General features: G+C 72.3%; 56 protein-coding genes (1 of these 56 running past the window's edge). 24 read left to right on the forward strand and 32 right to left on the reverse strand.

All coding sequences use genetic code 11. The features are described from left to right. Positions 1 to 127: 127 nt before the first annotated feature. The 4 genes from ACF1BN_RS26265 to ACF1BN_RS26280 are packed head-to-tail and all read right to left on the reverse strand — an operon-like array spanning position 128 to position 3774. Positions 128 to 802 (reverse strand): response regulator, encoded by a 675-nt coding sequence (locus ACF1BN_RS26265; RefSeq protein ID WP_392334062.1) that lies wholly within the window; start codon positions 800 to 802, stop codon positions 128 to 130. Further along, entirely contained in the window at positions 799 to 2064 is a 1266-nt protein-coding gene (locus ACF1BN_RS26270) for a sensor histidine kinase (RefSeq protein WP_392334063.1), read from the reverse strand. The genes ACF1BN_RS26265 and ACF1BN_RS26270 overlap by 4 nt, the downstream gene beginning before the upstream one ends. A gap of 7 nt (positions 2065 to 2071) precedes the next feature. Then, positions 2072 to 2872 carry an ABC transporter permease gene (locus tag ACF1BN_RS26275; RefSeq protein WP_392334064.1) on the reverse strand — a complete coding sequence of 267 codons (801 nt, stop codon included), beginning with the start codon at positions 2870 to 2872 and terminating at the stop codon, positions 2072 to 2074. Next, positions 2869 to 3774 carry an ABC transporter ATP-binding protein gene (locus ACF1BN_RS26280; protein ID WP_392334065.1) on the reverse strand — a complete coding sequence of 302 codons (906 nt, stop codon included), beginning with the start codon at positions 3772 to 3774 and terminating at the stop codon, positions 2869 to 2871. Before ACF1BN_RS26280 ends, ACF1BN_RS26275 begins: the two co-directional genes overlap by 4 nt. 147 nt (positions 3775 to 3921) lie before the next feature. Between ACF1BN_RS26280 and ACF1BN_RS26285 the strand changes: the two genes are divergently transcribed. Then, positions 3922 to 4476 (forward strand): GNAT family N-acetyltransferase, encoded by a 555-nt coding sequence (locus tag ACF1BN_RS26285; protein ID WP_392334066.1) that lies wholly within the window; start codon positions 3922 to 3924, stop codon positions 4474 to 4476. A gap of 10 nt (positions 4477 to 4486) precedes the next feature. Here ACF1BN_RS26285 and ACF1BN_RS26290 read toward each other — a convergent pair whose 3' ends face one another. The 6 genes from ACF1BN_RS26290 to ACF1BN_RS26315 form a co-directional block, all read right to left on the reverse strand. Next, the gene (locus tag ACF1BN_RS26290) at positions 4487 to 6091 is read right to left on the reverse strand and encodes a type VI secretion protein (protein WP_392334067.1); all 1605 of its coding nucleotides are present in this window, start codon (positions 6089 to 6091) and stop codon (positions 4487 to 4489) included. Between the two features lies 1 nt (position 6092). Beyond that, positions 6093 to 7490 (reverse strand): ATP-binding protein, encoded by a 1398-nt coding sequence (locus ACF1BN_RS26295; protein WP_376598888.1) that lies wholly within the window; start codon positions 7488 to 7490, stop codon positions 6093 to 6095. Between the two features lie 20 nt (positions 7491 to 7510). Further along, positions 7511 to 9064 carry an SCO6880 family protein gene (locus tag ACF1BN_RS26300; protein ID WP_392334068.1) on the reverse strand — a complete coding sequence of 518 codons (1554 nt, stop codon included), beginning with the start codon at positions 9062 to 9064 and terminating at the stop codon, positions 7511 to 7513. Further along, entirely contained in the window at positions 9061 to 10398 is a 1338-nt protein-coding gene (locus ACF1BN_RS26305; protein ID WP_392334069.1) for a hypothetical protein, read from the reverse strand. Before ACF1BN_RS26305 ends, ACF1BN_RS26300 begins: the two co-directional genes overlap by 4 nt. Then, positions 10388 to 11212, reverse strand: coding sequence for a hypothetical protein (locus ACF1BN_RS26310; RefSeq protein ID WP_392334070.1), 825 nt, complete (start codon positions 11210 to 11212; stop codon positions 10388 to 10390). Before ACF1BN_RS26310 ends, ACF1BN_RS26305 begins: the two co-directional genes overlap by 11 nt. Before the next feature lie 73 nt (positions 11213 to 11285). Beyond that, positions 11286 to 11594, reverse strand: a complete 309-nt coding sequence (locus ACF1BN_RS26315) for a hypothetical protein (RefSeq protein WP_189951126.1) — start codon at positions 11592 to 11594, stop codon at positions 11286 to 11288. 338 nt (positions 11595 to 11932) lie between these two features. On the opposite strand from ACF1BN_RS26315, the gene ACF1BN_RS26320 reads away from it, so the two are divergent. Both ACF1BN_RS26320 and ACF1BN_RS26325 read left to right on the forward strand, forming a co-directional pair. Then, positions 11933 to 12973, forward strand: a complete 1041-nt coding sequence (locus ACF1BN_RS26320; RefSeq protein ID WP_392334071.1) for an NlpC/P60 family protein — start codon at positions 11933 to 11935, stop codon at positions 12971 to 12973. A 203-nt stretch (positions 12974 to 13176) separates the two neighbouring features. After that, positions 13177 to 13908, forward strand: a complete 732-nt coding sequence (locus ACF1BN_RS26325; protein WP_392334072.1) for a phosphatase PAP2 family protein — start codon at positions 13177 to 13179, stop codon at positions 13906 to 13908. A gap of 48 nt (positions 13909 to 13956) precedes the next feature. Here ACF1BN_RS26325 and ACF1BN_RS26330 read toward each other — a convergent pair whose 3' ends face one another. Continuing rightward, entirely contained in the window at positions 13957 to 14133 is a 177-nt protein-coding gene (locus tag ACF1BN_RS26330; protein ID WP_392334073.1) for a hypothetical protein, read from the reverse strand. A gap of 83 nt (positions 14134 to 14216) precedes the next feature. On the opposite strand from ACF1BN_RS26330, the gene ACF1BN_RS26335 reads away from it, so the two are divergent. Further along, positions 14217 to 15044 (forward strand): hypothetical protein, encoded by an 828-nt coding sequence (locus ACF1BN_RS26335; protein ID WP_392334074.1) that lies wholly within the window; start codon positions 14217 to 14219, stop codon positions 15042 to 15044. A gap of 147 nt (positions 15045 to 15191) precedes the next feature. After that, a complete protein-coding gene (locus tag ACF1BN_RS26340) occupies positions 15192 to 15359 on the forward strand; it encodes a hypothetical protein (protein ID WP_376598902.1) in 168 nt (55 codons plus the stop codon). Between the two features lie 18 nt (positions 15360 to 15377). On the opposite strand, the gene ACF1BN_RS26345 is transcribed toward ACF1BN_RS26340, so the two are convergent. Next, positions 15378 to 15731 (reverse strand): metal-sensitive transcriptional regulator, encoded by a 354-nt coding sequence (locus ACF1BN_RS26345; RefSeq protein ID WP_229883913.1) that lies wholly within the window; start codon positions 15729 to 15731, stop codon positions 15378 to 15380. A 195-nt stretch (positions 15732 to 15926) separates the two neighbouring features. Here ACF1BN_RS26345 and ACF1BN_RS26350 point away from each other — a divergent pair, with 195 nt between their 5' ends. Together ACF1BN_RS26350 and ACF1BN_RS26355 are read left to right on the forward strand one after the other, a co-directional pair. Next, entirely contained in the window at positions 15927 to 16547 is a 621-nt protein-coding gene (locus tag ACF1BN_RS26350) for a DUF47 domain-containing protein (RefSeq protein WP_053643397.1), read from the forward strand. A gap of 6 nt (positions 16548 to 16553) precedes the next feature. Further along, on the forward strand, positions 16554 to 17552 hold the full coding sequence (locus ACF1BN_RS26355; protein WP_360308143.1) for an inorganic phosphate transporter: 999 nt from the start codon (positions 16554 to 16556) through the stop codon (positions 17550 to 17552). 124 nt (positions 17553 to 17676) lie between these two features. On the opposite strand, the gene pstB is transcribed toward ACF1BN_RS26355, so the two are convergent. The 12 genes from pstB to ACF1BN_RS26415 form a co-directional block, all read right to left on the reverse strand. After that, the gene (pstB, locus tag ACF1BN_RS26360; protein ID WP_392334075.1) at positions 17677 to 18453 is read right to left on the reverse strand and encodes a phosphate ABC transporter ATP-binding protein PstB; all 777 of its coding nucleotides are present in this window, start codon (positions 18451 to 18453) and stop codon (positions 17677 to 17679) included. Positions 18454 to 18478: 25 nt separating this feature from the next. Further along, on the reverse strand, positions 18479 to 19552 hold the full coding sequence (gene pstA, locus ACF1BN_RS26365; RefSeq protein ID WP_392334076.1) for a phosphate ABC transporter permease PstA: 1074 nt from the start codon (positions 19550 to 19552) through the stop codon (positions 18479 to 18481). Further along, positions 19549 to 20529 carry a phosphate ABC transporter permease subunit PstC gene (gene pstC / locus ACF1BN_RS26370; RefSeq protein WP_392334077.1) on the reverse strand — a complete coding sequence of 327 codons (981 nt, stop codon included), beginning with the start codon at positions 20527 to 20529 and terminating at the stop codon, positions 19549 to 19551. Before pstC ends, pstA begins: the two co-directional genes overlap by 4 nt. Before the next feature lie 109 nt (positions 20530 to 20638). Further along, positions 20639 to 21778, reverse strand: a complete 1140-nt coding sequence (gene pstS, locus ACF1BN_RS26375) for a phosphate ABC transporter substrate-binding protein PstS (RefSeq protein ID WP_392334078.1) — start codon at positions 21776 to 21778, stop codon at positions 20639 to 20641. A 397-nt stretch (positions 21779 to 22175) separates the two neighbouring features. Beyond that, entirely contained in the window at positions 22176 to 22619 is a 444-nt protein-coding gene (locus tag ACF1BN_RS26380; protein WP_392334079.1) for an NUDIX hydrolase, read from the reverse strand. Beyond that, on the reverse strand, positions 22616 to 23614 hold the full coding sequence (locus ACF1BN_RS26385) for a CHAD domain-containing protein (protein ID WP_392334080.1): 999 nt from the start codon (positions 23612 to 23614) through the stop codon (positions 22616 to 22618). Before ACF1BN_RS26385 ends, ACF1BN_RS26380 begins: the two co-directional genes overlap by 4 nt. After that, complete coding sequence (locus ACF1BN_RS26390) at positions 23601 to 25859, reverse strand: RNA degradosome polyphosphate kinase (protein ID WP_392334081.1); 2259 nt, start codon at positions 25857 to 25859, stop codon at positions 23601 to 23603. Before ACF1BN_RS26390 ends, ACF1BN_RS26385 begins: the two co-directional genes overlap by 14 nt. Before the next feature lie 297 nt (positions 25860 to 26156). Next, the gene (locus ACF1BN_RS26395) at positions 26157 to 27098 is read right to left on the reverse strand and encodes an ABC transporter permease (protein ID WP_392334082.1); all 942 of its coding nucleotides are present in this window, start codon (positions 27096 to 27098) and stop codon (positions 26157 to 26159) included. Beyond that, positions 27095 to 27937: an ATP-binding cassette domain-containing protein gene (locus ACF1BN_RS26400; RefSeq protein ID WP_392334083.1), complete on the reverse strand. Its 843-nt coding sequence runs from the start codon at positions 27935 to 27937 to the stop codon at positions 27095 to 27097. The genes ACF1BN_RS26395 and ACF1BN_RS26400 overlap by 4 nt, the downstream gene beginning before the upstream one ends. Beyond that, complete coding sequence (locus ACF1BN_RS26405; protein ID WP_388867496.1) at positions 27934 to 28326, reverse strand: GntR family transcriptional regulator; 393 nt, start codon at positions 28324 to 28326, stop codon at positions 27934 to 27936. The genes ACF1BN_RS26400 and ACF1BN_RS26405 overlap by 4 nt, the downstream gene beginning before the upstream one ends. Positions 28327 to 28422: 96 nt before the next feature. After that, a complete protein-coding gene (gene mshD, locus ACF1BN_RS26410; RefSeq protein ID WP_392334084.1) occupies positions 28423 to 29352 on the reverse strand; it encodes a mycothiol synthase in 930 nt (309 codons plus the stop codon). Between the two features lie 9 nt (positions 29353 to 29361). Beyond that, the gene (locus ACF1BN_RS26415) at positions 29362 to 31107 is read right to left on the reverse strand and encodes a hypothetical protein (protein WP_392334085.1); all 1746 of its coding nucleotides are present in this window, start codon (positions 31105 to 31107) and stop codon (positions 29362 to 29364) included. A gap of 280 nt (positions 31108 to 31387) precedes the next feature. Between ACF1BN_RS26415 and ACF1BN_RS26420 the strand changes: the two genes are divergently transcribed. Together ACF1BN_RS26420 and ACF1BN_RS26425 are read left to right on the forward strand one after the other, a co-directional pair. Beyond that, positions 31388 to 33196, forward strand: coding sequence for a bifunctional metallophosphatase/5'-nucleotidase (locus tag ACF1BN_RS26420; protein WP_392334086.1), 1809 nt, complete (start codon positions 31388 to 31390; stop codon positions 33194 to 33196). A 433-nt stretch (positions 33197 to 33629) separates the two neighbouring features. Beyond that, entirely contained in the window at positions 33630 to 34436 is an 807-nt protein-coding gene (locus tag ACF1BN_RS26425; RefSeq protein WP_392334087.1) for a BTAD domain-containing putative transcriptional regulator, read from the forward strand. Between the two features lie 41 nt (positions 34437 to 34477). On the opposite strand, the gene ACF1BN_RS26430 is transcribed toward ACF1BN_RS26425, so the two are convergent. Together ACF1BN_RS26430 and ACF1BN_RS26435 are read right to left on the reverse strand one after the other, a co-directional pair. After that, on the reverse strand, positions 34478 to 35986 hold the full coding sequence (locus tag ACF1BN_RS26430) for an MFS transporter (RefSeq protein WP_392334088.1): 1509 nt from the start codon (positions 35984 to 35986) through the stop codon (positions 34478 to 34480). Positions 35987 to 36198: 212 nt separating this feature from the next. After that, complete coding sequence (locus ACF1BN_RS26435) at positions 36199 to 36855, reverse strand: ScbR family autoregulator-binding transcription factor (protein ID WP_392334089.1); 657 nt, start codon at positions 36853 to 36855, stop codon at positions 36199 to 36201. Between the two features lie 425 nt (positions 36856 to 37280). Between ACF1BN_RS26435 and ACF1BN_RS26440 the strand changes: the two genes are divergently transcribed. The 4 genes from ACF1BN_RS26440 to ACF1BN_RS26455 all read left to right on the forward strand — a co-directional run bounded on the left by ACF1BN_RS26440 (position 37281) and on the right by ACF1BN_RS26455 (position 41337). Continuing rightward, positions 37281 to 37478 carry a hypothetical protein gene (locus ACF1BN_RS26440; protein ID WP_392334090.1) on the forward strand — a complete coding sequence of 66 codons (198 nt, stop codon included), beginning with the start codon at positions 37281 to 37283 and terminating at the stop codon, positions 37476 to 37478. Positions 37479 to 37490: 12 nt separating this feature from the next. Then, entirely contained in the window at positions 37491 to 37973 is a 483-nt protein-coding gene (locus ACF1BN_RS26445) for a hypothetical protein (protein ID WP_392334091.1), read from the forward strand. An 88-nt stretch (positions 37974 to 38061) separates the two neighbouring features. Beyond that, entirely contained in the window at positions 38062 to 40560 is a 2499-nt protein-coding gene (locus ACF1BN_RS26450; RefSeq protein ID WP_392334092.1) for an FG-GAP-like repeat-containing protein, read from the forward strand. 201 nt (positions 40561 to 40761) lie between these two features. Beyond that, positions 40762 to 41337, forward strand: a complete 576-nt coding sequence (locus ACF1BN_RS26455) for a DUF664 domain-containing protein (RefSeq protein ID WP_392334093.1) — start codon at positions 40762 to 40764, stop codon at positions 41335 to 41337. A gap of 16 nt (positions 41338 to 41353) precedes the next feature. Here the strand turns inward: ACF1BN_RS26455 and ACF1BN_RS26460 are convergent, their stop codons facing one another. The 5 genes from ACF1BN_RS26460 to ACF1BN_RS26480 form a co-directional block, all read right to left on the reverse strand. Further along, positions 41354 to 42757, reverse strand: coding sequence for a sensor histidine kinase (locus tag ACF1BN_RS26460; RefSeq protein ID WP_392334094.1), 1404 nt, complete (start codon positions 42755 to 42757; stop codon positions 41354 to 41356). After that, positions 42754 to 43488 carry a response regulator transcription factor gene (locus ACF1BN_RS26465; RefSeq protein ID WP_392334095.1) on the reverse strand — a complete coding sequence of 245 codons (735 nt, stop codon included), beginning with the start codon at positions 43486 to 43488 and terminating at the stop codon, positions 42754 to 42756. Before ACF1BN_RS26465 ends, ACF1BN_RS26460 begins: the two co-directional genes overlap by 4 nt. 20 nt (positions 43489 to 43508) lie before the next feature. Then, the gene (locus ACF1BN_RS26470; RefSeq protein ID WP_392334096.1) at positions 43509 to 44603 is read right to left on the reverse strand and encodes a S1C family serine protease; all 1095 of its coding nucleotides are present in this window, start codon (positions 44601 to 44603) and stop codon (positions 43509 to 43511) included. A 216-nt stretch (positions 44604 to 44819) separates the two neighbouring features. Next, the gene (locus ACF1BN_RS26475; protein ID WP_392334097.1) at positions 44820 to 45842 is read right to left on the reverse strand and encodes a LacI family DNA-binding transcriptional regulator; all 1023 of its coding nucleotides are present in this window, start codon (positions 45840 to 45842) and stop codon (positions 44820 to 44822) included. Between the two features lie 72 nt (positions 45843 to 45914). After that, a complete protein-coding gene (locus ACF1BN_RS26480) occupies positions 45915 to 46748 on the reverse strand; it encodes a response regulator transcription factor (RefSeq protein WP_392334098.1) in 834 nt (277 codons plus the stop codon). 246 nt (positions 46749 to 46994) lie between these two features. Between ACF1BN_RS26480 and ACF1BN_RS26485 the strand changes: the two genes are divergently transcribed. The 8 genes from ACF1BN_RS26485 (at position 46995) to ACF1BN_RS26520 (ending at position 52446) form a co-directional block, all read left to right on the forward strand. Further along, a complete protein-coding gene (locus ACF1BN_RS26485) occupies positions 46995 to 47912 on the forward strand; it encodes an alpha/beta hydrolase (protein WP_392334099.1) in 918 nt (305 codons plus the stop codon). Between the two features lie 45 nt (positions 47913 to 47957). After that, entirely contained in the window at positions 47958 to 48212 is a 255-nt protein-coding gene (locus ACF1BN_RS26490; protein ID WP_360308204.1) for a MoaD/ThiS family protein, read from the forward strand. Positions 48213 to 48222: 10 nt separating this feature from the next. Beyond that, complete coding sequence (locus ACF1BN_RS26495) at positions 48223 to 49587, forward strand: hypothetical protein (protein WP_392334100.1); 1365 nt, start codon at positions 48223 to 48225, stop codon at positions 49585 to 49587. Positions 49588 to 49746: 159 nt separating this feature from the next. Beyond that, complete coding sequence (locus tag ACF1BN_RS26500) at positions 49747 to 50433, forward strand: DUF2993 domain-containing protein (RefSeq protein WP_392334101.1); 687 nt, start codon at positions 49747 to 49749, stop codon at positions 50431 to 50433. Between the two features lie 216 nt (positions 50434 to 50649). Continuing rightward, on the forward strand, positions 50650 to 50730 hold the full coding sequence (locus ACF1BN_RS26505) for an Ms5788A family Cys-rich leader peptide (RefSeq protein ID WP_351102991.1): 81 nt from the start codon (positions 50650 to 50652) through the stop codon (positions 50728 to 50730). A 164-nt stretch (positions 50731 to 50894) separates the two neighbouring features. Beyond that, entirely contained in the window at positions 50895 to 51740 is an 846-nt protein-coding gene (locus tag ACF1BN_RS26510; protein WP_376598062.1) for a sulfurtransferase, read from the forward strand. Positions 51741 to 51773: 33 nt separating this feature from the next. Further along, the gene (locus ACF1BN_RS26515) at positions 51774 to 52064 is read left to right on the forward strand and encodes a DUF1416 domain-containing protein (protein ID WP_030750551.1); all 291 of its coding nucleotides are present in this window, start codon (positions 51774 to 51776) and stop codon (positions 52062 to 52064) included. Positions 52065 to 52182: 118 nt separating this feature from the next. Further along, the gene (locus tag ACF1BN_RS26520; protein ID WP_392334102.1) at positions 52183 to 52446 is read left to right on the forward strand and encodes a DUF3099 domain-containing protein; all 264 of its coding nucleotides are present in this window, start codon (positions 52183 to 52185) and stop codon (positions 52444 to 52446) included. Between the two features lie 7 nt (positions 52447 to 52453). On the opposite strand, the gene ACF1BN_RS26525 is transcribed toward ACF1BN_RS26520, so the two are convergent. Further along, positions 52454 to 52816, reverse strand: a complete 363-nt coding sequence (locus tag ACF1BN_RS26525) for a DsrE family protein (RefSeq protein WP_392334103.1) — start codon at positions 52814 to 52816, stop codon at positions 52454 to 52456. Between the two features lie 318 nt (positions 52817 to 53134). Here ACF1BN_RS26525 and ACF1BN_RS26530 point away from each other — a divergent pair, with 318 nt between their 5' ends. The 3 genes in view from ACF1BN_RS26530 to ACF1BN_RS26540 are tightly spaced (at most 40 nt apart) and all read left to right on the forward strand, a layout consistent with a single transcriptional unit that may run on beyond the window. Next, positions 53135 to 53707 carry an FABP family protein gene (locus ACF1BN_RS26530; RefSeq protein WP_376598072.1) on the forward strand — a complete coding sequence of 191 codons (573 nt, stop codon included), beginning with the start codon at positions 53135 to 53137 and terminating at the stop codon, positions 53705 to 53707. A gap of 40 nt (positions 53708 to 53747) precedes the next feature. After that, entirely contained in the window at positions 53748 to 54185 is a 438-nt protein-coding gene (locus ACF1BN_RS26535) for a Fur family transcriptional regulator (protein WP_392334104.1), read from the forward strand. A 9-nt stretch (positions 54186 to 54194) separates the two neighbouring features. Next, positions 54195 to 54920 carry the 5' portion of a YgfZ/GcvT domain-containing protein gene (locus ACF1BN_RS26540; RefSeq protein ID WP_392334105.1) on the forward strand. It continues 240 nt past the right edge of the window, so only the first 726 of its 966 coding nucleotides appear in the window; its start codon is at positions 54195 to 54197; the stop codon falls past the right edge of the window.

Here is a 54920-nt window from a genome sequence, read left to right on the forward strand (position 1 = left end):
GGGGGGACCCTGTGGGAGAGTAGGACACCGCCGAACAATCATTGTGGGAAAGCCCCGCACCTTATGGTGCGGGGCTTTTCTGCGTTCAGGGGTTCGAGGGGTTCGCCGGGAACGGCCGGCTCCCGGGCTAGGTCGGCTTCACCAGGCCGGTGTCGTAGGCCAGGATCACCGCCTGGACGCGGTCCCTCGCTCCCGTCTTCGCCAGGATGCGGCCCACATGGGTCTTCACCGTGGACTCCGCGAGGTGGAGACGGTCCGCGATCTCCAGGTTGGTCCACCCCTGGCCGATGACGGTGAGGATCTCGTGCTCCCGGTCCGTGAGGGAGGCCAGACGGGGGTCCTGCCGCGCGGGCGCGGGGGTCGACGCGGGCGTGGACGGCAGGTGGTGGATGTACGTGTCCAGAAGACGACGCGTGAGGCTGGGGGCGACGACCGCGTCGCCCGCCGCCACCGCGCGGACACCGGCGAGGAGCTCCTCCGGCTGGGCGTCCTTCACCAGGAAGCCGCTCGCGCCGGCGCGGAGACCGTCGTACGCGTACTCGTCCAGGTCGAAGGTGGTGATGATGAGGACGCGGGTGCGGGCGCCCGCGGCGATGATGCGCCGGGTCGCCTCGATGCCGTCCAGGCCGGGCATGCGGATGTCCATCAGGACGACGTCCGGGTGGTGTTCGGCGACCTGGCGGACGGCCTCGGCGCCGTTCGCGGCCTCCCCGACGACCGTCATGTCGTCCTGGCTCTCCAGGAGCATGCGGAATCCGAAGCGCTGCATCGGCTGGTCGTCGGCGATCAGGACCGTCGTCACGGGTGGGACTCCTCCGGAGCGGAAGCGGAAGCGGGTGAGGCAGCGGGCGAGGGTGCGGTGGGGATGCGGAGTCGTACCTGCCAGCCGGTACCGGACGGCAGGGGACCGCAGTCGAGTGTGCCGTCGTAGAGCGCCGCGCGCTCGCGCATTCCGGTGAGACCCTGGCCCTGGCCGGGGGTGGCGGACGGGACGCCCGTGTCCGTGACGGTGACGAGGACGGCGTCCGGGCCGGACGCGAGGCGGACGTCGGCCCTGGCCTTCGGGCCCGCGTGCTTGAGGGTGTTGGTCAGGGACTCCTGGACCACGCGGTAGACGGTCAGTTGGGCTCCCGGCGGCAGGGACGGGAGCGGCGACGGCAGCTCGGCCGCGACCGGCAGCCCCGCCCTGCGTACACCCTCCAGGAGGGAGTCCAGGTCCTCCAGCGTCGGCTGGGGGGTACGGGCGGCGGCCGGGGTGCCGTCGTCGGGGGCCGACAACACGCCGAGCAGGCGGCGGAGTTCGTCGAGGGCCTGACGGCTCGTGGTGCCGATCGCGTCCAGGGCCTGGGCGGCCCGCTCGGGGCTCTTCGCCGCCGCGTAACGGCCGCCGTCCGCGAGGCCGGTGATGACCGACAGGTTGTGCCCGATGATGTCGTGCATCTCCCGGGCGATACGGGCCCGTTCGGCGGCTGCCGCCAGCCGCACCTCCTGGTCCCGCTCGATCTCCAGCCGGCGGGCCCGGTCCACGAGGCTCGCGGTGTGGTCGCGGCGGGACCGGACCGTGATGCCGACCAGGGCGACGAGGACGTACGCCCACAGGGTGGGGACGACATGCAGGTCCCAGTCCTTGCCGTCGAAGCGGAGCGCGCCCGTCAGGATCGGTGCCAGGAGCAGGGCGAAGGACCAGAGGAGGCGGCGCGGCGGACGGGTCAGGGCGAGGTGGTACAGCGGCAGGAACTGGAGGAAGGCGGCCTGGAGGAAGGCCCCGGAGACCTCGCTGACGAAGGCCGCGGCCGTCATCACGGCGAGCACCGTGGTGGGGTGGCGGCGGCGCGCGTAGAGGGGGATCGAGAGGGCGAGGCTGAGCGCGACGATCAGGCCGGCGGGGAGGGACGGGTCCCGGGCCACGTTCCGCCAGCCGCCCGCCGCGTCCACCAGGGCCGCCGCCGTCCAGCCGAGCGTGACCGCGCCGTCCCAGAGCCAGGGGCGGGCCGCGTCGGCCGCCCGGACCCGGGTGATCAGCTGGTGCGCGTACCGGCTGGGCGCCGTCGTCTCGGTCGTCACCTCGTCATCATCCCCGTACGTCCTGGCGGCGGAGGAGGAACGCGGGGACGGCCAGGGCCGCCGCCGTCCACAGGGCGAGGGCGAGCAGGGCCGCGCCGGCCGAGGGGGCGCCGGGCAGCGGGGTCGCGGAGCCGAGGACGCCGGCGGCCTGGGTGGGGAAGTACCGCAGCGCGGTGTCCACGGCGTCGTACGGGAGCATCCCGATGACCTCGGGGAGGACCAGGACGCCGCCGATGAACGCGCCCAGCGCGCCGGGCACCGACCGGAGGGCGGCGCCCAGGCCCAGGGCGAGGAGGGCGAGCAGGGCGAGGGAGGCGGCGTTGCCCGCGAGGGCCGCGAGGACGCCGTCGTCGGTGAGGGAGGCGTCCTGGTCGGTGTCGTGGAGGAAGGCCTGGGCGGTGAGGAAGGTCGTCAGGTTGGTGAGGAGGCTCAGCCCGAGGACGGCGGTGCCGAGGACCGCGGCCTTCGCCCACAGCACCGGCAGGCGGCTGGGGACGGCGGTGAAGGTGGCGCGGGCGAGGCCGGAGGAGTACTCGCCGGCGGTGACGAGGATGCCGAGGACGGCGAGGGCGATGCCGCCCAGCTGTGAGCCGTAGAGGGTCAGGACGACGGTGTCGACGTCGGAGTCGCCGCCGTCGGAGGTGTACGTGGTGCCCATGAGGACGCCGACGCCGAGGACCAGGACGACCGCGGACAGGGCGCTGATCCAGGTGGAGCGGAGCGTCCACAGCTTGTGCCATTCGGAGCGCAGCACGCGGGGCAGGGTCACCCCGTAGGGGGCGGGGGCGGGGGCGGTGGTGGTCGTCATGCTGCTGCTCCCTGGTACTCGACGGAGTCGTGGGTGAGGTCCATGAACGCCTGCTCCAGGGAGGCCGTTTCGGGGGTGAGGGCGTGGAGTTCGACGGCGTGGGCGGCGGCGAGACGGCCGATCGCGGGGGCGTCGAGGCCGGTGACGCGGAGGGTGCCGGGGGCCTCGGCGGTGGTGCGGGCCGGTGCCGGGAGGAGGGCGCGGAGTCGGTCGGCGTCGGGGGTGACGACGAGGACGGAGGCCGCGCCCGCGTCGCGGACCAGGTCGGCGACGGTGGTGTCGGCGAGGAGCCGGCCCCTGCCGATGACGACGAGCCGGTCGGCGGTCAGGGCCATCTCGCTCATCAGGTGGGAGGAGACCAGGACCGTGCGGCCTTCGGCGGCGAGGGAGGTGAGGAGGGTGCGGACCCAGCGGACGCCCTCGGGGTCGAGGCCGTTGACGGGTTCGTCGAGGACGACGGTGGCCGGGTCGCCGAGGAGGGCGGCGGCGATGCCGAGACGCTGGCCCATGCCGAGCGAGAAGCCCTTCACGCGGCGGCCGGCGGCGTCCGCGAGCCCGGTGAGGCCGAGGACGTGCTCGACGCGGGCCCGCGGGATGCCGTGCGTGTGGGCAAGGGCCATGAGGTGGTGGAAGGCGGTGCGGCCGGGGTGGAAGGAGCGGGCGTCGAGGAGGGCGCCGACCTGGGTGAGGGGCGCGGGGTGGGCGGCGTACGAGCGGCCGTCGACGGTCGCGGTGCCGCGGGTCGGGGTGTCCAGGCCGAGGATCATGCGCAAAGTGGTGGACTTCCCGGCGCCGTTGGGGCCGAGGAAGCCGGTGACGGTGCCGGGGCGGACGGTGAACGAGAGGTCCCGGACGACGGTGCGGTCGCCGTACCGCTTGGTGAGTCGCTCTGCTCGGATCATGCGGTCGACGCTACGGAGGCGGCGGGGCGGGGGCGTCCGACCGTGGTCGGCAGCCGGCGGGACGGCGTCGTACCGTGGTACGACACACGGCGCTGAGCTGCGAATTCCCCTTGTGGGCGGGGGCCGGGGGCGGCGAGGATGCCGGGCATGAACTACGAGATCCGTTCCGTCCTGGCCGATGAGTGGGAGAAGGCGCGCGAGCTGCGGCTCGCCGCGCTGCGGGACCCCGTCGCGCACCTCGCCTTCCTGGAGACCCACGCGGACGCGGAGGCGCGTCCGGACGACTTCTGGCAGGAGCGGACGGCGGCCGCGGCGGCGACGGGCGAGGGCCGGGTGCGGCAGTTCGTCGCGGAGGCTTCGGACGGGCGCTGGCTGGGCACGGTGACGGTCCTCGTCGAACGGCCCACGGACGAGGTGCGGTTCGGTGACGCGGCGAAGGTCGACCAGACGCACCTGGTGGGCGTCTTCGTCCGGCCCGAGGCGCGCGGCGGCGGCGTGGTCGACGCGCTGTTCCGGGCGGCCGTGGAGTGGTCGTGGACGGTGGACGGGGTCCGGCGGGTCCGGCTGTACGTCCACGAGGAGAACGCGCGGGCCGCCGCCTTCTACCGCCGCTTCGGCTTCGTGCCCTCGGGCGAGCGGGTGCCGATGCCGGGTGACACGGGCGCGTACGAGAACGAGTACGAGCTGCTGCGGACGGTCTGAGGGCGGTGGCCTAGGGGTACCGCCCGGTGGGCTCGGGCCAGCGCGTGCGGGACTGTTCGGGGGAGCGCATCAGGGCCAGGCCGGGGAGTCCCCGGGCGGCGCCGTCCGCGAGGAGGGCCGGGAGGTCCGGGAGCGGGGCCACGGCGGCGACGTCGTCGAGGACCAGGGTGAGTGGTGGGTCGAGCCGACCGTCGGATGACCGTGCGGCCATGCGGCGGCCGTGCTCGACCACGTGCGACGTGAGCGCGGTGAGGAGGGGCATCGCGCCCGGGTGGGTGCGCGGATCCTCGATCGGCTCGCCCACCACGTAGAGGGTGCCCCCTTCCGCGACGAAAGATGCCAGGGCCAGCGAATCCGTTCGATTCGGGGTGCAGGCCTCGCGGATGTGGACCGAGGAGAACGCGGAGAAGGCGCGGGCGGTCAGTTCCTGGGCCAGTCGGCGGCTCTCGGGGTGGGCGGTGAGCGCCGCTTCGAGGAGTCCGGCGAGGCCGGAGGCGGCCTTGGGGTGCCCGCGGAGGATGCGTACCGGCTCGTGGGCGTCGGTGCCCTGGGCCCAGCGGTGGACCTGGCGGAAGGGGCGGCCGTCCACGGCGGCGGCGTGCAGCCAGCAGCGCAGGAGCGTTTCGGCGGTGGTGGCGGTGGCCGCGTCGAGGCGGGAGTGCGGGCGGACCGGGGCGAGCAGCGCGGCGGCGCGGGCCTGGGCGGTGTCGGGGTCGGCGCAGCCCTCGGCAGGGGACCAGTGGAGGCGGGCCGGGGTGTCGCAGAGGTGGCCGGGGTCGTAGACGAGGACCGGGCCGAGCTTGCCGCGTGCGTCCTTGGTGTCCGCCCAGACGGTGGGGTCGGAGGTGACCACCAGCACCGGGCCCTCGGCGTCGCGGACGGCCTGTATGGCGAGGGGGCGGCGGGTCTCGGGCGGGCCGTAGACGGTACGGCCGGCTTCCGGCGTCCGGGGTGCGGCATCGGGGGTCGGGGCGGGGCCGGGTCCGGGTACGAGGACGGCGTCGGGGTGCGGGTCCGGGGTGGGTCCGGGTACGGGTCCGGGGGCGGCCTCGGGGTGCGGGTGCGGGGCCGGGGTGCGCGGCGGGGGCGCGGTCTTCTGTATCGGTACGGGGGCGGGCCGGGGCCGCTCCGGTGCGTGGGCGGGGTGCTCCTGCCCGGGGGCCTGGGCCTGGGTGGCCTGGGTCTGGGCGGCCTGGGTCTGGGCGGCCTGGGCCGGGTGGCCGACCGGGGCCGTCGCGCCGGGGTACGCGCCCGCCTTGCGGTGGGCGCGGACGGCGCGCCAGCGGACGAAGGTGCCGAGGAGGAAGAACGCGAGGACGCCGAGGATCATCGCCTGGCCGATGACCAGGCCCCAGAAGAGGCCGTAGCCGGAGAGCTGGCCGGGCGGGGTGGCCGGCCAGGCCGCCGCCAGGTCGGTGGGGGCGATCGCGAGGGCGCGGAGGGCCGGCGGGGTGCGGGTGAGTTCGACCCCGTCCGGCCAGGCGCCGTGGGCGAGGAGTCCGGCCAGCCCGGTCGCGGACCAGACGAGCAGGGACAGGCCGAGGATCAGGGCGAACAGCCCGATCAGGAACCCGTCCGAGACGCCGCCGCCCTGCCTCTGCCGTGCCTCCGTCACGTCACGCCACCGTCGAGCGGGGGTTGTCGTCCATCTGCCGTTCCATCAGGAGGGCGCGCTGCTCGGTCTCCCACTCCAGTTCCGGGTCGGCGGGGCCCGAGGACTCCGTCATGGCGCGGTCGGTGTAGACGAGCGGGCGTTCTCGCTCGGTGATGAGGTGTTTGACGACCTGTACGTTGCCGTTGACGTCCCAGACGGCGATGCCGGGGGTGAGGGTCGGGATGATCTCGACGGCCCACCGGGGCAGGCCGAGGACGCGGCCGGTGTTGCGGGCCTCGTCGGCCTTCTGGGCGTAGACGGTCCTGGTGGAGGCCATCTTGAGGATCGCCGCCGCCTCCTTGGCCGCGGCGCCGTCGACGACGTCGGAGAGGTGGTGGACGACGGCGACGAAGGAGAGGCCGAGGCGGCGGCCGAACTTGAGCAGGCGCTGGAACAGCTGGGCCACGAAGGGGCTGTTGATGATGTGCCAGGCCTCCTCGACGAGGAAGATGCGCTTCTTCCGGTCGGGGCGGATCCAGGTGTGTTCCAGCCACACGCCGACGATCGCCATGAGGATGGGCATGGCGATGGAGTTGCGGTCGATGTGGGAGAGGTCGAAGACGATCAGGGGCGCGTCGAGGTCGATGCCGACCGTGGTCGGGCCGTCGAACATGCCGCGCAGGTCGCCGTCGACCAGCCGGTCGAGCACGAGGGCCACGTCGAGGCCCCAGGCCCGTACATCGTCTATGTCGACGTTCATCGCCTCGGCCGACTCGGCCTCGGGGTGGCGCAGTCGCTCGACGATGTCGGTGAGGATCGGCTGGCGTTCGCTGATGTGCTCGTTGACGTGGGCGTGGGCGACCTTGAGCGCGAAGCCGGACCGCTCGTCGAGGCCGTGGCCCATGGCCACCTCGATGATGGTGCGCAGCAGGGCGAGCTGGCCGGTGGTGGTGATGGCGGGGTCGAGGGGGTTGAGGCGGATCCCGGAGTCGTTGGCGACCATGGGGTCCAGGCGGATGGGGGTTATCCCCAGCTCCTGGGCGATGAGGTTCCACTCGCCGACGCCGTCCTCGCCCTGGGCGTCGAGGACGACGACCTGCCGGTCGCGGAAGCGGAGCTGGCGGAGCACGTAGGTCTTCTCCAGCGCCGACTTGCCGTTGCCGGACTCGCCGAGGACGAGCCAGTGGGGGGCGGGGAGCTGCTGGCCGTACAGCTGGAAGGGGTCGTAGACGTAGCCCTTGCCGCTGTAGACCTCGCGGCCGATGATCACGCCGGAGTCGCCGAGGCCGGGGGCCGCGGTCGGCAGGTAGACGGCCTGGGCCTGTCCGGTGGAGGTGCGGACGGGCAGGCGGGTGGTCTCCACCTTGCCGAGGACGAAGGAGGTGAAGGCGTCGGTGAGGACGGACAGCGGGTCTCGCATCGGTCGGTGCCCCTTCGGCCTTAGCGGCGGATGCCGGTAGCGAACGGCAGGGTGTTCACGAAGGCCCGGTGGTGCTCGCGGTCGCACCACTCCAGCTTGAGGTACGACTTGCCGGCGGAGGCCCTGATCGTGCGCTTGTCGCGGGCCAGGGCCTCGGGCGAGCGCGCCGATACGGTGATGTACCCGACGAGGTTGACGCCTGCCGCGCCGCTGGCGAGATCTTCACCCCGCTGGTCGAGCCGGCCGTGGGCGGCGATGTCGCGCGGGTCGACGGTGCGGTTCATCTTGGCCTGGCGGGAGGCCTCGGCCTCGTCGTTGGTCTTCTCGGTGAGCATGCGCTCGATCGCGACCTCGGTGGGTTCCAGGTCCATGGTGACGGCGACGGTACGGATGACGTCGGGGGTGTGGACGAGGAGCGGGGCGAGGAAGTTGACGCCGACCGGGGTCATCGGCCACTCCTTGACCCAGGCGGTGGCGTGGCACCAGGGGGCGCGGGTGGAGGACTCGCGGGTCTTGGCCTGGAGGTAGGTGGCCTCCATGGCGTCGAGTTCGGCGGGCCAAGCGTTTCGTTTCGTCATGGCCTGGATGTGGTCGATCGGGTGGTCCGGGTCGTACATGGAGTGGACCAGGGAGGCGAGCCGGGACTGGCCGAGGGGCTGGCGGACGCGGATGTCGGCCTCGGTGAGGCGGGCGCAGATGTCGGTGAGCTCGCGGGCCATGACGACGGCGAGGCCGCCGTCGCGGTCGAGGCGGCGGGCGCCGGTGGCGTGCCGGGTGGCGTGGGCCATGGCGTTGGCCTCGGCGGCGAGGTCGCGCGTGTAGTGCATGCAGGCGACGAGGTAGGCGCGGTGCTGCTCGCTGGAGGTGGAGACCATCGACTGAAGCTGGTCGTACGACTCCTGGAGCCAGCCGGGCGCGGTGGAGTCGCCGCGCTGGGCGACGTCCTTGGCGTGGGCGTCGGGGTCGGCGGGGAGGGTGCGGGCGAGCATCTGGAGGCGGGTGACGAAGCCGTCTCCGTTGGCGACGTGCTTGAGGAGGGTGCCGAAGCGGTCGACGAGGGCTTCCTGGTCCTCGGAGTCGCGCAGGCCGACGCCGGGGCCCTCGATCTCGATGGCGGCGGTGACGGTGCGGCGGTCGGCGTGGAGGAGGACGGCGATCTCGTCGGGGCCGAAGGGGGCGGAGAGCCAGCTGACGCGGCCGATGCCGGGCGGCGGGCCAACCTCGACCTCGCGGCCGTCGACGCGGGTGCCGGACTCGGCGGCGGCGGAGCGGTAGGCGGTGCCGCGCTTGAGCATCCGCTTGTAGCTGCGGTTGATCTCGAACCACTTGTAGAAGGTGCGCTGCTTGTACGGGAGGTACACGGCGGCGATCGCGAGCATGGGCAGGCCGGCGAGGAGTGCGATCCGCAGGGGGAGGAGGGGGATGAGGAGCCCGCTCATCATGCCGAGGAAGGCGCCGGCGACGATCAGGGCGATCTCGCCGGTCTCGCGGTTCTTGCCGACGATCGCGTTCGGCCGGGCGCGGCCGATGAGATACGTGCGGCGGGGCGTGACCGGCTGGGACTGGGTCGTCAACGCCCTGCACCTCCAGAGTTCTTGCGGTTGCTGTGCGGGGTTCCCGCGGTGGGGCTGCTGCTGCGGGGCGGGGGCGTGGCGCCGCCGCCCTGGGGGGTGCGGCTGCTGTGGGCGGCGACGCCGCCGGAGAGCTGGTTCGCGGGGCGGGGGGCGGCGGAGGAGGTGGCCTGCCCGCCGCCGGAGCCGCTGTCGCGGGTGCTGTGGGTCTTGATGCCCTGGGAGACGAGGGAGGCGGGGGAGGAGATGACGGCGGCGGCCGCGTTCTCCCCGGCGCGGTGGACGCGGTTGTTGCGGGAGGCGACGATCTCGTCGCCGAAGCCGGGGACGAAGCGGTAGATCATCGCGGAGGCGAAGATGGCGAGCAGGATGATCGCGAGGCCGGAGACGACGGCGGAGAAGGAGTCGGGTCCGGTGCCGGAGGAGAGGGCGCCGGCGAGGCCGAGGACGATGACGATGATCGGCTTGACCAGGATGACGGCGATCATGATGCCGGCCCAGCGGCGGACGTGGCCCCACATGTTCTTGTCGACGAGGCCGGAGTAGACGACGACGCCGAGGAGGGCGCCGACGTAGAGGAGGACGGCGCGGAGGAAGAGCTCCAGGTAGAGCACGCCGGCGGCGAGGACGGTGACCAGGCTGACGATGATCAGCATGATCGGTCCGCCGCTGATGCTGTCGCCCTTCTGGAGGGCCTGTTTGAACGCGCCGAAGAACACGTCGGTCTGCTGGCCGGTGCCGGAGGCGATGACCTCGGTGATGGCGTCGGTGGCGTTGACGACGGTGTAGAGGACCAGCGGGGTGAAGGCGGAGGCGAGGACGGTCAGCCAGAGGAAGCCGATCGCCTCGGAGAGCGCGGTGGTGAGCGGGACGCCGCGCATGGCGCGCTTGGCGACGGCGAGCAGCCAGAGGAGGACGGTGAGGAAGGTGGCGGCGGCGAAGACGACGGCGTACCGGGAGAGGAACTCGGTGTTGGTGAAGTCGACCTCGGCGGTCTCCTTCACGGCCTTGGAGAGGTAGTCGACGACGGCGACGGCGGCGTCGGCGCAGCCGCGGGCGAGGGAGGAGAGGGGGTCGAGGGCGGAGGCGGGGGCGTCCCCGGTGCCGCCGCCGGTGCCGCCCGTCCCGGTGCCGGCCTGGCCGCGTTCGCAGATCTGGCGTGCCTGGCCGATGAGGAGGCTGCAGTCGTCGTTGGTGGGGGTGGGGGACGGCGTGGGGGCCGAGGGTGTGGGGGTGGGTGCCGCCTGGGCGGGGGAGGCGAGGAGGACGGGGAGGGTGAGGAGCGTGGTGGCGAGCGTCGCCCTCACGCGTCCTGCCCGGCTGTGGTTAGCGGGCATAGGTGAACCCTCCGTACTGCTCGACGGCCTCGGCGATCTCTTCGGCGACGGAGGCCCGGTTGTCCCCGTTGACCGGTGTCGGGCCCTCGTGTTCGTCGGTCGAGGTGAGCCGCCAGCCCTGCGCGGTCCAGCTGAGGTTCTGGGTGCTGGTGAACCAGGCGGAGGTGACCGGCTTGGTGGAGCCCTCGCCCGCGAGGCCGGTGAGGTTGACGTACCAGACCTCGACGGTGGCCTCGTCGCCCGAGTAGTCGGTGACCTTGGTGCCGATCGGTACGGTGCGGGCGACGAAGGTGAGTCCGCTCGGCGCGGTGCCGTTCGGCTCCAGTCCCGCGCTCGCCATGAGGGCGGGGGAGTACGAGTCGTCGAGGCGCTTCAGGAGGTTGTCGACGACCGCAGGGGCGTAGACCGCGCGGATCAGGGCCTCGCGGGGGCCCTTCTGGTACATGTCGGTGGAGCCGAGGGCCGTCGCGTAGTTGGCGGCGGCGCTCTGGGCGCCTTGTTCGTCGTGGGCGTAGCCGGTGGGGACGGTGCCGTCGGTGCCGGTGACCGGGCGGGTGCCGGTGGGGGCGGTGGAGCCGGCCTTGCCGGGGGTGCCGGAGGAGGGGGACGAGCCGGCGGGGTCGCCGCCGCCGCGGTTGGCGAAGGCGATGGCGGCGACGAGCAGCACCACCACGCCCACGCCCGTGAGCAGGGAGCGGGAGCCGCGGGCGGGGCGTCGGGTGCCGCCGTGGACGTCACCGGTGTTGCCCTCGGGCAGGCGGGTACGGGTCTGGCCCGAGCCGCCGTAGCCGTCGTGCTCGTCGCCGGGACTCATGCCGGGTACGCCCCCTCGTTCGTTCGCGGGTACGACAGTGGTGCTGGATGACCGTGCGTCAGGAGACGTGCGGTCAGATCGCCATTCCGTAGACGATGGTGAAGAGGGTTCCGAGGGAGCCGATGATGAAGACGCCGGTGAGGCCGGCGACGATCAGGCCCTTGCCCTGCTCGGCGCTGAACGTGTCGCGGAGCGCGGTCGCGCCGATGCGCTGTTTGGCCGCACCCCAGATGGCGATGCCGAGGCAGAGGAGGATGGCCACCGCCATCACGACCTCGATCATGATCTTGGCCTCGGCGCCGAGGCCCCCGAAAGGACCCCAGTTCGGGGCGATTCCACCGATGATGGTGGTGATGTCGCCCTTCTCGGCCGCCAGGTACATAGAACTCACCGCCCCTGTCGGGTCGTTGGTCACCCCTGCCGGACGGCATGGGTCATCGCCACTATCTTCGCTGATGAAACCGCTCGCGTGTGACGGCTTGACGGCTCTCTTTACCCGATCCCCGCACACTTGACCGGTCTGACCGTCTTGACCTGCGGTGGTTCGGCCGGATTCGATACGAAGAAGCGTATGGTCACTCTGTGTATCACGGGGGGTGACTCCGGGCAATGATTGTCGTTGTTGCACTCTTGGGGCCGCGTCGTCCACGCGCCGTCCCCAGGAGGGGGCGCCCCGCCTAGACTGGCCTCCGGGGCGTACTGCCAGGGACCGAGGGGTGGTTGACGGTGCGTAGGGCGGGCAAGGCGTGGCTGCTGGCCGGCGGGGCCTTCGGGCTCTGTGCCGGGTTCCTGGCCCTGCTGCTGGTCGGTACGTACGCGGCGGCGGCCGGATTCCTCGGCGGCGCGGGCACGGCGGCGACCGGCACGGTGGCGCTCGCCAAGGGCGCGGTGCCGACCATGTACCAGGGGCTCGTGCAGCGCTGGGGCAACCTCTGCCCCGCCATCAACCCCGCGCTCCTCGCCGCGCAGCTCTACCAGGAGAGCGGCTGGAACCCGCGGGCGGTGTCGCCGGCGGACGCGCGGGGCATCGCTCAGTTCATCCCCGGGACGTGGGCGAGCCACGGCATCGACGGGGACGGCGACGGCGACAAGGACATCTGGGACCCGCAGGACGCGATCCCCTCGGCGGCCTCGTACGACTGCGCCCTGGCCGGCTACGTGAGGAAGGTGCCGGGCGACCCGGCGAGCAACATGCTGGCCGCGTACAACGCGGGCGCCTACGCCGTCATCAAGTACCGGGGCGTCCCGCCGTACAACGAGACGCGGAACTACGTGCGGATCATCCGGTCCCTGGAGAAGAGCTTCGCCCGCCCGCAGGGCCGGGTGGCGCCCTCGCAGCAGGCGGCCGGCGCGATCCACTTCGCCCAGGGCAAGCTGGGCACCCCGTACCTGTGGGGCGGGACGGGGACGGCGGCGCAGGGCGGGCGGTTCGACTGCTCGGGGCTGACGCAGGCGGCGTACCGCGAGGTGGGGATCGAGCTGCCGCGCGTGGCGAACGACCAGTACAACGCGGGTCCGCATCCGCGCCGCGACGAGCTGCTCCCCGGTGACCTGGTCTTCTTCTCCGACGACCTGACGAACTCGCGGGCGATCCGTCACGTCGGCATCTACGTGGGCGGCGGCTACATGATCGACGCGCCGCGGACGGGCGCGGTGATCCGCTTCACCCGGATCGACACGCCCGACTACTTCGGGGCGACCCGGGTGACGAAGGACGGCGCCGCCGCGCTGCCCACCCGTCCTCCCGGAGCCCGCGCGTGAACTGACGGACCGCCTGGCCGGAACTCTCCGTCAGGCGCAGGCCCTGAGCTGCGGGAGAGCGTCACTCTTCGGTAACGTCATCATGATCCACGGGCTTGGGCGGAACGCGCGCCTCAGCGGGTTCGTTCCCTCCACCGAAGACTCCGACCACGTCTGAACCACGGGGGTTGGCAACCAGACACGAGAGCAAGGGGCCGCGGCAGATGGCTGAACTCGCATCGGACGGTTCGAGTCCCGATGTCGGCCTGCTGTACGACATCAACGGGCTGGCCAAGGACGCTCCCCCGTGGTTCGACCGGGTCATGGGGTTCACCGGTGAGTACGGGATCATGCTGGCGATGGTCCTCGTGGTGCTCTGGTGCTGGTGGAGCGTCCGCCGGCGCGGCACCTTCGCGGACTCCGTCTCCGCCGTCGCCGGCATCGTCTGGGCGCCGCTCGCGGCCGGCGTCGCGCTCCTCGTCAACATCCCCATCCGCGGCTTCGTCGAGCGGCCCCGCCCGTTCGAGGACCTCGACGGTCTGGAGGTGCTGGTCGACGGGAAGACCGACTACTCCTTCGTCAGCGACCACGCCACCATGGCGATGGCGATCGCCGTCGCCCTCTTCGTCGCCCACCGCCGCTTCGGCCTCGCCGCCATCGGTCTCGCCCTCGCCGAGGGCTTCGCCCGCGTCTACATGGGTGTCCACTACCCCACCGACGTCATCGGTGGCTTCGCCCTCGGCACCGCCGTCGCCCTGCTCCTCGCCCCGCTGACCCTGGCGCTGCTCACCCCGCTGGTCTCCGCCGTCGGTCGGGCGCGCCGCGGCGCGTGGCTGGTCCGCTCCCGCCGGGCCGACACCCCCGCCGCCGCCCGGACCGAGACCTTCGGCATCCCCGAACCCCGCCTCGGCGGAGCCGCCGAGGACGGACAGGACGGCAAAGGCCTCGCGGCCTAGGGCGGAGGGGACGGCGAAGACCTCGCGGCCCGGGCCTGAGGACAGGCCCTAGGGGCGTACTCCCTCGTGGCGCGCGGTGTCCTCGTGTTCGGCGGCGTCGGTGCGGGCGCGGTCCCGGGAGCGGCGGGCCGGGCCGGACCAGCCGCAGGTGCAGCGGGCCAGGGCGAAGGAGCCCCGCTCCTGCGTCGTCGTACGGTGCGGACCGGTCGCGGGCTGCTCATGCACGCCCCCACCGTACTGCGCGTGACGGCTCGCCCGTGCCGTCGTTATCCGCATCGGGAATCCAGGTGCTTGGGGGTCGACGGGCGATGGTGGTGCAGCGGTACGCGCGTCCGCGCGGTCTCGGCGGCGGGGCCCTCGCCGTCACCGCCTCCCTGGTCGCCGTGGCGGTCGCCGGCTGCGCCGCCGGCGAGGAGCCCGAGCCGCTGCCGGACCCGGCCGGCGCCGTGCGGGGCGCCGCCGACGCCCTGGTCAGGGCCGGCACCTCCAAGGCGTCCACCGCGATGGAGATGGCCGCCGGCGGGACCCGCGTCACCATCCGCGGCGAGGGCGGCTACGACTTCCGCCGCCGCACCGGCCACCTCCAGGTGGTGCTCCCCAAGGACGCGGCCGGCACCAGCGAGCACCGGCCGATCACCGAGCTGCTCACCCCGGGCGCCCTCTACATGAAGAACCGCGGCGCCGGCGTCCCCGCCGACAAGTGGGTGCGGGTCGACACCACCGCCCTCGACGACGGCAACCTGGTCACCGGCGGGGCCACCGACCCCGGCGCGGCGGCCGAGCTGCTGCGCGGGGCGCGGGACGTGACGTACGCGGGGGAGACGGAGCTCGCGGGGGTGAGGGTCCGCCACTACCGGGGCGTCGCCGACATCGGCGCGGCGGCGAAGCTCGCCGTCCCGCAGCTGAGGGGCGCGCTCGCCGCGGCGGCGAAAGGGTTCACCACCGACGCGGTGCCCTTCGACGCGTACCTCGACGGTGCCGGCCGGCTGCGGAAGGTCCGCCACCAGTTCAGTTTCAGCAACCAGGGGCGGACGGTCGCCGTCGCCTCGACGACGCTGCTGTACGGCTTCGGGGCGCGGGTCGCGGTCGCCCTGCCGGACGGGCGCGACATCTACGCGGGCAAGGTCGAGGTCTGAGGCGCGCGCCTGCCCGCCGCCCGGTCCCGCCCGCCGGAGCGGCGCGGGGGTTCGGACCATCGCCAAATGGTCCGTCCGTGTCATGCGCGGTCCGTGGCGCGATCCCTACGCTGGGACACCGACTCCGGCAGGAAGAGGTGAATGCGCGTGGCTCCGCCCGGTACCGCAACCGCGACCGCTGATCCCGACCGCGTCGCCCTTGCCGAGATAGAGCTGTGCGGCGAGCTGATGATCGCCGCCTCGGCCGCGGACGGGGAACGGCTCAGCGCCGACCTGATCGACGAGGTCCTCCGCGTCGAACCGGCCGGCGGCTAGCCGTCGGAAGCGGTCCGCTCAGGTGCGGAGCATCCGGCCGATCGCCTTGGTGGCCTCCTCGACCTTCGCGTCGAGGTCGCCGCCGTGGGCGGCCGCGTCGGCCACGCAGTGCCGCAGGTGCTCCTCCAGGAGCTGGAGCGCGAAGGACTGCAGCGCCTTCGTGGAGGCCGAGACCTGGGTGAGTATGTCGATGCAGTAGACGTCCTCGTCGACCATCCGCTGGAGACCGCGGATCTGGCCCTCGATCCGCCGCAGCCGCTTGAGGTGCTCGTCCTTCTGCTTGTGGTAGCCGTGCACCCCGTGGGCGTGGTCGGCCGGCTCGACGGATTCGACGGCCTCGGGGGTGACCTGGTCCGCCTCGGTGGTCGTCATCGCGTCCTCCCGTTGTCCAGAAAAGGGGGTGTATACCCCTCGTGGGTATATGGTACCGATCCCCGCCGACAGGGGCGGGGGCCTCGTGCAGATCACTGTGCCTGATGGGCGACACTGAGAGGACGCCGGTTAGCCGTGGCCGGATGATGCGCCTAGCATCAGCCTGACCGAAACCCAGCACCCCGAGGACCTCACGTGCGATTTCGTCTGACCCCCAGGGAGACGAGCTTCTACGACATGTTCGCCGCGTCCGCGGACAACATCGTCACGGGCTCCAAGCTCCTGATGGAACTGCTCGGGGCGGAGCCTTCCGCCCGGGCCGAGATCGCGGAGCGGATGCGGGCAGCGGAGCACGCCGGCGACGACGCCACCCACGCGATCTTCCACCAGCTGAACTCCTCCTTCATCACGCCGTTCGACCGCGAGGACATCTACAACCTCGCGTCCTCCCTCGACGACATCATGGACTTCATGGAGGAGGCCGTCGACCTGGTCGTCCTCTACAACGTGGAGGAGCTTCCCAAGGGCGTCGAGCAGCAGATCGAGGTCCTGGCGCGGGCGGCCGAGCTGACCGCCGAGGCCATGCCGAACCTGCGGACGATGTCGAACCTCACCGAGTACTGGATCGAGGTCAACCGCCTGGAGAACCAGGCCGACCAGATCCACCGCAAGCTGCTCGCGACGCTCTTCAACGGCAAGTACGACGCCATCGAGGTGCTGAAGCTGAAGCAGATCGTCGACGTGCTGGAAGAGGCGGCCGACGCGTTCGAGCACGTGGCCAACACGGTGGAGACCATCGCGGTCAAGGAGTCCTGAGGCTTCGTGGACACCTTCGCCCTGATCGTGACCATCGGTGTCGCGCTCGGCTTCACGTATACGAACGGCTTCCACGACTCCGCCAACGCCATCGCCACCTCGGTGTCGACGCGGGCGCTGACCCCGCGCGCCGCGCTCGCGATGGCCGCGGTCATGAACCTCGCCGGCGCCTTCATGGGCAGCGGGGTCGCCAAGACGGTCAGTGAGGGCCTGATCGAGACGCCGCACGGCGACAAGGGGATGGGCATCCTCTTCGCCGCGCTCGTCGGCGCGATCATCTGGAACCTGGTCACCTGGTACTTCGGTCTGCCGTCCTCCTCCTCGCACGCCCTCTTCGGCGGCATGGTGGGCGCGGCGCTCGCCGGCGGCACCGAGGTCATCTGGGGCGGCGTCCTCGACAAGGTCGTCATCCCGATGTTCATCTCGCCGGTGGTCGGCCTGGTGGCCGGTTACCTGGTGATGTGCGCGATCCTGTGGATCTTCCGCAAGGCGAACCCGCACAAGGCCAAGCGCGGTTTCCGCATCGCGCAGACGGTCTCGGCGGCGGGCATGGCGCTCGGCCACGGCCTCCAGGACGCGCAGAAGACGATGGGCATCGTGGTGATGGCCCTGGTCATCGCCGACGTGCAGCAGGCCGGCGACGACATCCCGGTCTGGGTGAAGATCGCCTGCGCCGTGATGCTCTCGCTCGGTACGTACGCGGGCGGCTGGCGCATCATGCGGACCCTCGGCCGCAAGATCATCGAGCTGGACCCGCCGCAGGGCTTCGCGGCGGAGACGACCGGTGCGTCGATCATGTTCGGCTCGGCGTTCCTCTTCCACGCGCCGATCTCCACCACCCACGTCATCACCTCCGCCATCATGGGCGTGGGCGCGACGAAGCGGGTGAACGCGGTGCGCTGGGGCGTCGCGAAGAACATCATCCTCGGCTGGTTCATCACGATGCCGGCTGCGGCGATCGTCGCGGCGCTGAGCTTCTACGTGGTGCAGCTGTTCTTCGGCTGACGTGGTGCGGCTGTTCTTCGGCTGAGGCCGATCTGTGGCTGGAAATGGTCGGGCCCGGCTCCCCTGGGGGAGCCGGGCCCTTCGTCTTACGGTGGCACCGCCATGCAGCACCGCAGACGAGTCCTTATCCGAAGCGGCCGGAGATGTAGTCCTCGGTCGCCTGGACGCTCGGGTTGGAGAAGATGCGCTCGGTGTCGTCCAGCTCGATGAGCTTGCCGGGCTGGCCGACCGCGGCCAGGTTGAAGAACGCGGTGCGGTCCGAGACGCGGGCGGCCTGCTGCATGTTGTGCGTCACGATGACGATCGTGAAGCGCTCCTTCAGCTCGCCGATCAGGTCCTCGATCGCGAGGGTCGAGATCGGGTCGAGCGCCGAGCAGGGCTCGTCCATGAGCAGGACGTCCGGCTCGACCGCGATGGCGCGGGCGATGCACAGGCGCTGCTGCTGACCGCCGGAGAGGCCGGAGCCGGGCTTGTTGAGGCGGTCCTTGACCTCGTTCCACAGGTTCGCGCCCTTGAGGGAGCGCTCCACGATGTCGGCGAGCTCGGCCTTCTTGTACTTGCCGTTCAGCCGCAGGCCCGCCGCCACGTTGTCGAAGATCGACATGGTGGGGAAGGGGTTGGGGCGCTGGAACACCATGCCGACGGTGCGGCGGACCGCGACCGGGTCGACCCCGGAGCCGTACAGGTTCTCGTCGTCCAGCATCACCTTGCCCTCGACGCGGCCGCCGGGAGTGACCTCGTGCATGCGGTTCAGGGTGCGCAGGAAGGTGGACTTGCCGCAGCCGGAGGGGCCGATGAAGGCCGTCACCGAGCGGGGCTCGACGGTCATGGAGATGTCGTCGATCGCCTTGTGGCTGCCGTAGTACGCGGAGAGGCCGCTGACGTCGATTCGCTTGGCCATATCAGTTCACATCCAGTCGCCGCGGTCAGCGGCCGGTCTTCGGGGCCTTCCAGCGGGCGATGCCGCGGGCCACCAGGTTGAGGATCATGACGAAGGCGATCAGGACGAGCGCGGCGGCCCAGGCGCGGGCCACGGCGGCGTCGGTGCCGACCGCGTACTGCTCGTACACGTAGAGCGGCAGGGAGGACTGGGCGCCTTCGAAGGGGTTCGGGTTGATGAGCTTCGTACCGAACACGAGGAGCAGGACGGGGGCCGTCTCACCGGTGATGCGGGCGACCGCGAGCATGACGCCCGTGGTGATGCCGCCGATCGCGGTGGGGAGGACCACCTTCAGGATCGTGCGCCACTTCGGGACACCGAGGGCGAGGGAGGCCTCGCGGAGCTCGTTCGGGACGAGCTTGAGCATCTCCTCGGTGGAGCGGACGACGACCGGCATCATCAGGATGGCGAGGGCCATCGCGCCGGCGAAACCGGAGGGGCCGAAGCCCAGCATCAGGTTCCAGGTGGCGAGGATGAAGAGGCCGGCGACGATCGACGGGATGCCCGTCATGACGTCGACGAAGAAGGTGACGGCCTTGGCGAGCTTCCCCGTGCCGTACTCGACCAGGTAGACCGCGGTGAGCAGACCGATCGGCGCGGCGATGAGGGTCGCGATGCCGACCTGCTCGATGGTGCCGAGGAGGGCGTGGTAGACGCCGCCACCGGCCTCGGCGTCGAGGACGCCGTTCATCGAGTGGGTGAGGAAGTAGCCGTCGAGGACTTCCATGCCCTTGCTGATCGTCACCCAGGCGAGCGAGAGCAGCGGGACGACGGCGAGGACGAAGCAGACCCAGACGAGGCTGGTGGCGACGCGGTCCTTGGCCTGGCGGGAGCCTTCCACCTTGGTGGTGACGGCGTAGGTGACCAGGACGAAGAGGAGCGCGGAGATCATGCCCCACTGCACCTTGCTGTGCCAGCCGGCGGCGAGGCCGATGCCGACGCCGGCGGCGATGGAGCCGGCCGCGACGGCGAGCGGGGTCCAGCGCGGGAGGCGGGCGTGGGAGAGGGGGCCGCGGGGCTTGGTGGACGCCACGGGGCGTTCCTGGACGGCGTGGCTCATGCGTTGGCCCCCGAGTACTCCTTGCGGCGGGCGATGATCATGCGCGCGGCGCCGTTGACCAGCAGGGTGATGACGAAGAGGACGAGGCCGGAGGCGATCAGCGCGTCCCGGCCGAACTCGTTGGCCTCGTTGAACTTCGCGGCGATGTTCTGGGCGAAGGTGCCGCCGCCCGGGTCGAGGAGGTGGCCCGAGAGGACGAAGCTGGGCGAGAGGACGACGGCGACGGCCATCGTCTCGCCGAGCGCGCGGCCGAGGCCCAGCATCGAGGCGGAGATGATGCCGGAGCGGCCGAAGGGCAGGACCGCCATGCGGACGACCTCCCAGCGCGTGGCGCCGAGGGCGAGGGCGGCCTCCTCGTGCATCTTCGGGGCCTGGAGGAAGACCTCGCGGGTCACGTTGGTGATGATCGGGAGGATCATGATCGCCAGCAGGATGCCCACGGTGAACATGTTGCGGGCGACGCCGTCACTGGACTTGTCGAAGATGTACGTCCAGCCCAGGTACTGGTCGAGCCACTTGTTGAGGCCGTCCAGGTACGGGACCAGGAAGATCGCGCCCCAGAGGCCGTAGATGATGCTGGGCACGGCGGCGAGCAGGTCGACGACGTACGCGAGCGGCTTGGCCAGCTTGCGCGGGGCGTAGTGCGAGATGAAGAGCGCGATGCCGATGGCGACCGGCACGGCGATGAGCATGGCGATGATCGAGGAGACGATCGTGCCGAAGGCGAGGACGGCGATGCCGAAGACCGGCGGGGTGCCGGCCGGGTTCCACTCGAAGGTGGTGAAGAAGTTGGTGCTGTCCTTCGAGATGGCGAGGACCGCGCGGTAGGTCAGGAAGCCCGCGATCGCGGCCATGATGACGAGCAGGGTGATGCCGGAGCCGCGGGAGAGGCCGCGGAAGACGCGGTCCCCGGGGCGGGCCGCGCTCGTGGCGCGCCTGCTCCTGTTCTGGTCTATGGGTGGTGTCGTGGTAACCATCGGTTTCTCCGGTCTGCGGAGCCGTACGGGGTACGGCTCCTGGCGGCGGTGCACCGGATGCCGGGGGCGGCCTCCCCACGGGAGGTGAGGGGCCGCCACCGGCCGGGGGTCAGGACAGGGTGGGGACGATCGCGCGGACCTTGGCCGCGATCTCGGCCGGGAGCGGGGCGTAGCCGGCGTCGGCGAGCACCTTCTGGCCCTCGTCGCTGACGGTGTAGTTGAGGAAGGCCTTCAGGGTCGGCAGGGTCTCCGCCTTGTTGCCCTTGTCGCAGGCGATCTCGTAGGTGACGAGGATCAGCGGGTAGGCGCCCTCGGCCTTGGTGGCGTAGTCGAGGGAGAGGGCCACGTCGTTGCCGGTGCCCTTGATCTTGGCGGCGGCGATGGCCTTGGAGGCGTTCTCCGAGGTGGCCGCGACCGGGGCGGAGGCGCCGGTGTTGAGGCTGACGGTGGAGATCTTGTTCGCGGTGGCGTACGAGAGCTCGAAGTAGCCGATGGAGCCCTCGGCGTCCTTGACGGCGGTCGCGACGCCGGAGGAGCCGTTGGCGGCCTGGCCGCCCTGGGCGGGCCACGACTTGGTCTTCGGGTCGTGCTTCCAGTCGGCCGGGGCGGCGGTGGAGAGGTACTTGCCCAGGTTCTGGGTGGTGCCGGACTCGTCCGAGCGGTGGAAGGCCTGGATGTTGCTGTCCGGGAGCTTGGCGTCCGGGTTCAGCTTGGCGATCGCCGGGTCGTTCCACTTGGTGATCTTGTTGTCGAAGATCTTGGCGAGGGTGGAGGCGTCCAGGACGAGGTTGTCCACGCCCTCCAGCTTGTAGCCGATGGCGATGGGGCCGCCGACCATGGGCAGGTTGACGCCGGTGCCGCCCTTGCAGATCTTCTTCGACTCGGCGACCTCTTCGTCCTTCAGGGCGGAGTCGGAGCCCGCGAAGGCGACCTGGCCCTGGTTGAACTTGGTGATGCCACCACCGGAGCCGATGGCCTGGTAGTTGACCTCGACACCCTCACAGGCGGCCTGGAAGTTCTTCACCCACAGGTCCATCGCGCCCTTCTGCGCGCTGGAGCCCGCGGCGAGCAGCTGACCCTTGGCGCCGTCGCACTTGATGTTCGACGCCGCGGCCGAGGTCTGCCCGCTGCCGCCCTTGGTGGGCTCGGTGTTGTCGTCGGAGCCACACGCCGACAGGACCAGCGCACCGGAGACGACGAGGGCACCGATCGCGGAGGCGCGAAGCCCGTTCTTGCGCGAAAGCTTCACTTTCGGAGGTTCCTTCCAGAGGCCGCCGTGTTCCGGACCGGGTGTCCGTCGCTTCGAGGGCGGCGCGTGTCGGGTTGTGGGTGCATCGTCAGGCTCCGTGCACCGCGTAAGGCCGAAATTAGGCAGATCAGGTGAAGCGGTCAGCCGTGGAGAGTGAACGCGAGGTGAACCGTGCCGTAAGCCACGGTGCGGCTCGGCACGGGGTGCCGGTCCGGCGCGCCCGCGCGGCACGCGACGCCGCGCCCGTGCGGTCCGGCGCGTCCGTGCGGTCCGGCGCGTTCGTGCGGTCCGCCGCGTCCGTGCGGTCCGGCCGGCGCGGGCGGGGCGCTGGGCCGGGGGGTGCCGGGGCGCTGTCGGCCGGGCGGTGCCGGGGCGCTGTGCCGGGCGGTGCCGGGGGCTAGGAGGCGTCGTCCGGCCGTCGTCCCGGGGGCGCCGTCGCCAGGAGGGCGTCGAGCAGCTCGCGGTCGCGTGGCCGGGTCAGGCGGGTGCGGGCCTCGGCGGGCGGCAGCCACAGCAGTCGGTCGATCTCGTGCCCGGGAACGAAGGCGCCGCCGAGGGCGCGGGCCGCCCAGTAGACGACCTTCTTGGGGCGCCCGTCGACCGGGTAGTGGACGGTGGGGAGCCGTGCGCCGAGCTCGCAGTGCTGCCCGGTCTCCTCCAGGACCTCGCGCAGCGCGCACGCCTCCGCGCTCTCGCCGCGCTTGCGCTTGCCCTTCGGATGGGACCAGTCGTCCCACTTCGGCCGGTGGACGAGGGCGATCTCGATGCCGTGCCCGGACGGCGGCCGGCGCCACAGGACGCAGCCCGCCGCCAGGATCGGCTTCGGATCGGGGGAGGTCATGGGACCGGGACGGCGACCGTGTGCCAGGCGTGCTGGAAGGCGAAGCGGGCGGCTTCGACCTCGTGGCGCTGGTCGGCGTGGAGGACGCCGAGGGCGTACGCGGTGGCCGGGGCGATACGGGGGGTACGGGCCGCGGCGGAGGCGGCGGCCGCCGCCTCGGCGGCGTCGCGGTGCCGGTCGAGGGCCCGGGCCGCCTCGAACAAGGGCGCGTCCGGTGCGGCGCCGAGGGCCGTCACCTCGTTCGCGTACCGGTGCAGCCGGAGCAGCAGCCGGGTGTGGTGCCAGGGCGCGTCCTGGTTCTCGCCGGCGAGGGCCAGCGCCTCCGCGTTGTACGGGTGCGCGGCGCGGGTCAGCGGCAGGATGCCGACCGCGTCGAGGAGGCGGCGGCGGGCGACCGACGCGGAGGCGTCGAGGACCTCGGGCGCGGGCGCGGACCCGGCCGGGCCCAGCGGCACCTCGGAGGCGAGGAGGGCGACGGCGTCGGCGAGGGCGTGGAAGCGGGAGGAGCCCAGGGCCTGGAGGGCGGCCGAGTGGGCCCTGGTCCTGGCCAGGGTGAGCTGGCGTTCCAGGAGGGCGCCGGCCCGGGCGGCGCCGACGGTGAGTCCGGCGCTCTCGGAGCCGCGGGCGGCGGGCACCGGTCCCGCGCCGCCGGCCAGCCGGTTCAGCGCGTCCATGAGCCGTACCAGCCGGGAGGTGCACGCCTGCTCCAGGGCGAGGGTGCCGGAGAGCCAGGCCAGCTCGGTGCGGAGCTGGTCGGCCCAGGCCGGGTCGAGCAGCGGCCGGAAGGTGTGCAGGCTGCCGCTGATCCGGCGGGCGGCGGCCCGCAGCGTACCGGCGGCCTCCTCCGCTCCGGAGGTGTCCGCGCCGCTCTCGCCGTGCTGCCGCAGGCCGCGGAGGAAGTCCGCGGCCCGGGCGTGCAGGTAGGGGGCCAGGACCTCGCCCGCGGTCACGTCCTGGAGGGAGTGCGCGGACTGCGTGGGGTCAAGGTTGTGCACGCCGGCGCCTCCGCGCGTCGATGAGCATCTCCTGCACGTGCCGCAGCGGCTTGCCCTCGGGGTCGGTCGCGTGGCGCGTCCAGTTCCCGTCCGGGCCGAGGTGCCAGGAGGAGGTGGTGTCGGACATCCCGGTCTCCAGGAGCCGGGTGAGTGCGGCCCGGTGGGCGGGGTCGGAGACCCTGACCAGGGCCTCGATCCGCCGGTCCAGGTTGCGGTGCATCATGTCGGCGCTGCCGAGCCAGACCTCGGGCTCGCCGCCGTTGCCGAAGGCGAAGACCCGCGAGTGCTCCAGGAAGCGGCCCAGGACGGAGCGGACCCGGATGTTCTCCGAGAGGCCGGGGACGCCGGGCCGCACCGCGCAGATGCCGCGGACCCAGATGTCGACCGGGACGCCGGCCTGGGAGGCCCGGTAGCAGGCGTCGATGACGGCCTCGTCGACCATCGAGTTGACCTTGATCTTCACGTACGCGGGCCGGCCCGCCCGGTGGTGGGCGATCTCCTTGGTGATGCGGGAGACCAGGCCGTCGCGGAGCGACTTGGGGGCGGTCAGCAGGCGCCGGTAGGTCTCGCGGCGGGAGTAGCCGGAGAGCCGGTTGAAGAGGTCGGAGAGGTCCGCGCCGACCTGCGGGTCGGCGGTGAGCAGGCCGAGGTCCTCGTAGAGCCGGGCCGTCTTCGGGTGGTAGTTGCCGGTGCCGACGTGCGAGTACCGGCGCAGCAGTTCGCCCTCCTGGCGTACCACCAGGGAGAGCTTGCAGTGGGTCTTGAGGCCGACGAGGCCGTACACGACGTGGCAGCCGGCCTCCTCCAGCTTCCGCGCCCACTTGATGTTGGCCTGCTCGTCGAAGCGGGCCTTGATCTCGACGAGGACCAGGACCTGCTTGCCCGACTCGGCGGCGTCGATGAGCGCGTCGACTATGGGCGAGTCGCCGGAGGTCCGGTACAGGGTCTGCTTGATCGCCAGGACGTCCGGGTCGGCCGCCGCCTGCTCCAGGAAGGCCTGGACGGAGGTGGAGAAGGAGTCGTACGGGTGGTGCAGCAGCACGTCCCGCTCGCGCAGCGCCGCGAAGATGTCGGGCGCGGACGCGGACTCGACCTCGGCGAGGTCCCGGTGGGTGCCGGCGACGAACTTCGGGTACTTCAGCTCGGGCCGGTCCTGCGAGGCGACCCCGAAGAGGCCGGTCAGGTCGAGCGGGCCGGGCAGCGGGTAGACCTCGGCGTCGGAGACCTTCAGTTCGCGGACGAGCAGGTCGAGCACGTACGGGTCGATGGACTCCTCGACCTCCAGGCGGACCGGCGGGCCGAAGCGGCGCCGCATGAGCTCCTTCTCCAGGGCCTGGAGCAGGTTCTCGGCGTCGTCCTCCTCGACCTCCAGGTCCTCGTTCCTGGTCACCCGGAACATGTGGTGCGCGAGCACCTCCATGCCGGGGAACAGCTCCTCCAGGTGCGCCGCGATGACGTCCTCGAGCGGCACGTACCGCTGCGGGGACGCCTCCAGGAAGCGGGAGAGCAGCGGCGGCACCTTGACGCGGGCGAAGTGGCGGTGGCCGCTGACCGGGTTCCGCACGACCACGGCGAGGTTGAGGCTGAGTCCGGAGATGTAGGGGAAGGGGTGCGCCGGGTCCACGGCGAGCGGGGTGAGGACGGGGAAGATCTGCTGGCGGAAGAGGGTGAAGAGCCGCGCCTGCTCCTTCTCCGTGAGCTCGGGCCAGCGGATCAGGTGGATGCCCTCGTCGGCCAGGGCGGGGGCGACGTCCTGCTGGTAGCAGGCGGCGTGCCGGGCCATGAGCTCGCGCGAGCGGGTCCAGATGAGGTCGAGGACCTCGCGGGGCTGGAGGCCGGAGGCGGAGCGGGTGGCCACGCCGGTGGCGATGCGGCGCTTGAGGCCGGCGACGCGGACCATGAAGAACTCGTCGAGGTTCGAGGCGAAGATCGCGAGGAAGTTCGCCCGTTCGAGGAGGGGGGTGGTCGGGTCCTCGGCGAGTTCGAGGACGCGCTCGTTGAAGGCGAGCCAGCTGCGCTCGCGGTCGAGGAAGCGTCCGTGCGGCAGTTCGCCGTCGGTGCCGTCGCCGTCCTCGCTGTACGCCTCGTACGCGTCGAGGTCGGAGTCGAGGTCGGGCTCCAGGTCGCCGCCGGCTCCGCCGCCGTTCACGGTGCGCGGGCGGTGGGCCGCTATGGAACCCAGGGACGGCTGCGGGGACGCGGTGGCGGAGGTCTGGACCGGGACCTCGGCGGGCTGCTGGCTCATGGGGCCATTCTTCCGCGCGGAGGGGTCCTCGGGCGCGTCGGAGCGGGCCGTGGGGGAGGGCAGTCTCCCTTTGGGAAGTCTTCCCGGGGAGATCACCCCGCCGGGTGTGGTCACGGATCGCTTCATTGCGTGAGCGTCGCAAGCGCGTCTGAATGGCGGGTGACGACGACATGTCGTGCGGGAATCGGGGGCGGGGCCTGTATCGGGCCCCGCCCCCCATTTTCGCCCGTCCGGGTGAGGGATCGCCCACGGGTGCCGGATTCCCGCGGGTGCCGGCTGCCTGCGGGTGCCTCGGCGCTACGGGTGGCGGGCGCGGAGCACCCGGAAGGCGGCGAGGGCCGCGAGGGCGGCGATCGCGAGGACGATGCCGGTCTCGAAGAGCTGGGTGGGCAGGACGTGGGAGACGGGGTGGTAGTCGAGGTACTGGGCGGTGACGGGCTCGTCGACACGGCAGACGCCGTCGGAGTCGCCGCAGAACCAGCCCGCCTCGCGCCGTCCGTCGGCCATGATGAGCCCCTGATCCAGGATCAGAGCACCCTCGGGGGCCATCAGGGTCGAAGCGCCCTCCACCGCCTCACCGGTCATCGTGACCGGTGTCAGGAAGTCCCAGCGGTAGGCGTGGAGGGCGAGCAGGGTGACGCCGACGAAGAGGCCGGCGGCGGACATGGCGACCAGGGTGCGGTGGATCAGCAGTCCGGCGAGTGCGCCGACGGCGACGGCGAGGAGCGTGTAGGAGACGAGGACGGTGCCGAGGGCCAGGTACGGTCCGGCGTCCGTCCGCAGCAGGCTGTACGAGTCCCCGACCCGTGCCCAGCCGAGCGCGTACGCGCCGGTCAGGACCAGGACCGCGCCGAGGGTGGTGGCGGTGGCGACGGTCAGCTTGGAGCGGAGCCAGGAGACAGGGCTCACCGACTGGGTGAGCGAGAGCTGGTACGTCCCCGACTCGAACTCGCGCGCCACCATCGGCCCGGCGACGAAGAGCGCGACGAGGAACGGGATCCCCAGGACGCCCTCGGAGAAGGAGAGCATCGCGCCGCGCAGCCAGGGGTTCCCGCTGTTGAACGGGTCCAGTTGCAGGAAGCCGTCCTCCGTGCGCACGTCCGGGTACTGCGCGTCCCAGATCCGCAGCACGCCGATCACGGCGAGGGCGCCGACGGCCGCCGCCGCCGCCAGCCACAGCGTCCGCCGGTACTGGCGGACGGTCACCCAGGTGGAGCCTTTCAGGGCGAGGGTGCTCATGCGGCGGCTCCTTCGGGGTTGCGGAGGTGGGCGAGGAGGAGCTCCTCCAGGGACGGCTCCGAGGCCTCCCAGGGGCCCTCGACCGGGCCCGCGTGGCGTACCAGCGCGGTGAGCTGACGGCCCGTCGTGCGGGTGTCGACCACCGTGTGCGGGGCGAGGTCGGCGACCGGCCCCCGCAGCAGGGTGTGCGCGGCGAGCAGGTCCTCGACGGCGCCGTCGAGGCGGACGCGCCCGCCGGAGAGCAGCATCAGGTGGTCGCAGGCGCCCTCCAGCTCGGTGAGGATGTGCGAGGACATGACGACCGTGGTGCCGCGCTCGGCCGCGTCGGACATGAGCAGGCCCATGAGCTGGTGGCGGGCGAGCGGGTCGAGGTCGGCCATCGGCTCGTCCAGGAGCAGGAGTCCGGCGCGCTTGCCGAGGGCGAGCGCGAGGGCGACGCGGGTGCGCTGGCCGCCCGAGAGGTGCTGGACGAGGGTGTCGGAGGAGAAGCCGCCGCCCTCGACGACGCGGAGCGCTGCGGCGTCGTCCCAGCGGCCGGGGTTGAGCTCGCGGCCCATGCGGAGGGTGTCGGCGACGGTGAGCCGGGGGTGGAGCGGCTTCGCCTGGGCGACGTAGGCGAGGTCCTCGCGGTCCGGGGCGGTGAGCGTGCCCTCAGTGGGGCGCAGCAGGCCGGCGGCGAGGGCGAGGAGGGTGGACTTGCCGGCGCCGTTGGGCCCGACGAGGGCGCAGACCCGGCCGGCGGGGAGGGCGAAGTCGCACTCCCGGAGGGCCCAACCGCCCCTCCGCCCGCCGTACTTCTTGCCCAGGAGCTCTGCTCCCAGGACCACGTTCGCGGTCACTTCTCGTCGTCCCCCTCGTAGTGCTGTGTCAGTACGGCGGTGAAGAGCGCCGCCATGTCCTCGCGGTCCATTCCCTCCGCGCGTGCCCGGCGGGCCCAGGCGTCGAGCTCGCCCCGGAGGGGGGAGTCGGCGGGGGCGGTGGTGCCGAGCGTGGCGCGGACGAAGGTGCCGAGGCCGCGCCGGGCCTCGACGAGGCCCTCGCGTTCGAGCTCGCGGTAGGCCTTGAGGACCGTGTTCGGGTTGATGGCCGTCGCTTCGACGACCTCGCGTGCGGTGGGCAGTCGGTCGCCGGGCTCCAGGAGGCCCATCCGGAGGGCCTGTTTCGTCTGCTGGACGATCTGGAGGTAGGTGGCGACACCGCTGCGCCGGTCGATGCGGTACTCGACCATGTCCTTCCACCACCCTTTCACTAATCAAGTAGTGAAAGGGTGGTGCAAAGAAGGGGGCGGTGTCAACCGCCCCCTCCGTGACGCGTGTTGCGGCCGCTACGACTCCGAGCGGTACATCAGGTCCACCTCGTGGGTCCGGAAACCCAGCCCCTCGTAGACCCGCACCGCCGCCGAGTTGTCGGCGTCGACATACAGCATCGCCGTCGGCAGCCCCTGCGCCGCCAGGTGCCGCAGGCCCGTCGCGGTCAGCGCCTTGCCGAGGCCGCCGCCCTGCGCCTGGGGCAGGATCCCGACCACGTACACCTCGCCGAGCCGCTCCTCGGCGTGGGTCTTCGTCCAGTGGAAGCCGACGAGTCGCCCCTCGGCGTCCTCCGCGAGGAAGAAGCCCTTCGGGTCGAACCACGGCTCCGCGATCCGGTCGTCCAGGTCGCGCTGGGTCAGCGAGCCCTGCTCCGGATGGTGGGCGAAGGCGGCGGCGTTGACCGCGAGCCAGGCCGCGTCGTCCCGGCCGGGCACGAAGGTGCGGATGGTGATCCCCTCGGGGAGGACCGGATCGGGGATGTCCAGGGGCGTCAGGGACCGGCGCAGCTGGCGCAGTTCGCGGAAGAGCGTGAGGCCCAGGACCTGGGCGAGGTGGCGGGCGGACGGCTTGCCGCCGTGCGCCCAGACCCGCAGCCGCTTCCCGGAGGCGGCGAGGAGGGCGCTGCCGAGGGCACGGCCGTGGCCGCGGCCGCGCTGGTCGGGGTGGATGACGAGCTCCGCGGCGGGGGCCTCGACCGGGTCGGTCTCCTCCAGCTGGGCGTAGCCCTGGAGGCGGGCGCCGACGGTGAGCAGGAAGTGCCGCACCCCCTCGCGCCGGCCGTTGCGCAGGTAGAGGCGCCCCTGCTCGGACACCGCGTGCACGCCGTCGGCGCTGTCCGCGGCCGCGAGCAGGTCCATGACCTCCTGGACCTGCTCGGGGCTGAGCTCGTCGTACGTCTGGATCTGCCGTCCCGGTTCGAGGACGGGCGCCGCGTCGGAAGTCATGGTGCGAGCCTACGGCGAACCCTCCGCCGACCGGAGGCAACTGTCTTGTAACCGCTCCTGGCGTGGTCGGCCGTGGTCGGCCGCACTGTCACGGCCGGGCCGGATGCCGGCCCGGTGACCTCGCGAACGGTCTTCGAGGTCGGGGAACGGCGCGGGCTGGTCGCCTCGGCCCGGTCGAGTCTCGCCACCCGTGGGGGGTGTGCTCGCCGTCCTGGGCGGGCTCGCGGTCCCACGCGCCCTCGGGGCGGGTACGGCCTGGCCGGTAGCTCTCCGCGCCGCGATCCTCCGGTCGCGGGCGGTCACACCTGGCCGACGCCGTGCCCGGTACCCGAGGGCGCGTCGCGCGATGGCCACCGCGGCACCGTGATGGCGGGTGACGGTGGTCCGCGGGTTGTTCTGCCGGAGCGGGGTCCTCCAGTACTTCCCGCCCCAGACACTCGTGTACGCCGGGTCGACCGCGATCACCACGAGCCCGGCGTGAAAGGCCATGCCGCGCAGGCGTTCCCGGAAGCGGGCGGTGGGGATTCCGGCGACCGTGCGGCGAAACCGCTTCCCGCGCCCGCCGCGTCCCATGGTCTCGCGGCCGGTGGCGCGGGCGTCGTCGAAGCCGAGGTCCTCGATCGCGATCCCCGCGCAGCGGTGCTGCCTCGCGAGGGCGATGAGCCGGGTGATCGCGGCGCGCAGTCGTCCGTCCCTCCCAGACGTCGTCCCGGTCGTGGCGATCGGCAGGGTGACGGGCGCGCCGACGGGGTTGCCGTGCCGGTCGAGGACGTACGCGGCGAGGTGGTCGGCGTTGAGGTCGACACCGAGGAGGCCCCGGCCCCGGGCCCGCAGCTCCTCCGGGGTCGGTCGGGGGGCGGTGTCGGTGGCCCAGGAGGCGTCGAGGTACCAGCGGTCGCGCACCGGGTCGTGGACGATGTCGTAGCGGACGGCCCGGTTCGCGGTCACCCGGTCCAGCCATTCCTCGCGCCGGTGCGAGAAGCCGACCGCGCACATGAGCCGGTACCGGCCCCGGGGCGCGTTCGCGAGGTGTCGCAGCGGCCCGGGCAGCACGATCGACACCTCGCCGGTGTCCGGGACGACGGTGATCGTGTAGTTGCCGTACGGGGCACCGGACTCGCCGTCGGCGGTGAGGAACAGGCGGCGGGCGTCCCACCGTCGCCGCCACTGCTCCTCCGTGAGCCGAGCGTCGCTGAGGTTGTTCCGCAGCCCGGCGAGCCTTCGACCGCCCACGACGATGCCCGGACGACCGGACTCGATCCGGGCCTCGACCCGAGCGAGGCGGGCCTTGAGCATGGCGAGCCGGCGCTGCTTGGCCCATCGTTCGCCCTGGTCCGCGTATCCCCGGACCCTGCCCTCGCGCCGCCCGCACGGCACCGCGAGCCTCACCTCGACGGCACGGACCGCCCGGCGCAGAGCCGTCCGCTCGTCGTACAGGCAGCGCAGGGACAGCTGGTACTGGTTCTCCGACGCACGGGTCAGCGCCCCAGCCCACCGTGACGAGGACACCGGGGTGAGCCGACGCTTCCGGACCGCCCGCCCGTTCTCCCTGGCCGGCACGCGTCCGATCCCGGTGCGCGCCGCGAGATCGGCCCGCTGGAGGCGGCCCAGGTGCTCGCCGACCCGCCGCACCACCTCCGCCTCGCCTCCGGTCACACGCAACCGGTCCCGGATCCGGGCCCCGGCGGGGGCGGCCACCGTGAAGGGGGCGGCGAGCGATCGCGCCTCCCGCTTCCTGTCCTGTCTGCGCGCCACAGGCCGTCACCTCCCCCGGTCCTTCCGTGCGCCCATGCCCGTCGAGTGCGATTCCCGTACGGATGAACGAACGGCGAACGGCAAGGTCACGCGTACGCCGGGCGAACGCAATGCCGTGGTCACGTGGCACGGCCGGGTACGCGCGGGGAGGTCGCGAAAGGGAATCGATCGCCCTCACCCCCCTGTTGCGCTACGCGCGTTGACTCTAGGCTGCGTGCGCAGACGCGGGAACGATCAAAGCCGCGAATCGGGGCAAGGGGAAAAGGGGACCACGGGAGAGATGGCTGTGAACCGCAGGAAGAGCAAGGCGGGGCGGCGGATTCTGGCCGCCGGTGCGGGGCTGGCGACGGTCGGGGCGCTCGTCGCGGCGATGCCGGCCGGTGCCGGTCAGGACCGCGGGGACGGGCGTCACGGCGGCCACGGCCACGGCTGGGGGCGCATGGTCGACGTGCAGCTGCTGTCCTTCAACGACCTCCACGGGCACCTGGAGCCGCCGACCGGTTCCTCGGGCAACCTCAAGCGCGTGAAGGAGGACGGCACCACCGAGGAGATCAAGGGCGTCGGCGGTGCCGAGTACCTGGCCACCCACCTGGCGCAGGCGCGCCAGGGGAACCGTTACTCCATCACGGCCGCCGCGGGCGACATGATCGGAGCCTCGCCGCTGCTCTCCGGGCTGTTCCACGACGAGCCGACCATCGAGGCGCTGAACGCGATGAAGCTCGACGTCAGCTCGGTGGGCAACCACGAGTTCGACGAGGGCGCCCGCGAGCTGAGCCGCATACAGAACGGCGGCTGTCACCCGACCGAGGGCTGCTACGAGAAGGGCAAGCGCTTCAAGGGCGCGAAGTTCCCGTACCTCACGGCCAACGTGACGGACGAGAAGAGCGGCCGGCCGCTGCTCGACCCGTACTTCATCTGGGAGAAGGACGGCGTCCGGATCGGTTTCATCGGCGTCACGCTCGAAGGCACCGGGAACATCGTCTCCGCCGAGGGCGTCAAGGGCCTGAAGTTCGGCGACGAGGTCGAGGCGATCAACAAGTACGCCAAGGTGCTGGAGCGCAAGGGCGTGAAGTCGATCGTCGCGCTGCTCCACGAGGGCGGCCTGCCCGCCTCGGGCGCGTACAACTACGACTGCGACACCCCGGGCGCCGGCGCCGGCATCTCCGGTCCGATCGTCGACATCGCCAAGAACGTCACCCCGCAGGTCGACGCCCTGGTCACCGGTCACACCCACCAGGCGTACGCGTGCACGATCCCGGACCCCGCGGGCAAGCCGCGCACGGTGACGTCGGCGGCCTCCTTCGGCCGGCTCTACACCGACACGACGCTCACCTACGACCGGCGCACGAAGGACATCGTCCGCACCGCGGTCTCCTCCGCCAACCACGTCGTCACCCGTGACGTGGACGCGTACGGCAAGATCACCACTCTGATCAACCGCTGGAAGGCCCTGGCCGCGCCGATCGCGGACCGCCCCGTCGGCTACATCGGTGAGAACGTCGACAACCCCGACGGCGTGATCGAGAAGCCGATGGGCAACATGATCGCCGACGCGCAGCTGGCGGGTCTCTCCCCGGCGGACAAGGGTGGCGCCCAGCTCGCGCTGATGAACCCGGGCGGTGTCCGCGCGCCGCTGACCAAGGGCGACGACGGCGTGGTGACCTACGGCGAGGCGTACACCGTCCAGCCCTTCACCAACATGATGACGACGGTCGACCTGACCGGCGCCCAGCTCGTCACCGCGCTCCAGCAGCAGGTCAGCGGTGTCAATCTGGCGGCCCCGAAGATCCTCCAGGTGTCGAAGAACTTCTCGTACACGCTGGACATGACGAAGGCGGGCGCCGACCGGATCGTGGTCGACTCGGTGCGGCTGAACGGCGCGCCGATCGACCCGTCGAAGAGCTACCGGGTCGCGATGAACGAGTTCCTCACGGGCGGCGGCGACGGCTTCCCGGTCCTGGCCACCGGTGCGAACAAGCTGGTCGGTGCCTCGGACCTCGACATCTTCATCGCCTACCTGACCGCCAACTCCTCGGCGGCCCAGCCGCTCAAGGCTCCGGCGCTCGGCCGCATCACGGTCGTCAAGTAGCCCTCGGGGGCTCGTAGCCCTCCCAGGAGGACAGGGGCCGTCCCGCGCCGTTCGGCTCGGGGCGGCCCCTTTCCGGTGCGCGGCCCCCGGGCGGCCCGCCGCACCGGACCCGGCCTCGTGCCGCCGGGCCTCCCCGCCGCCCGCGCCGGTCTCGTGGGGCCGCCGCTCCGGCACACCGGAGCCGCGCCGGCAAGGCCACTGGTTCAGGCCAAGATGCCCGGGACGGGATCCGGGGGCGGGATCCGGGGCGCCGACGCGTTCGCTGCGGCCCGCCCGGCCCGTGCCCCGCGCACGCCGATCGATTACAGCCATCCGGACCTCCGTTCGACTCGTGTTCGATTCTTGACAAACCGGTCCGTCGGTTTTTTACTCGCCCTTGCCGACGGTCGCACACTCGCTACGGTCGGTCGACTTCCCCAGAAGGGTGGCAATCGTGGTGCGCTTCAACCTGCTCGGACCCCTGGAGGTCCGGGTGCAAGGTCGGCCGGCGAACATCAGAGGCGGACGCCAGCGCGTCCTCCTGGTCCTGCTGCTGCTCGGCGAGGGGGCCTCCGTCTCCAAGGACCAGCTCATCGCGGAGATATGGGGCGACGAACCGCCCGCTCAGGCCGACAACGCCCTCCAGGCCGTCGTCACCCGCTTACGGCGGTCCCTGGACGCCTGGTGCGGCCCCGGCTTCGCCCGCGGGCGATTGGTCTCCGAACAGTCCGGATACAGTCTCTGGCTCGATGAGCACGCGGTCGACTTCCGCGAGTTCGAGTCCTTGCGGGCCGAGGCGCAACGCGAGACGACCAGGGATCCGACCCGGGCCTCCGCCCTTCTCGAACAGGCGCTGGGGCTGTGGCGGGGCTCCGCGCTGGAAGGCATCGGGGGCGGGGTGATGTGCGGCAGCGCCGCCGCCCGCCTCGACGAGGAGCGGCTCCTCGCCCTGGAGGACAAGATCGAGCTCGAACACCACGGCGGCCGCCACGCCGGCACCGTCGCGGAGCTGCGGCGGCTCACCATGCTGTACCCGCTGCACGAACGCCTCTCGGAGCAGCTGATGGTGGCGCTGTACCGCTCCGGCCGCCCGGCCGAGGCGCTCGACGTCTACCGGCAGTTGCGGACCGCGCTGCGCGGCGAGCTCGGCCTGGACCCGACGCCCACGGTGCGGCTGCGGATGCAGGCGATCCTCCAGCACGACATGACCGACAGGATCCCGCAGCAGCGGGGAACCCCGCACCGCCCCGCCGTGGCCTGACGGCGGGGAGCCGGAGGCGGCGCCGGCGCCAGCGCCGGCGGTCAGACACCGCTCTTCTCCCCGGCGGTCCGCCCGCCTCCGGTCGGCTTTCCGGTGGTCCGCTCGGCTCCGGTCGGTTTCCCGGCGAGCGGTTTCGCGGGGCGCGGTGGGGCTGTCTCCACGGGGTGCGGCGCGGCGGTCTCCGCCCCGCCGCGCCGGCGCAGCAGCACCAGGGCGAGCAGGCCCGCCGCCAGCACCAGGACCGCGGCCGGGTACAGCGCCGAGGCGGTGCCGGGGACGAGACCCCGGGCGGACACCGTCGCCCCGGAGGCGGCCACGCCGAGGACGCTGCCCAGCTGGCGGAAGGTGTTGGACACCCCCGAGGCGGTGCCCGCCCAGGTCACCGGTACGGCTCCGAGGAGGGCGACCGTGGCGGGCGCCGCTGCCAGCGAGACGCCGGTGCCGAGGAGGGCGAGCGGCCACCCGTAGGCGCCGGCCTCCTCCGCGGGGCCCATCCGGGCCAGGCCCAGCAGCGCGACTCCCGAGCAGAGGGTCCCGAGGACGACCGGGAGGCGCGGCCCGGTCCGTACGACCAGGAGCGCCACCACCACGGAGGCCACCGCGATCGCCCCGTTGAGGACCAGGAACCGCACCGCGATCTGCGAGGCGGTCAGGCCCGTCAGCTCGTGCATGCGCTGGGCCACCAGCGACATGGCGGCGTACAGGCCGAAGAGGCTCAGCAGGTTGACCGTGCAGGCGGAGACGACCACCGGGTTGCGGAAGAGCCCCAGGGGCAGCATGGGCTCCGCGGCCCGCAGCTCCCACCGGAGGAAGCCCGGCAGTGCCACGGCGGCCAGCGCGAACGCCACGGCCACCGGCGTCGAGGTCCAGCCCTGCGCGTTGCCCTCGGCGAGGGCGAAGACCAGGGCGGCGGCGGCCACGACGAAGAGCAGCTGACCGGTCACGTCGAGACGGCGGGCGCGGCGCGGCTCGCCGTCCGGGAGGGAGCGGCGCAGGCCGGCCAGGGCGACCACCGCCATCGGCACGTTCAGCCAGTGGACGGCGCGCCACCCCCAGGCGTCCACCACGAGGCCGCCGAGCACCGGCCCCATCCCGAGGGCGAGTCCGCAGAAGCCCGCGCCCAGGCCGATGGCGCGGGCGCGTACGGCCGGGTCGGGGAAGAGGGCCGCGATCAGGGCGAGGGAGACCGGGATCAGTACGGAGCCGAACACGCCCTGGGCGGCCCGTGCGACGAGCAGCATCTCGATCGAGGGGGCGGCGGCGCACCAGGCGGAGGTGGCGCCGAAGCCGGCGAGGCCCACGAGGAAGACCCGTTTGCGGCCCAGGATGTCCCCGAGGGTGCCCGCGCTGAGCAACAGGCAGGCGGAGGCCAGGACGTAGACGCCCGAGACCCAGCGCAGCTGGCCGGGGGAGGCGGGCAGTTCGTCCCGGAGCGCGGGCAGGGTGACCTCGGTCATCGTGGTGCCCGCGTACACCGCGAAGACGGCCAGGCCCAGGTAGAGCACCGACAGGCCGTTCCCGCCCCGGCCGGACGACGTTCTGGAGAACACGGCTGGTCTCCCTCCATGGCAGTCGAGGCGGGCGCGAGGTGAGGGGAACCCGTCGTGGCGAGTCAAGCCGACGCCAAGTCCGGTGTCCACGCGGTTTGGTGTGGACCAGGGCTTCCGTCGGCCTGACGCAGCCGGGATGTCAGGAGGCTGTCAGCGGACCGGAGTTCGTCAAGTGGGGCCGGGAGCGCCCCGCCGGAGCCGTACGGTTCGGCTCACGCGCGCCGGGGCGGCGGCGGCCCGGCCTGGAGCCCGGGGGAGCCTTCCGGGCGGAGGGTCGAGGCGCACCCGGGGGCGGCGAGGCCGGGCAGGACCGCCTGCCACATCGCGGTCGTCATCTGCGGGGAGAGCGTCTTCTCCATGCGTCCGGCGAGGAGTTCGGCGCCGACGCCGGCGGACATGACGAGGGTGGCGACGGCGCGGGTGCTGACGCCCTCCCTGAACTCCTCCTGGGCGGAGGCCGATTTCAGCAGCAGCCGAATGCTGCTCGCCCAGGTGAGCTGGTAGGCGCGGGTCTGGGGCGTCGGGCTGGGGGATTCCGCGCAGAGCCGGACGCAGGCGCGGGTCACGGGGTCGCCGTTGTACTGGTGGACGAGCAGGTGGGTGGTGTCGATCAGGCTCTGCAGCGGTGAGTCCCCGGCTTCGCAGGCCCGGTCCACGATCCCGCGGAGCGAGGCGTGGGCCTCGTCGAGCAGGGCGACGGCGATGTCGCGTTTGGTGGGGAAGTGGAAGTGGACGGCGCCCTTGGTCGTCCCCGCCGCGGTGGAGATGACGCCGATGCTGGTCGCCGTGTACCCGTTGCGTTCGATCAACTGAGCGGCTGAGTCGAGGATCAGCCGTCGTGTGCGCATCGCCCGCTGCTGCATGGCCATAGGAACCCCTGGTCACGTATGGGTCCGATTGAGCGTCTGGTCAGGACGTCATTCGGCTGGGGCGCAAAGGATACTAAAAACCGACCATGCGGTATTGGGGCATCCCGGTCCCGTCTCCCGGACGCGGATCATCAGGGGCGTGTCAGGTGCCTCCGTCATCCTGGCGGGGTCTGCCTCACAGGGGAGTCCGTATGAGAACGAGAAAGACCCGGTTGGGGATAACTCTTTCCGCATTCGCCATGATAGGCGCGTGGGGAATGGTCGGAAGTGCCCCCGCCGTCTCAGCAGAAGCCGGCTGTGCGATTCGTGAGAATACACCGCACACCGACTGGGGAGGAATGTACTTCCCCATCGATCTCTACTGCACCAACACGCCTGGGAATGTCACCTCCCAGACCTTCTTCGGTTCTCCCGTCACCGGGAACATGACGAAGAGCACGAGCTGGTTCGTCTGCTGGAAGCTGGGTTCCCCGCACGCCGGGAAGAACAGCGTCTGGTACTACACCAAGGGCGACGAGGTCGTGAACAACCCGGGCCAGCAGGCCTGGGGCTACATGCCGGCGAACGCGCTCGGCACCACCAAGGCGCCCTTCCCGGGGCTGCGAAAGTGCTCGTGGGGATAAGGGGCCGTCCACATGCGTGCAACCGATGACAAGAGACCTGAGCGCGGGATCCGCCTCGGCCGCTTCGGCCGGACCGTCCGCGCCCTCGCCGTGGCGGCCCTCGCCGTCCCCCTGCTGACCAGCGGGCTGAGCACGGGCACCGCCCACGCCGCCACCTGCGTCCTTCAGGAGAACATCCTCCAGCAGGACAAGCTGGGCAATGTCTTCCGCACCGACCTCAAGTGCGAGAACACCGCCGGAGACGTGTACGGGCGCGCGTCCTACGACAGCCCGCTCACCGGGAAGAAGACCTCCACGCTCAGCACCTTCGTGTGCTGGACGCGTGGTCAGCCGCATTCCGGGGGAAACACCGTCTGGTACTACACGAAGGGCGACACGGCGGTCGCTCCTTTCCAGGCGTTCGAGGGCTGGGGGGCCATGGAGGCCAGCAAGCTCATGACCCCGGCAGGAATTCCGCACCCCTTCCCGGGGCTTCCCCGCTGCCCGTGGTACTGACAGATCCGGAGAAATTGTTTCCATGCTGAATCGGAATGACATAGCGCGAGGGCGCGGCCGGAGAACCGCGCTCGCCCTCGGTCTGCTCGTGACCCTTTCCACCCTGGGGACGGGGCTGGGAATCGCCGCGACCACTTCCGAGGCGAAGTCCGATGCGGCGGCGGCCGGCGTCGAGGTCTCGGCGCTGGCGAAGGCGAAGTCCTCCGGGAAGCCGGTGGAGATCGTGGAGCGGCGCACCGAGACGTCCGAGGTGTACGCCAACCCGTCCGGCACGATGACGGTGACGACCCACCTCGCGCCGGTGCGGGCGCGCCAGGGCGAGAAGTGGGTCCCGATCGACACCGACCTGGTGGCCGACAAGCACGGCGTGCGGCCCAAGGCCGCGGCGGCGGGCATCGTGCTGTCCGGCGGCGGCAAGGGCCCGCTGGTGCGGCTCAACGACGAGACGAACGTCCTGGAGTACAGCTGGCCGGGCGAGCTGCCCGAGCCGAAGCTGGACGGCGCGGTCGCGACGTACCCCGAGGTGCTGCCCGGCGTCGACCTCCGGGTCGAGGTCGAGGCCAAGGGCTTCCAGCAGCTGCTGGTGGTCAAGGACGCCGAGGCCGCGAAGAACCCCGCGCTGCGGAAGCTCACCTTCGGCGTCAAGTCGAACGGCCTGAAGGTGACGGCCGACGCCAAGCAGGGCCTGAAGGCGACCGACGCCAAGGGGCGCACGAAGTTCTCCGGCCCGGCGCCCCTCATGTGGGACAGCGGCAAGGGCGGCAAGAAGAAGCAGAAGGCGATGGCGACCACCGCCGCGGGCGGGAGCGTCACGGTCGTCCCCGACCATAAGCTGCTGACCGGAGCCGACACCGCCTATCCGGTCTACGTGGACCCCACGTTCAACCTGGAGGTGCTCGGCGCCTACCAGGTGCACGAGTTCTCCCCCGACTGGAACCACTGGGACACCCAGTGGGCCTCGGTGGGCACCGTCGCGACGACGAACCCGAACAGGGTCACGCGGACCCGCGCGTTCCTCCAGGCGGACGTTCCCTACCTGGCCGGGCGGCAGGTGCTGAACGCGTCCCTCACCCTCAAGGACTACTCGGGGTGGACGGGGACCTGTACCTCCCTTCCCGTCGAGCTGTGGCAGACGGGACGCGCCGGTACGACGACGACCTGGAACAACCAGCCGGCGTGGATCGCGAAGAACTCCTCCTTCACCTGCCCCAAGGGCACGGTGACCCTCAGTGCCACCGCGGCGGCGAAGGCCGCGGCGCAGAGCGGGTCGAACCTCGTGGACATGGGCCTGCGAACCACCGCCACCGCGGAGAGCGCTCGGGTCGAGAACGAGCGGAACTTCCGCCTGACCGAGGCGAAGTTCACCGTGGAGATCGCCCACAACGGTGAGTGCTTCCTGGTCAAGGACGTCTACTACGTCGACCCCGACGGCCGTTCGTTCTCCCGGGAGATGAGCTGCGTCAGCCAGGCGTCCGAGGTGAAGGTCGAGCCGTACAACTCGGCCCAGACGACCGGGCAGCTCCTGGCCGGTCCGCACGGCTTCGTGTGCTGGCGAAGCGGCGACATGAACGGCGCCGGCAACCGCATCTGGTACTACGTCAAGGGCGACACCTCGGCGGGCTGGACCAACTGGCAGGGCTGGGGCTTCGTCCCGGCCGACAAGATCACCGGCGTGGGCTCGGAACCCTTCCCCGGCCTTCCGGCCTGTGACGTCTGGCACGGCACCCCCGGTATCACGCCGCCGCAGGACTTCAACTCCGACGGCCTGTCCGACATCGTGGCCGTCCAGACGGACGGCAACCTCGCCCTCCACATCGGCCTCGGCAACGGCACCCTCGGGAACAAGCAGATGCTGTGGACCGACGGCCGTGGCAGCCAGTACGTCAGCATCTTCACCGGCGACTTCAACGGTGACGGGCTGGCCGACATCGGTGGCTTCACCGGTGTCTACGTGTGGTGGTGGGCCGGCGACGGCAACGGCGGGATCAGCTCGACGGCCCAGCCGCTGCTGAACAGCGAGTCCAGCAGCGGAGCACAGGCGGCCTTCAATCCGGGTCTCCACGAGCCGTGCCGCGTCGCCTTCGCCGCCGACTACAACGGCGACGGCAAGACGGACCTCGCCACCGTCTGCGGCCAGGGCGGGGTGCAGGGCGACTACGAGGGCGACAGCGTCTGGATGTGGTACGGCGACGGGAAGGGCGGCGTCGCGAGCTACCTGAAGCCCGAGGCCGAGTACACCTACGCGACCCGTACGCAGACCGAGTTCTCCCCGATCGACATGACCGGTGACGGCCGCATGGACATCGCTCGGATGGCCTCCGCGACGATCCTGGAGATGCAGCCCGGTCCCTCCGCGCGCAACGCCAACCTCGGCGTGAGCACCAGGCTGACCTGGCCGCCGAACAACTTCGGCACGGTCACCAAGTCGTTCACCGGCGACTTCAACGGCGACCGCTACGGCGACGTCGCCGGTGTCGACAGCAGCGGTCAGCTGTGGCGGTGGCCCGGCAAGGGCGACGGCACCTTCGGCACCCCGTCGAAGATGTCCACCGCCACCGACTGGGGCAGCTACAAGGACATCCTGTGATCCACGGATGACCCCGGGCCGGACGTCCGCCGAGAGGCGGGCGCCCGGCCCTTCCGCGTGCGCGGACGTACGGGGCGGGGCGGGGGACGTACGGGCACGGCCGCCGCAGGTACGGGCAGAGCCGCCGCAGGCACGGGCCGGGCCGCCGGAGGCCCGGGCAATTCCGTGGCGCGGCACGGTCTTCCGTACGACCATGCCCGCATGACCACGAGCGAGACCGACGCGACCACGACGCGGTGGACCACCTCCACCGTCCACCCCGACATGTGGGCCGACCCCGACGACGACCCGCGCGAGGGCGGCGGTACGGAGGTGGCCGACGAACGCGGCGCGCTCCTCGACGCCCTGCGCCACTTCCGGCTCACCCTGGAGCTGAAGTGCGAGGGTCTCGACGCCGAGCAGCTCGCCCGCCGCTCCGTACCGCCCTCCACCATGTCCCTGCTCGGCCTCCTCCGGCACATGGCCGAGGACGAACGCCACTTCCAGCGGCTCGCCGGCGAGCCCTCGCCCCGCATCTACCGCACCCCGGACGACCGCGAGGCCGACTGGACCGGCGCGGTCGCCGACCCGGCCGTCGTCGAGGAGGCGCGGCGGCGGTGGAAGGAGGCGGCGGAGGCGACGGACCGCTTCGTCGCGGCGGCGCCGGACCTCGGCGCGCAGACCGCCGACGGCGGTCAGCTCCGCGAACTGCTCACCATGCAGATCACCGAGTACGCCCGCCACTGCGGCCACGCCGACCTCCTGCGCGAGCGCGTCGACGGCCGCGTCGGACAGTAGGGACGCGGGACCTCCGTCACGGCGTGAGCTCCGGTGGCGGGGTCGGGGCGCCGGGGAAGCGGAGGCTGGCGCGGGTGCCGCCGCCCTCGGCGGGGGAGAGGGTGACCGAGCCGCCGGTCTGCTTGACCGTGCGGGCCACGATCGACAGGCCCAGGCCCGAGCCGGGGAGGCTGCGCGCCGACGGGGAGCGCCAGAAGCGGTCGAAGACGTGCGGGAGTTCCTCGGGCGCGATGCCGGGACCGTGGTCCCGGACCGTCAGCTCGCCCCGCATGAGGGTCACCTCGACCGTGCCGCGCGGCGGCGAGAACTTCACCGCGTTGTCCAGGACGTTGACCAGGGCCCGTTCGAGCGCCGCCGGTTCCGCCCGGACGTACCAGGGCGCGAGGTCGGTCTCGAAGGTCAGCTCCGGGCCGCGCAGCCCCGCCCGGTCGAGGGCCGAGCGGAGCACCGTGTGCAGGGGGACGACCTCCAGCGGTCCCGGGCGCACGGCGTCGGGGCGGGCCAGCTCCTGGAGGTCGCCGATGAGCGCGGCCAGCTCCGTCATCTGGGCCTTGACCGAGGCCATCAGCGCCCGCCGGTCCTCGGCCGGGATCGCCCGGCCGGTCTCGTCGCTGCGGGCGAGCAGCTCGATGTTGGTGCGCAGCGAGGTCAGCGGGGTGCGGAGTTCGTGCCCGGCGTCCGCGATCAGGCGCGCCTGCCGGTCCCGCGAGGTCGCGAGCGCCGCCGTCATCTGGTTGAAGGACCGCGACAGGCGGGCGATCTCGTCGTCGCCCTCCGCCGGGATCCGTACGGTCAGGTCCTCCGTCGCGGCCACGTGCTCCACCGCCCCGGTCAGCCGGTGCACCGGCTCCAGGCCGGTCCGCGCCACCCACAGGCCGGCGGCGCCCGCGCCGACCACCCCGATGCCGGAGACCAGCAGCAGGACCCAGCCCAGGGTCGAGAGTGAGTTGTCGATCTCGGCGAGCGGGCGGGCGACGGAGACGGCGACCGTGGCGGGGCCCAGCCGCTGGGGGTACGTGTGGACGCGCATCTCGTGCCCGTCGGCGTTCTTCACCGTGTGCAGGGCGTCCGCGAGCGTGCCCCGGGCCACCGCCAGGTCGCCCGCGCCGACCGGGAGGGCCGTGCCGGCGGTGCAGACACCGCCGGCCGCGTCGATGATCTGGATGGTGAAGCCGGCGACCGGCGGCGGCTCCTTGTCCTGCACGCACGCGTCGAACAGGGTCCGTACCGCTCCCAGGTCGAGCCGGGTGGTGGTCAGCGCCCGGTCCATCTCGCTCTCCAGCTGCGCCCGCGTGACGAACCAGCACGCGGCGGAGACGGCGGCGACCGCGACGGCCACCGCGAAGGCGGTGAGCAGGGCGAGGCGGGAGCGCAGCGGGCGGGAGCGGAACCAGGCCAGGGGGGTGCGGGGCCGGGTCATTCGGTGCCGCCTCCGCCGCGGAGCACGTATCCGACCCCGCGCACGGTGTGGACGAGGCGCGGTTCGCCGCCCGCCTCGGTCTTGCGCCGCAGGTACATCACGTACACGTCGAGGGAGTTCGAGCTGGGTTCGAAGTCGAAGCCCCAGACGGCCTTGAGGATCTGTTCGCGGGTGAGGACCTGCCGGGGGTGCGCCAGGAACATCTCCAGGAGCGTGAACTCGGTGCGGGTCAGTTCGACGGGGCGCCCGGCGCGGGTGACCTCGCGGGTCGCCAGGTCCATGCGCAGGTCCTCGAAGGAGAGCAGGTCGGCCGGTGCGGTGGCGGCGGCCGAGGGGGCGGCGTAGGAGCTGCGGCGCAGCAGGGCGCGGATGCGGGCGAAGAGCTCGTCGAGCTCGAAGGGCTTCACGAGGTAGTCGTCGGCGCCGGCGTCGAGGCCGGTGACCCGGTCGCCGACGGTGTCGCGGGCGGTGAGCATGAGGATCGGCACGGTCGAGCCGGCGGCCCTGATCCGGCGGGCCGCGGTGAGCCCGTCCATCCGGGGCATCTGCACGTCGAGGACGACGAGGTCGGGGGCGTACGACTCCATGGCGGCGAGCGCGTCGACACCGTCGACGGCCTCCCGGGTCGCGTAGCCCTCGAAGGCGAGGGAGCGGCGCAGGGCCTCCCGGACGGCGGGTTCGTCGTCGACGATGAGGATGCGTTCGGATGCGTTCGGCTGCCCGCTGCTCATGGGGTCAGCGTGCCATGTGTTCAGCTCTCGCCGCCCGAGCGGAGGGCGTCGAGATCGGCCTTGAGGGTGTTCACCGGGATGGCGAATCCGAGGCCGACGCTGCCGGCCGTGGAGCCGCTCGAAGAACTGGGCGAATACATGGCCGAATTGATCCCGATGATCTCGCCGTTCATATTGATCAGCGCGCCGCCGGAATTCCCGGGGTTGAGGGAGGCATCGGTCTGGAGGGCCTTGTACGTGGTCTTCGAGGAGCCGGTGTCGCCGTTGAACTGCTGTCCGCCGAACTCGAACGGCCAGCCCTGCCGCGGGTCCCACTGCCGCTGTCCGTCCTGGCCGCCGCCGCCCGCGGAGTCCTCGGGATCCTTGGCGACGGTGACGTCCCGGTCGAGGGCGGAGACGATGCCGCTCGTGACGGTGCCGGTGAGGCCCTCGGGGGAGCCGATGGCGACGACCTCCTCGCCGACCTTCACCCGGGACGAGTCGCCGAGGGTGGCGGCCTTCAGGCCGGAGGCGTCCCGCAGCTTGATGAGGGCGAGGTCCTTGTCGGGGTCCTTGCCGACGACCTCGGCCCCGTAGGTCCTGCCGTCGCTGGTCCGCACGCTGATGTCGGAGGCGCCGGAGATCACGTGGTTGTTGGTGACGATCTCGCCGTCGCCGGTGATGATCACGCCGGAGCCGGTGGACTTGCCCGAGGTGGAGCTCGCGGAGATCTCCACGATCGACGGGGAGACGGCCTCGGCGACCCCGGCGACCGTGCCGGTGCTGCTCGCGGAGACGTTGGTGCCGCTCACCGCGGAGGAGGACGCGGCGGTGGCGGGGGAGTCCGCGGTCAGCTGCTGCACCAGGGTCGCGGTGCCGCCGCCGATCGCCGCGGCGGCGATGGCCACGGCGGCCATCAGGCCGACGCCGCGCTTGGCGCGGCGCCGGGAGACGGGCGGGGCGGCGGGCGCCGGGCCGGCCGTCGCGTACGACGGCCCGGCCGGGGGAGGGGTGTGCCCGCCGCCGGATCCGGACGGCCACACGGTGGTGCCCGGCTCGGTGGTGATCGGCCGCACCGGCTCGTACGGGGGGCGCGGCGGGTAGTACGGCTGCTGGGGCTGCGTGTGGTCCGTCATGGCTCAGACTCTCGGTCCGCGAGATGAGAACCGTCTGAGGACCGGCTGAGAAGCCCGACAGAACCCTGTATGCCCGAAATAAGGACGTGGGGGGGAGGGGGGAGCCGGGGGGTCCGGGACCCAGGGAAGCCCGGGGCCCGGAGGTGTCAGGGGAGCTCGGGCCCGGGAGTGTCAGGGGAGCCCGGGGCCCGGCGGCGTCAGGGGAGCTCGGGTGCGTCAGTGGCAGCCGCAGGAGCGGCGGATCACCAGGGCGGAGGGGAACTGCTTGACGCGCTCGCGGCGGGAGCCGGCCACGCGGACGGCGTCGTCCAGGACCAGATCGACGGCCGCCCGGGCCATCGCCGGGCGGTCGGAGAAGACGGTGGTCAGCGGCGGATCGGTGAGCGCCGCCTCCTTCACGTCGTCGAAGCCCGCCACCGCCAGCTCGGTCGGCACGTCTATGCGCAGCTCGCGGGCGGCCCGCAGCACGCCGAAGGCCTGGTCGTCGGTGGAGCAGAAGATCGCCGGCGGCCTGTCCGGGCCCGCGAGCAGCTTCAGGGCCACCTGGTAGGCGTCGTACCGGTTGTACGGGGCCTCGAAGAGCCGGCCCTCGACGGACCGGCCGGCCTCCAGCATGGCGCGCCGCCACCCCTCGACGTGGTCGGCGACCGGGTCGCCGACGGCGGGGGTGTTGGGGACGCCGCCGAGGCACGCCACGTACGGGTGGCCGTGCTCCAGGAGGTGCCGGGTGGCGAGCTGGGCGCCGCCGATGTCGTCGGTCACGACGGCGACGTCGTCGATCGCCTCGGGCCGCTCGTGCAGCAGCACCACGCGCGCGTCCCACGCCTCGATCTCGCTCGCGGCCTGCTCGCTCATGCCCTGGCTGACGAGGATCAGCCCGGAGACCCGCATGCCGAGGAAGGCGCGCAGGTAGTGGATCTCGCGCTCGGTGCGGTAGTCGGAGTTGCCGACCAGGACCATTTTTCCGCGCTCGGCGGCGGCCTGCTCGACCGCGTGCGCCATCTCCGCGAAGAAGGGCTGGCGCGCGTCCGGCACGATCATGCCTATGAGGTCCGTGCGGCGGGACGCCATCGCCTGGGCCACCCGGTCGGGGCGGTAGCCCAGCTCCTTGATGGCGGCGAGGACACGCTCGCGCGTGGCCGGGGCGACCGGCCGGGGTCCGTTGTTGATGACGTAACTCACGACCGCGGTCGAAGTCCCCGCCAGTCGCGCTACGTCATCCCGCGTCACCTTGGCCACGCGCGGAAGTCTACGCGGGGTGACCTACCTACCGGCAGGTCGCACTGTGGCATACGCCACGTCAACGTCCGCCTAACGGGTGGAATCGGCCGTGGCGTCCTTGACTCCGGCTCCGGAACGGACCCCCTGCCGGGCGTCCTGTCCCCCTTCCGACCCTTTCGTCCCCACGGAGTCCTCGGGCCGCTTCGCTTCCTTCGCCTCCTTGGCGCGGGCCTCCTCGGCGGCCCGCTCGACCTTCTCGGGCGTCACGAAGCGGTAGCCGACGTTCCGTACGGTGCCGATCAGCGACTCGTGCTCGGGGCCGAGCTTCGCCCGCAGCCGCCGCACGTGCACGTCGACCGTCCGGGTGCCGCCGAAGTAGTCGTACCCCCACACCTCCTGGAGCAGCTGCGCGCGGGTGAACACCCGGCCCGGGTGCTGCGCCAGGTACTTCAGCAGCTCGAACTCCTTGAAGGTCAGGTCCAGGACCCGGCCCTTCAGCTTGGCGCTGTACGTGGCCTCGTCCACCGACAGGTCGCCGTTGCGGATCTCCATCGGGGAGTCGTCCGCGACGATCTGCTGACGGCCCAGCGCGAGCCGCAGCCGCGCCTCGACCTCGGCCGGACCCGCGGTGTCGAGCAGCACGTCGTCGATGCCCCAGTCGGCGGTGACGGCCGCCAGGCCGCCCTCCGTGACCACCAGGACCAGCGGACAGCCCGGGCCGGTGGAGCGCAGCAGCTGGCAGAGCGAGCGGACCTGCGGCAGGTCGCGCCGGCCGTCCACGAGGATCACGTCCGCGCCGGGCGTGTCCACCAGCGCCGGGCCCTCGGCCGGGGCCACCCGCACGTTGTGCAGCAGCAGGCCGAGTGCGGGCAGCACCTCGGTCGACGGCTGGAGTGCGTTGGTCAGCAGCAGCAGCGAGCTCATCGGGCCTCTCCCCCTGCCAGGGTCGGCCGGCTCGTCGGTCGGTCGTGCTTCGTACGCTCGTCCATGACGTCGGTTCCTCCTCGGTCCCTGCGAGGACAGCTGCGGTACTGCTCGGGTGGTGCGGGTCTCACCTGTGGCTCTCGCGCCCTGAGAGCTTTTGTTCATCCGTCCGTAACAACGGTCGGAAAACGCAAAAGGACCCGATGGCGACGTCGCCCGGATCCTCTGCCTAGGAGAATAGCCCACATGACTTCCGAGGGAGAGGGTCGATTTCACATCATGGATGTTTCCTCGCTCACTTCCGGACCCCGCCGCGCAATGCTGCGGACGGCCGACGGGGTCCCCATCGAGGCGGTCCACGAGCCCTTCCCCGCCGGTGTCCCCACCCCTGGCACTGGCACTGGCACTGGCGCCACCGACACGCCGTCCGCCTCCGCCGCCACCGCCCCGGTCTCCGCCCCCGCCCCGGCCACCGCCCCGGTCTCCGCCCTCGCCGACACGGCCGTCGTCGTCGCGCACGGTTTCACCGGCTCCCTCGACCGGCCCGCCGTCCGGCGCGCCGCCCAGGTCCTCGGCCGGCACGCGGCGGCGGTCGTCACCTTCTCCTTCCGTGGCCACGGCGGCTCCGGCGGCCTCTCCACCGTCGGCGACCGCGAGGTCCTGGACCTCGCCGCCGCCGTCCGCTGGGCCCGCGAGCTGGGCCACGCGCGCGTGGTGACCGTCGGCTTCTCCATGGGCGGCTCGGTCGTCCTCCGGCAGGCCGCCCTCGACCGCGGCACCGACGCCGCGCCCGACGCGGTCGCCGCCGTCTCCGCCCCCGCCCGCTGGTACTACCGGGGGACGGCCCCGATGCGCCGCCTCCACTGGGTGGTCACCCGTCCGGTCGGCCGGCTCGTCGGCCGGTACGGGCTCCGCGTCCGCATCGACCGGCGCGCCTGGGACCCCGTCCCGCTCTCCCCGGTCGAGGCCGCCGCGCGGATCGCCCCGATCCCGTTGCTCGTCGTGCACGGCGACCGCGACGCCTACTTCCCCCTCGACCACCCGCGCACCCTGGCCGCCGCCGGCGGCGCCGAACTGTGGCTGGAGCACGGCATGGGCCACGCCGAGAACGCCGCCGGAGAGGACCTCCTCGACCGGCTCGGCGCCTGGCTCGTCCCCCGATAGCCCATCATGGGGAGCGGCGCGCACACGAACGAAGGGAGCGCCGCTATGGCAGCGGGAACCATCCGCTACTGGGCCGCGGCCAAGGCCGCCGCGGGCATCGCCGAGGAGCCGTACACCGCCGAGACCCTCGCCGAAGCCCTGGACGCCGCCCGCGCGAACCACCCGGGCGAGCTCGTCCGGGTCCTCCAGCGGTGCTCGTTCCTCGTCGACGGCGACCCGGTCGGCACCCGGAGCCATGAGACCGTACGGCTTGCCGAGGGCGGCACGGTCGAGGTGCTCCCCCCGTTCGCAGGAGGGTGAACCCCACAGCATGAGCAATGACCAGCAGTACGGCGGGCAGCCGTACGACCCGAACGCGTACGACCCCTCGGTCACCCAGACCTGGGAGGGCCAGACCTGGGACACCGCGTACCAGCCCGCGGTCCGACCGCCGCAGGAGCAGGAGCGGGCGCAGCACCAGGCGCAGGGGTACGGGGACGGGTCCGGGTACGGGTACACGGACCCGCGGCAGGCGGCCCCTCAGGCCCCTCCCGCCCCGCAGGGGTACGCCCCCGAGGCCTACCCGCAGCAGGCGTACACCCCGGAGCCCTACCCCCAGGGCGGCCACTCGCAGGGCGGTCATTCGCAGGGCGGCCACCCCCGGCCGTACGCCCAGGAGCCGTACGCCCAGGAGCCCTACCCGCAGGAGTCGTACCCGCAGGAGCAGTCGTACGGCCAGGAGCCCTACCCGCAGGCGTACGCCCAGCCGCAGCCCGCGGCCCACGCCCCGGTCCCGACCCCGGCCCACGCCCCGGTCCACGCTCCTGTCGCGCACCCGACCCCCGCACCCGCCGCCGCGCCCGCCCTCTCACCGGAGGCCGGCGCGGAGGGTGGTGCCGGGCCCGCGTACTCCTCGCCGACGACCTCCGGCAACACCCGCGTCACCGACGCCCAGCGCGCGCGTGCCGAGGGCCGGTCGCCGATCATCGAGCCCGGCATGAAGCCCGCCCTCCTCACCGCCGTCCTCGGACTGCTGCTCGCCGGCGGCGCCGCGCTCGGCACCTACGGGCTCCTCCTGCCGCTGGTGGCGCTCCAGGGCCTCACCGCCGCCGGCTGGTTCCGGCTCAACGGCATGTGGCCCGCCCGCCAGGGCATCGCCCTCGCCTTCCTCGGCGGGCTCGTCGCCGACGCCGCCCTGCTCGCCGCGGGCCGCGAGCACGCCGCCCCCGCCATCCTCGGCACCCTCGGCGTCTGGGTCCTGCTCACCCTGGTCCTCCAGCTCCGCAGCCACGCCGACCCCGACGAGCGGATGTACGGCCTCATGGCCACCGTCGCCTCGGCGGCGCTCACCGTCCTCGCCGCCGGGCACCTCGGCGCCGAACCGGACGCGGTGGTGGCCGGCGCGGCCGCCGTCGCCGCGACCGTCCTCGCCCGCGCGCTCCCGCTGCCCGGCCCGGTCTCCCTCGTCGTCTCGCTGCTCGCCGCCGCCGGCGCGGGCATCGCCGCCGGCACCCTGAGCGGCATGGGCGCCTCCGGCGCGCTGCTCGGTCTCGCCACCGGCGTCTGCGCCCTCGTCGGCCTGCGGGTGGCCAGCTACGACTACCCGTCCCGCTTCGTGCACATGACGGCCGGTGTGGCCCTGCCGCTGACGGCGGCGGCGCCCGCGGTGTACCTTCTCGGCCGCGCCCTGGTCTGAGCGGACCGGCATCCCGGTCCGGCCGTACCGGCCACGGCGTCCGGGAACCACTCGGCCCCCCGACACGTCGATCACGTGTCGGGGGGCCGGCACACGTCTTCGGCGGTGTGCCGGGGGCTCTCCGGCGATCGTCATCTTCGGCAAGGGGGAATGTCAGCCATGCGAGCACTGCGGATCCTGCTGGTGGTGGCCGTCGTGCTGGGCGGGATCCTGGTCGGGGCCGACCGGCTCGCCGCCGCGTGGGCCGAGTCCGAGGTCGCGGGGCGCGCCTCGCTCGCGGGCGGCCGGACCGAGTCGGTCGAGGTGGACATCAAGGGCTTCCCCTTCCTCACCCAGGCCGCCGGCAAGCGCTTCGACGAGGTCGAGGTGGTCGCCCGGGGCGTCCACACCCAGGCCGGCGGCAAGCCCGTCCGGATCGGCGAGCTCACCGTCGACCTGCGGGACGTGACCGTGACCGGCGACTGGAGCGGTGCCCGGGCCGCCTCCGCGACCGGCACGGCGCTCATCTCGTACGCGGATCTGGTCGCCGCCTCCGAGCGGGCCACCGCCATGGAGTACGGCGGCCCCGGCAAGGTGAAGGTGACGGGCAGCGTCGAGGTCCTGGGGCGCAAGGTGACCCGGACCGTCGTCTCCTCGGTCTCCCTGGTCGACGGCGACACCATCAAGGTCCGCGCCGACGAGGTGCCGGGCGAGGGCATCCCGCTCGTGGAGGACATGATCCGCGAGCGCACCGACTTCGAGCGCCCGCTCGGCCGCGTCGCCGGGATGCGGGTCTCCGAGGTGGAGCCGCGCCCGGAGGGGCTCGCGGTCACGGTCACCGGCAAGGACGTCGCCGTGGCGGGCTGAGACGCCGGGGAGGAGCCGGGAGAAGCCTTTCTCCCCGCTCACTTTCACATAATGAGACAGCCCCGTCCGATCCGCAGAAACACGGGCCGGGACGGCGGTCGACGAGGGGTCGGAGCGCGCTCCGACCCCCTCTCGCGTCTCACTCTCCGGACGATCGTGTCTCACGATACGACACGCCGGTGACACGGTCGCCTGTCCGTCCCTACGATCGACGGCATGAAGCGGCAGGCGGAACTCACGAAGCGGCGGGCAGTAGACCTGTGCCGCATCGCCGCCATGCTCTGTCGCCCCGTCTGAGCGGGACGCGCTCCGCGCCCGTATTCCCCACGGCCCGCCGGTCCCTTCCGGCCGCGGCCGGACCGCGCAGCCCCACGCCGTCGGGCGGACGCCACGACGCGTACCCGCACATGCCGCACCACCCCCGCACCACACCGCCGCACACTGCCCCGGAGGAGAACAGCATGGCTCGCAGCGACGTACTGGTCGACGCGGACTGGGTCGAGGCCAACCTCGACAACCCGGCCGTCGCGATCGTCGAGGTCGACGAGGACACCGCCGCCTACGACAAGAACCACATCAAGAACGCCATCCGGATCGACTGGACCAAGGACCTCCAGGACCCGGTCCGCCGCGACTTCATCGACCAAGAGGGCTTCGAGAAGCTCCTCTCGGCCAAGGGCATCGGCAACGACACCACGGTCGTCCTCTACGGCGGCAACAACAACTGGTTCGCCTCGTACGCCTACTGGTACTTCAAGCTCTACGGCCACCAGGACGTCAAGCTCCTCGACGGCGGCCGCAAGAAGTGGGAGCTCGACTCCCGCGACCTGGTCGACGGCTCCGAGGTCCCGGCCCGCCCGGCCACCGCGTACAAGGCCCAGGCCCAGGACGTCTCCATCCGCGCCTTCCGCGACGACGTCGTGGCCGCGATCGGCACCCAGAACCTGGTCGACGTCCGTTCGCCCGACGAGTTCTCCGGCAAGCTGCTCGCCCCCGCCCACCTCCCGCAGGAGCAGTCGCAGCGCCCGGGCCACGTCCCGTCCGCCCGCAACATCCCGTGGTCGAAGAACGCCAACGACGACGGCACCTTCAAGTCGGACGACGAGCTCAAGGCCCTCTACGAGGCCGAGCAGGTCGACCTGGCGAAGGACACCGTCGCCTACTGCCGCATCGGTGAGCGCTCCGCGCTGACCTGGTTCGTCCTGCACGAGCTGCTCGAGGTCCCGAACGTCAAGAACTACGACGGCTCCTGGACCGAGTACGGCTCCCTCGTGGGCGTGCCGATCGAGCTCGGCGCCAACAAGTAAGACTCCCCTCGCGACAGGACAGGACGAAACAACATGTGTGGAGCACAGGTCGGCGGCCCCGACGTCAGCACCCTCAAGCCCGGTGAGACGGCCATCCAGGGCCAGGTGACCAAGGACGGCGAGCCCGTCACCGGTTACGTGCGCCTGCTGGACGCCTCCGGCGAGTTCACCGCCGAGGTCCCCACCTCCGCCACCGGCCAGTTCCGCTTCTACGCGGCCACCGGCGAGTGGACCCTCCGCGCCCTCGTCCCCGGCGCCCAGGCCGACCGCAAGGTCGTCGTCACCGAGACGGGCAGCCTGACGGACGTCGCCATCGCGGTGTAGCCCGCGCATCAGAACGGCCGGAGGGCCGTGCCTCCTGGGGGGTTGGACGCCATCACCAGGACCAGAGGCACGGCCCTCCGGTCTGTCCGGGAGGCGGGGGCGGACGTACGCTGGAGGGGTGTACGCGCGGCGTCGGCACGTCTATTTCTGGATGATGGGTGCCTGCCTGGTCCTCTTCGTGGGCGCCTGGGCCGTCGTGCGGCTGTTCTCCATGCCGGTGGCCATCGGGATGTGCGTCGTGGCCATGGTGATTCCGCCCGTGGCCGCGGTGGTGGCGAACCGGCGGGGGCCGGAGGACCGGTGGTGGGACGATCCGTCCGGCGACCCGCAGTCGGACGAGTGGTGGGACGAGCTCGACGGCAGGAAGCGCCGGGACCGGTAGGACCGGGTCAGTAGACGAGTGCCTGGGTCCCGTCGGCCATGGCCTCCTGGACGAAGACCTGGGCGCCGGCGATGCGGACGCCGTCCAGGACGTCCTTCTCGGTGATCTCGCGGCGGGCCGCGCACTGGGTGCACAGGGTGATCCGCCCGGCGGCGAGGATCGAGTCGATGAGGTCCGGCAGCGGGGCCGCGTGCGGCAGATCGAACTCGGCCGCCCTGCCCGGCAGGGCGAACCACGAGGACTCGCCGGTCAGCCACAGCGACACCTCGACGCCGCTCGCCACGGCGACGGCGGCCACGGTGAAGGCCTGGGAGCAGCGTTCCGGGGCGTCGGCCCCGGCGGTCACCTTGATCACGAGCTTCTTCGCCATGCACCGAACTGTAATGCGGCGTTCCGGCGCAGGGGCGCGCCCCGGCCGCGGCTGCCCGGTCGACGCGGTCACGGGAGACCCACCTCACCGAGTGGGCCGGGGCCCCGCCCACTAAGCTGGGGTCCGGCCCGTTCCGCCTTCACCGCTCAGCCGAGGAGCACCCTGTGATCATTTTCTTCGAGACCCTGCTGGTCCTGGTCGCCGTCGGCGTGCTCGCCTTCACCGGTCTGGCCGTGAAGAAGCTGTACCAGGGCCAGCGCTGACCTTCCGGTCCCTCCTCGTCCCCCGGTCCCCCTTCACAGATCGTCTGAGTCGCCCATGATCCAGATCCCGTCCGACCTCAACCCGGACCTCGTCCCGCTCGCGTTCCTCCTCGGAACCTGGGAGGGCGCCGGCGTCTCCGACTTCCCGGGCGCCGAGAAGTGCAACTTCGGCCAGTCCGTGACCTTCAGCCACGACGGCCGGGACTTCCTGGAGTACCACTCGCACTCCTGGGTCCTCGACGAGAAGGGCGAGAAGGTCCGCCCGCTGGAGAGCGAGAGCGGCTTCTGGCGGATCGACAAGGACCGCAAGGTCGAGGTCGTGATGGTCCGCGACGACGGCGTCGTCGAGGTCTGGTACGGCGAGCTCGCCGACCAGAAGCCGCAGATCGACCTGGCGACCGACGCCGTGGCCCGTACCGCCGCCTCCGGCCCGTACTCGGGCGGCAAGCGCCTCTACGGCTACGTGAAGAGCGACCTCATGTGGGTCGGCGAGAAGGCGACCCCCGAGGTCCCGCTCCGCCCCTACATGTCGGCGCACCTCAAGAAGGTCGTCACGCCGGAGGAGGTCGCCGAGATGGCCCGCAACCTCCCGGACATGCCCGACGACGGCATCGCCTTCTTCAAGTAGGACCCTTCGGTGACCCGCCGCGCCCTCTTACACTGGGGGCGTGGTGAGCACCGACTGGAAGAGCGACCTGCGGCGGCGGGGGTACCGGCTGACGCCGCAGCGGCAGTTCGTGCTGGAGGCCGTGGACACGCTGGAGCACGCCACGCCCGACGACATCCTCGTCGAGGTGCGGAAGACGGCCTCCGGGGTGAACATCTCCACCGTGTACCGAACCCTGGAGCTCCTGGAGGAGCTCGGGCTGGTCAGTCACGCGCATCTGGGGCACGGGGCGCCGACGTACCACCTCGCGGACCGGCACCACCATCTGCACCTGGTCTGCCGGGACTGCTCGGAGGTGATCGAGGCGGACGTGGAGGTGGCCGCCGACTTCACCGGGAAGCTGCGGGAGACCTTCGGCTTCGACACGGACATGAAGCACTTCGCGATCTTCGGGCGGTGCGGGGACTGCACCCGGAAGGCCGCGGCCGGGGAGTCGTAGGCTTTTCCCATGAAGAGCTCCCTGCTGTCCCTGCCCGGCGCCGTTCCCGCCGAAGGGCGGGACGAAGGCGTCGCCGCCCACTACGGTGACCTGTTCCGCGAGCAGCGCGCCCTCGCCGGCGGCTCCGGCTTCGTCGACCTGTCGCACCGGGGCGTCGTCGCCGTCACCGGTGACGACCGGCTGAGCTGGCTGCACCTGCTCCTCACCCAGCACGTCAGCGATCTGCCCGCGGGCCGGGCGACCGAGGCGCTGATCCTCTCCGCGAACGGGCACATCGAGCACGCGCTCTCCCTCGTCGACGACGGCGAGACGGTCTGGGCGCACGTCGAGCCGGGCACGCAGGGCGAGTTGATCGCCTACCTGGAGTCGATGAAGTTCTTCTACCGGGTCGAGGTCGCCGACCGGACGGACGCGTTCGCCGTCGTGCACCTGCCGGCGGGTTCCACCGCAGGGACGCCGGAGGGCGTCGTCGTACGGGAGACGGCGCACGGCCGTGACCTGTTCCTGCCGCGCGCGGAGCTGGAGTCCTTCGCCGCCGCGCACGGGCCGGCCGCGGGCGTCCTGGCGTACGAGGCGCTGCGGGTGGAGGGGCACCGGCCGCGGCTCGGCTTCGAGACCGACCACCGGACGATCCCGCACGAGGTCGGTCTCATCGGCACCGCGGTGCACCTGCAGAAGGGGTGCTACCGGGGGCAGGAGACGGTCGCCCGGGTGCAGAACCTGGGCAAGCCGCCG

This window comes from Streptomyces sp. NPDC014861, from assembly GCF_043081625.1.
Taxonomy (GTDB): Bacteria; Actinomycetota; Actinomycetes; order Streptomycetales; family Streptomycetaceae; genus Streptomyces.

What these genes read in the sequence shown, in the direction of transcription:
- ACF1BN_RS26275 (WP_392334064.1), bottom strand. Translation starts at nt 2,872, where the DNA reads ATGACGACCACCACCGCCCCCGCCCCCGCCCCCTACGGGGTGACCCTG.
- ACF1BN_RS26280 (WP_392334065.1), bottom strand. Translation starts at nt 3,774, where the DNA reads ATGATCCGAGCAGAGCGACTCACCAAGCGGTACGGCGACCGCACCGTC.
- ACF1BN_RS26285 (WP_392334066.1), top strand. Translation starts at nt 3,922, where the DNA reads ATGAACTACGAGATCCGTTCCGTCCTGGCCGATGAGTGGGAGAAGGCG.
- ACF1BN_RS26295 (WP_376598888.1), bottom strand. Translation starts at nt 7,490, where the DNA reads ATGCGAGACCCGCTGTCCGTCCTCACCGACGCCTTCACCTCCTTCGTC.
- ACF1BN_RS26305 (WP_392334069.1), bottom strand. Translation starts at nt 10,398, where the DNA reads ATGCCCGCTAACCACAGCCGGGCAGGACGCGTGAGGGCGACGCTCGCC.
- ACF1BN_RS26310 (WP_392334070.1), bottom strand. Translation starts at nt 11,212, where the DNA reads ATGAGTCCCGGCGACGAGCACGACGGCTACGGCGGCTCGGGCCAGACC.
- ACF1BN_RS26315 (WP_189951126.1), bottom strand. Translation starts at nt 11,594, where the DNA reads ATGTACCTGGCGGCCGAGAAGGGCGACATCACCACCATCATCGGTGGA.
- ACF1BN_RS26325 (WP_392334072.1), top strand. Translation starts at nt 13,177, where the DNA reads ATGGCTGAACTCGCATCGGACGGTTCGAGTCCCGATGTCGGCCTGCTG.
- ACF1BN_RS26335 (WP_392334074.1), top strand. Translation starts at nt 14,217, where the DNA reads ATGGTGGTGCAGCGGTACGCGCGTCCGCGCGGTCTCGGCGGCGGGGCC.
- ACF1BN_RS26345 (WP_229883913.1), bottom strand. Translation starts at nt 15,731, where the DNA reads ATGACGACCACCGAGGCGGACCAGGTCACCCCCGAGGCCGTCGAATCC.
- pstB (WP_392334075.1), bottom strand. Translation starts at nt 18,453, where the DNA reads ATGGCCAAGCGAATCGACGTCAGCGGCCTCTCCGCGTACTACGGCAGC.
- pstA (WP_392334076.1), bottom strand. Translation starts at nt 19,552, where the DNA reads ATGAGCCACGCCGTCCAGGAACGCCCCGTGGCGTCCACCAAGCCCCGC.
- pstC (WP_392334077.1), bottom strand. Translation starts at nt 20,529, where the DNA reads ATGGTTACCACGACACCACCCATAGACCAGAACAGGAGCAGGCGCGCC.
- ACF1BN_RS26380 (WP_392334079.1), bottom strand. Translation starts at nt 22,619, where the DNA reads ATGACCTCCCCCGATCCGAAGCCGATCCTGGCGGCGGGCTGCGTCCTG.
- ACF1BN_RS26390 (WP_392334081.1), bottom strand. Translation starts at nt 25,859, where the DNA reads ATGAGCCAGCAGCCCGCCGAGGTCCCGGTCCAGACCTCCGCCACCGCG.
- ACF1BN_RS26395 (WP_392334082.1), bottom strand. Translation starts at nt 27,098, where the DNA reads ATGAGCACCCTCGCCCTGAAAGGCTCCACCTGGGTGACCGTCCGCCAG.
- ACF1BN_RS26405 (WP_388867496.1), bottom strand. Translation starts at nt 28,326, where the DNA reads ATGGTCGAGTACCGCATCGACCGGCGCAGCGGTGTCGCCACCTACCTC.
- mshD (WP_392334084.1), bottom strand. Translation starts at nt 29,352, where the DNA reads ATGACTTCCGACGCGGCGCCCGTCCTCGAACCGGGACGGCAGATCCAG.
- ACF1BN_RS26420 (WP_392334086.1), top strand. Translation starts at nt 31,388, where the DNA reads ATGGCTGTGAACCGCAGGAAGAGCAAGGCGGGGCGGCGGATTCTGGCC.
- ACF1BN_RS26435 (WP_392334089.1), bottom strand. Translation starts at nt 36,855, where the DNA reads ATGGCCATGCAGCAGCGGGCGATGCGCACACGACGGCTGATCCTCGAC.
- ACF1BN_RS26440 (WP_392334090.1), top strand. Translation starts at nt 37,281, where the DNA reads ATGACGAAGAGCACGAGCTGGTTCGTCTGCTGGAAGCTGGGTTCCCCG.
- ACF1BN_RS26445 (WP_392334091.1), top strand. Translation starts at nt 37,491, where the DNA reads ATGCGTGCAACCGATGACAAGAGACCTGAGCGCGGGATCCGCCTCGGC.
- ACF1BN_RS26455 (WP_392334093.1), top strand. Translation starts at nt 40,762, where the DNA reads ATGACCACGAGCGAGACCGACGCGACCACGACGCGGTGGACCACCTCC.
- ACF1BN_RS26460 (WP_392334094.1), bottom strand. Translation starts at nt 42,757, where the DNA reads ATGACCCGGCCCCGCACCCCCCTGGCCTGGTTCCGCTCCCGCCCGCTG.
- ACF1BN_RS26465 (WP_392334095.1), bottom strand. Translation starts at nt 43,488, where the DNA reads ATGAGCAGCGGGCAGCCGAACGCATCCGAACGCATCCTCATCGTCGAC.
- ACF1BN_RS26470 (WP_392334096.1), bottom strand. Translation starts at nt 44,603, where the DNA reads ATGACGGACCACACGCAGCCCCAGCAGCCGTACTACCCGCCGCGCCCC.
- ACF1BN_RS26480 (WP_392334098.1), bottom strand. Translation starts at nt 46,748, where the DNA reads ATGAGCTCGCTGCTGCTGCTGACCAACGCACTCCAGCCGTCGACCGAG.
- ACF1BN_RS26485 (WP_392334099.1), top strand. Translation starts at nt 46,995, where the DNA reads ATGACTTCCGAGGGAGAGGGTCGATTTCACATCATGGATGTTTCCTCG.
- ACF1BN_RS26490 (WP_360308204.1), top strand. Translation starts at nt 47,958, where the DNA reads ATGGCAGCGGGAACCATCCGCTACTGGGCCGCGGCCAAGGCCGCCGCG.
- ACF1BN_RS26495 (WP_392334100.1), top strand. Translation starts at nt 48,223, where the DNA reads ATGAGCAATGACCAGCAGTACGGCGGGCAGCCGTACGACCCGAACGCG.
- ACF1BN_RS26500 (WP_392334101.1), top strand. Translation starts at nt 49,747, where the DNA reads ATGCGAGCACTGCGGATCCTGCTGGTGGTGGCCGTCGTGCTGGGCGGG.
- ACF1BN_RS26505 (WP_351102991.1), top strand. Translation starts at nt 50,650, where the DNA reads ATGAAGCGGCAGGCGGAACTCACGAAGCGGCGGGCAGTAGACCTGTGC.
- ACF1BN_RS26510 (WP_376598062.1), top strand. Translation starts at nt 50,895, where the DNA reads ATGGCTCGCAGCGACGTACTGGTCGACGCGGACTGGGTCGAGGCCAAC.
- ACF1BN_RS26515 (WP_030750551.1), top strand. Translation starts at nt 51,774, where the DNA reads ATGTGTGGAGCACAGGTCGGCGGCCCCGACGTCAGCACCCTCAAGCCC.
- ACF1BN_RS26525 (WP_392334103.1), bottom strand. Translation starts at nt 52,816, where the DNA reads ATGGCGAAGAAGCTCGTGATCAAGGTGACCGCCGGGGCCGACGCCCCG.
- ACF1BN_RS26530 (WP_376598072.1), top strand. Translation starts at nt 53,135, where the DNA reads ATGATCCAGATCCCGTCCGACCTCAACCCGGACCTCGTCCCGCTCGCG.